The organism is Arthrobacter sp. (genome assembly GCF_048266065.1).
Lineage (GTDB): Bacteria > Actinomycetota > Actinomycetes > Actinomycetales > Micrococcaceae > Arthrobacter_H.
Genome location: NZ_JBLXAH010000007.1, coordinates 1 through 54,720, shown reverse-complemented (window position 1 = coordinate 54,720; position 54,720 = coordinate 1). Strand labels below are relative to the sequence as shown.

At 69.2% G+C, this 54,720-nt stretch carries 54 protein-coding genes; 20 read left to right on the top strand and 34 right to left on the bottom strand.

Going from position 1 to position 54,720, the window contains the following annotated elements:
• Nucleotides 1-6 precede the first annotated feature (6 nt).
• Nucleotides 7-1,011 carry an NADP-dependent oxidoreductase gene (locus ACN0TP_RS12550; protein ID WP_417219499.1) on the top strand — a complete coding sequence of 335 codons (1,005 nt, stop codon included), beginning with the start codon at nucleotides 7-9 and terminating at the stop codon, nucleotides 1,009-1,011.
• An 18-nt stretch (nucleotides 1,012-1,029) separates the two neighbouring features.
• On the opposite strand, the gene ACN0TP_RS12545 is transcribed toward ACN0TP_RS12550, so the two are convergent.
• The 8 genes from ACN0TP_RS12545 to ACN0TP_RS12510 form a co-directional block, all read right to left on the bottom strand.
• Nucleotides 1,030-2,289, bottom strand: a complete 1,260-nt coding sequence (locus tag ACN0TP_RS12545; protein WP_417219497.1) for an MFS transporter — start codon at nucleotides 2,287-2,289, stop codon at nucleotides 1,030-1,032.
• A gap of 130 nt (nucleotides 2,290-2,419) precedes the next feature.
• Nucleotides 2,420-2,929, bottom strand: coding sequence for an NADPH-dependent FMN reductase (locus ACN0TP_RS12540; RefSeq protein ID WP_417219496.1), 510 nt, complete (start codon nucleotides 2,927-2,929; stop codon nucleotides 2,420-2,422).
• 129 nt (nucleotides 2,930-3,058) lie between these two features.
• Nucleotides 3,059-4,363, bottom strand: coding sequence for a Y-family DNA polymerase (locus ACN0TP_RS12535; protein ID WP_417219712.1), 1,305 nt, complete (start codon nucleotides 4,361-4,363; stop codon nucleotides 3,059-3,061).
• A gap of 7 nt (nucleotides 4,364-4,370) precedes the next feature.
• Nucleotides 4,371-4,808: a LexA family protein gene (locus ACN0TP_RS12530; RefSeq protein WP_417219494.1), complete on the bottom strand. Its 438-nt coding sequence runs from the start codon at nucleotides 4,806-4,808 to the stop codon at nucleotides 4,371-4,373.
• A gap of 65 nt (nucleotides 4,809-4,873) precedes the next feature.
• The gene (locus ACN0TP_RS12525; protein WP_417219493.1) at nucleotides 4,874-5,605 is read right to left on the bottom strand and encodes a FadR/GntR family transcriptional regulator; all 732 of its coding nucleotides are present in this window, start codon (nucleotides 5,603-5,605) and stop codon (nucleotides 4,874-4,876) included.
• Entirely contained in the window at nucleotides 5,605-6,984 is a 1,380-nt protein-coding gene (locus tag ACN0TP_RS12520) for an FAD-binding oxidoreductase (protein WP_417219491.1), read from the bottom strand. Before ACN0TP_RS12520 ends, ACN0TP_RS12525 begins: the two co-directional genes overlap by 1 nt.
• Nucleotides 6,985-7,119: 135 nt before the next feature.
• A complete protein-coding gene (locus ACN0TP_RS12515) occupies nucleotides 7,120-8,745 on the bottom strand; it encodes a ribonuclease J (protein WP_417219490.1) in 1,626 nt (541 codons plus the stop codon).
• Between the two features lie 392 nt (nucleotides 8,746-9,137).
• Nucleotides 9,138-9,518: a hypothetical protein gene (locus ACN0TP_RS12510; protein WP_417219488.1), complete on the bottom strand. Its 381-nt coding sequence runs from the start codon at nucleotides 9,516-9,518 to the stop codon at nucleotides 9,138-9,140.
• A 108-nt stretch (nucleotides 9,519-9,626) separates the two neighbouring features.
• On the opposite strand from ACN0TP_RS12510, the gene ACN0TP_RS12505 reads away from it, so the two are divergent.
• Complete coding sequence (locus ACN0TP_RS12505; protein ID WP_417219486.1) at nucleotides 9,627-11,108, top strand: SulP family inorganic anion transporter; 1,482 nt, start codon at nucleotides 9,627-9,629, stop codon at nucleotides 11,106-11,108.
• 1 nt (nucleotide 11,109) lies between these two features.
• On the opposite strand, the gene ACN0TP_RS12500 is transcribed toward ACN0TP_RS12505, so the two are convergent.
• Nucleotides 11,110-11,505 (bottom strand): acyl-CoA thioesterase, encoded by a 396-nt coding sequence (locus ACN0TP_RS12500; RefSeq protein WP_417219484.1) that lies wholly within the window; start codon nucleotides 11,503-11,505, stop codon nucleotides 11,110-11,112.
• 197 nt (nucleotides 11,506-11,702) lie between these two features.
• Here ACN0TP_RS12500 and ACN0TP_RS12495 point away from each other — a divergent pair, with 197 nt between their 5' ends.
• Entirely contained in the window at nucleotides 11,703-12,326 is a 624-nt protein-coding gene (locus tag ACN0TP_RS12495; protein ID WP_417219710.1) for a trimeric intracellular cation channel family protein, read from the top strand.
• A 22-nt stretch (nucleotides 12,327-12,348) separates the two neighbouring features.
• Here the strand turns inward: ACN0TP_RS12495 and ACN0TP_RS12490 are convergent, their stop codons facing one another.
• Nucleotides 12,349-13,065 (bottom strand): hypothetical protein, encoded by a 717-nt coding sequence (locus tag ACN0TP_RS12490; protein ID WP_417219483.1) that lies wholly within the window; start codon nucleotides 13,063-13,065, stop codon nucleotides 12,349-12,351.
• A gap of 112 nt (nucleotides 13,066-13,177) precedes the next feature.
• On the opposite strand from ACN0TP_RS12490, the gene ACN0TP_RS12485 reads away from it, so the two are divergent.
• The 4 genes from ACN0TP_RS12485 to ACN0TP_RS12470 all read left to right on the top strand — a co-directional run bounded on the left by ACN0TP_RS12485 (nucleotide 13,178) and on the right by ACN0TP_RS12470 (nucleotide 15,248).
• Nucleotides 13,178-13,459, top strand: coding sequence for a YrhK family protein (locus tag ACN0TP_RS12485; RefSeq protein ID WP_417219481.1), 282 nt, complete (start codon nucleotides 13,178-13,180; stop codon nucleotides 13,457-13,459).
• A gap of 133 nt (nucleotides 13,460-13,592) precedes the next feature.
• Entirely contained in the window at nucleotides 13,593-14,369 is a 777-nt protein-coding gene (locus tag ACN0TP_RS12480; RefSeq protein ID WP_417219480.1) for a FadR/GntR family transcriptional regulator, read from the top strand.
• Nucleotide 14,370: 1 nt separating this feature from the next.
• Nucleotides 14,371-14,517, top strand: a complete 147-nt coding sequence (locus ACN0TP_RS12475; protein ID WP_417219478.1) for a hypothetical protein — start codon at nucleotides 14,371-14,373, stop codon at nucleotides 14,515-14,517.
• A gap of 14 nt (nucleotides 14,518-14,531) precedes the next feature.
• Nucleotides 14,532-15,248 (top strand): aldehyde dehydrogenase family protein, encoded by a 717-nt coding sequence (locus tag ACN0TP_RS12470; RefSeq protein ID WP_417219476.1) that lies wholly within the window; start codon nucleotides 14,532-14,534, stop codon nucleotides 15,246-15,248.
• 4 nt (nucleotides 15,249-15,252) lie between these two features.
• Here ACN0TP_RS12470 and ACN0TP_RS12465 read toward each other — a convergent pair whose 3' ends face one another.
• Together ACN0TP_RS12465 and ACN0TP_RS12460 are read right to left on the bottom strand one after the other, a co-directional pair.
• Complete coding sequence (locus ACN0TP_RS12465) at nucleotides 15,253-16,806, bottom strand: GMC family oxidoreductase (protein ID WP_417219474.1); 1,554 nt, start codon at nucleotides 16,804-16,806, stop codon at nucleotides 15,253-15,255.
• 7 nt (nucleotides 16,807-16,813) lie between these two features.
• A complete protein-coding gene (locus ACN0TP_RS12460) occupies nucleotides 16,814-18,244 on the bottom strand; it encodes an aldehyde dehydrogenase family protein (protein WP_417219473.1) in 1,431 nt (476 codons plus the stop codon).
• A gap of 225 nt (nucleotides 18,245-18,469) precedes the next feature.
• On the opposite strand from ACN0TP_RS12460, the gene ACN0TP_RS12455 reads away from it, so the two are divergent.
• The gene (locus tag ACN0TP_RS12455) at nucleotides 18,470-20,227 is read left to right on the top strand and encodes an alkaline phosphatase D family protein (protein WP_417219470.1); all 1,758 of its coding nucleotides are present in this window, start codon (nucleotides 18,470-18,472) and stop codon (nucleotides 20,225-20,227) included.
• 111 nt (nucleotides 20,228-20,338) lie between these two features.
• Nucleotides 20,339-20,884 (top strand): YceI family protein, encoded by a 546-nt coding sequence (locus tag ACN0TP_RS12450; protein WP_417219467.1) that lies wholly within the window; start codon nucleotides 20,339-20,341, stop codon nucleotides 20,882-20,884.
• 74 nt (nucleotides 20,885-20,958) lie between these two features.
• Here the strand turns inward: ACN0TP_RS12450 and ACN0TP_RS12445 are convergent, their stop codons facing one another.
• The 3 genes from ACN0TP_RS12445 to ACN0TP_RS12435 all read right to left on the bottom strand — a co-directional run bounded on the left by ACN0TP_RS12445 (nucleotide 20,959) and on the right by ACN0TP_RS12435 (nucleotide 23,406).
• The gene (locus ACN0TP_RS12445) at nucleotides 20,959-21,963 is read right to left on the bottom strand and encodes an NAD(P)-dependent alcohol dehydrogenase (RefSeq protein ID WP_417219465.1); all 1,005 of its coding nucleotides are present in this window, start codon (nucleotides 21,961-21,963) and stop codon (nucleotides 20,959-20,961) included.
• A complete protein-coding gene (locus tag ACN0TP_RS12440; protein ID WP_417219462.1) occupies nucleotides 21,960-22,553 on the bottom strand; it encodes a dihydrofolate reductase family protein in 594 nt (197 codons plus the stop codon). Before ACN0TP_RS12440 ends, ACN0TP_RS12445 begins: the two co-directional genes overlap by 4 nt.
• A 76-nt stretch (nucleotides 22,554-22,629) precedes the next feature.
• Nucleotides 22,630-23,406, bottom strand: a complete 777-nt coding sequence (locus ACN0TP_RS12435; protein ID WP_417219460.1) for a FadR/GntR family transcriptional regulator — start codon at nucleotides 23,404-23,406, stop codon at nucleotides 22,630-22,632.
• A 91-nt stretch (nucleotides 23,407-23,497) separates the two neighbouring features.
• Between ACN0TP_RS12435 and ACN0TP_RS12430 the strand changes: the two genes are divergently transcribed.
• The 3 genes from ACN0TP_RS12430 to ACN0TP_RS12420 are packed head-to-tail and all read left to right on the top strand — an operon-like array spanning nucleotide 23,498 to nucleotide 26,541.
• Entirely contained in the window at nucleotides 23,498-24,385 is an 888-nt protein-coding gene (locus tag ACN0TP_RS12430) for a carbon-nitrogen hydrolase family protein (RefSeq protein ID WP_417219458.1), read from the top strand.
• A complete protein-coding gene (locus ACN0TP_RS12425; RefSeq protein WP_417219457.1) occupies nucleotides 24,382-25,722 on the top strand; it encodes an APC family permease in 1,341 nt (446 codons plus the stop codon). The genes ACN0TP_RS12430 and ACN0TP_RS12425 overlap by 4 nt, the downstream gene beginning before the upstream one ends.
• Before the next feature lie 39 nt (nucleotides 25,723-25,761).
• Complete coding sequence (locus tag ACN0TP_RS12420) at nucleotides 25,762-26,541, top strand: carbon-nitrogen hydrolase family protein (RefSeq protein WP_417219456.1); 780 nt, start codon at nucleotides 25,762-25,764, stop codon at nucleotides 26,539-26,541.
• A gap of 43 nt (nucleotides 26,542-26,584) precedes the next feature.
• On the opposite strand, the gene ACN0TP_RS12415 is transcribed toward ACN0TP_RS12420, so the two are convergent.
• From ACN0TP_RS12415 to ACN0TP_RS12380, 8 genes are all read right to left on the bottom strand, one after another.
• Entirely contained in the window at nucleotides 26,585-28,123 is a 1,539-nt protein-coding gene (locus tag ACN0TP_RS12415) for a long-chain-fatty-acid--CoA ligase (protein WP_417219455.1), read from the bottom strand.
• A 101-nt stretch (nucleotides 28,124-28,224) separates the two neighbouring features.
• Nucleotides 28,225-29,466 carry an MFS transporter gene (locus ACN0TP_RS12410; RefSeq protein ID WP_417219453.1) on the bottom strand — a complete coding sequence of 414 codons (1,242 nt, stop codon included), beginning with the start codon at nucleotides 29,464-29,466 and terminating at the stop codon, nucleotides 28,225-28,227.
• The gene (gene narI, locus ACN0TP_RS12405) at nucleotides 29,463-30,233 is read right to left on the bottom strand and encodes a respiratory nitrate reductase subunit gamma (RefSeq protein ID WP_417219452.1); all 771 of its coding nucleotides are present in this window, start codon (nucleotides 30,231-30,233) and stop codon (nucleotides 29,463-29,465) included. The genes ACN0TP_RS12410 and narI overlap by 4 nt, the downstream gene beginning before the upstream one ends.
• Nucleotide 30,234: 1 nt before the next feature.
• Nucleotides 30,235-30,945 carry a nitrate reductase molybdenum cofactor assembly chaperone gene (narJ, locus tag ACN0TP_RS12400; protein WP_417219449.1) on the bottom strand — a complete coding sequence of 237 codons (711 nt, stop codon included), beginning with the start codon at nucleotides 30,943-30,945 and terminating at the stop codon, nucleotides 30,235-30,237.
• A complete protein-coding gene (narH, locus tag ACN0TP_RS12395) occupies nucleotides 30,942-32,651 on the bottom strand; it encodes a nitrate reductase subunit beta (protein WP_417219447.1) in 1,710 nt (569 codons plus the stop codon). Before narH ends, narJ begins: the two co-directional genes overlap by 4 nt.
• On the bottom strand, nucleotides 32,651-36,493 hold the full coding sequence (locus ACN0TP_RS12390) for a nitrate reductase subunit alpha (protein WP_417219444.1): 3,843 nt from the start codon (nucleotides 36,491-36,493) through the stop codon (nucleotides 32,651-32,653). The genes narH and ACN0TP_RS12390 overlap by 1 nt, the downstream gene beginning before the upstream one ends.
• A 91-nt stretch (nucleotides 36,494-36,584) precedes the next feature.
• Nucleotides 36,585-36,959, bottom strand: coding sequence for a VOC family protein (locus ACN0TP_RS12385; protein ID WP_417219443.1), 375 nt, complete (start codon nucleotides 36,957-36,959; stop codon nucleotides 36,585-36,587).
• Between the two features lie 186 nt (nucleotides 36,960-37,145).
• Nucleotides 37,146-37,739 carry a TetR/AcrR family transcriptional regulator gene (locus ACN0TP_RS12380; protein WP_417219441.1) on the bottom strand — a complete coding sequence of 198 codons (594 nt, stop codon included), beginning with the start codon at nucleotides 37,737-37,739 and terminating at the stop codon, nucleotides 37,146-37,148.
• Between the two features lie 93 nt (nucleotides 37,740-37,832).
• Here ACN0TP_RS12380 and ACN0TP_RS12375 point away from each other — a divergent pair, with 93 nt between their 5' ends.
• On the top strand, nucleotides 37,833-39,011 hold the full coding sequence (locus ACN0TP_RS12375) for an ABC transporter permease (protein WP_417219439.1): 1,179 nt from the start codon (nucleotides 37,833-37,835) through the stop codon (nucleotides 39,009-39,011).
• A 3-nt stretch (nucleotides 39,012-39,014) separates the two neighbouring features.
• Here the strand turns inward: ACN0TP_RS12375 and ACN0TP_RS12370 are convergent, their stop codons facing one another.
• Together ACN0TP_RS12370 and ACN0TP_RS12365 are read right to left on the bottom strand one after the other, a co-directional pair.
• The gene (locus ACN0TP_RS12370) at nucleotides 39,015-39,362 is read right to left on the bottom strand and encodes a hypothetical protein (protein WP_417219438.1); all 348 of its coding nucleotides are present in this window, start codon (nucleotides 39,360-39,362) and stop codon (nucleotides 39,015-39,017) included.
• 154 nt (nucleotides 39,363-39,516) lie between these two features.
• Complete coding sequence (locus tag ACN0TP_RS12365) at nucleotides 39,517-40,773, bottom strand: acyl-CoA dehydrogenase family protein (protein ID WP_417219436.1); 1,257 nt, start codon at nucleotides 40,771-40,773, stop codon at nucleotides 39,517-39,519.
• 299 nt (nucleotides 40,774-41,072) lie between these two features.
• On the opposite strand from ACN0TP_RS12365, the gene ACN0TP_RS12360 reads away from it, so the two are divergent.
• Nucleotides 41,073-42,311, top strand: a complete 1,239-nt coding sequence (locus tag ACN0TP_RS12360) for an acyl-CoA dehydrogenase family protein (protein WP_417219435.1) — start codon at nucleotides 41,073-41,075, stop codon at nucleotides 42,309-42,311.
• A gap of 40 nt (nucleotides 42,312-42,351) precedes the next feature.
• Here the strand turns inward: ACN0TP_RS12360 and ACN0TP_RS12355 are convergent, their stop codons facing one another.
• Nucleotides 42,352-42,690 (bottom strand): YnfA family protein, encoded by a 339-nt coding sequence (locus ACN0TP_RS12355; protein ID WP_417219433.1) that lies wholly within the window; start codon nucleotides 42,688-42,690, stop codon nucleotides 42,352-42,354.
• Between the two features lie 87 nt (nucleotides 42,691-42,777).
• On the opposite strand from ACN0TP_RS12355, the gene ACN0TP_RS12350 reads away from it, so the two are divergent.
• Complete coding sequence (locus ACN0TP_RS12350) at nucleotides 42,778-43,524, top strand: SDR family oxidoreductase (protein ID WP_417219432.1); 747 nt, start codon at nucleotides 42,778-42,780, stop codon at nucleotides 43,522-43,524.
• Nucleotides 43,521-44,312: an SGNH/GDSL hydrolase family protein gene (locus ACN0TP_RS12345; RefSeq protein WP_417219431.1), complete on the top strand. Its 792-nt coding sequence runs from the start codon at nucleotides 43,521-43,523 to the stop codon at nucleotides 44,310-44,312. Before ACN0TP_RS12350 ends, ACN0TP_RS12345 begins: the two co-directional genes overlap by 4 nt.
• A gap of 49 nt (nucleotides 44,313-44,361) precedes the next feature.
• Here ACN0TP_RS12345 and ACN0TP_RS12340 read toward each other — a convergent pair whose 3' ends face one another.
• The 4 genes from ACN0TP_RS12340 to ACN0TP_RS12325 form a co-directional block, all read right to left on the bottom strand.
• On the bottom strand, nucleotides 44,362-44,904 hold the full coding sequence (locus ACN0TP_RS12340; protein ID WP_417219430.1) for a GNAT family N-acetyltransferase: 543 nt from the start codon (nucleotides 44,902-44,904) through the stop codon (nucleotides 44,362-44,364).
• A gap of 30 nt (nucleotides 44,905-44,934) precedes the next feature.
• Nucleotides 44,935-45,966, bottom strand: coding sequence for a PDR/VanB family oxidoreductase (locus ACN0TP_RS12335; protein WP_417219428.1), 1,032 nt, complete (start codon nucleotides 45,964-45,966; stop codon nucleotides 44,935-44,937).
• Between the two features lie 13 nt (nucleotides 45,967-45,979).
• Entirely contained in the window at nucleotides 45,980-47,116 is a 1,137-nt protein-coding gene (locus tag ACN0TP_RS12330; RefSeq protein ID WP_417219426.1) for a Rieske 2Fe-2S domain-containing protein, read from the bottom strand.
• A gap of 174 nt (nucleotides 47,117-47,290) precedes the next feature.
• The gene (locus ACN0TP_RS12325; RefSeq protein WP_417219424.1) at nucleotides 47,291-47,998 is read right to left on the bottom strand and encodes an alpha/beta fold hydrolase; all 708 of its coding nucleotides are present in this window, start codon (nucleotides 47,996-47,998) and stop codon (nucleotides 47,291-47,293) included.
• A 122-nt stretch (nucleotides 47,999-48,120) separates the two neighbouring features.
• Here ACN0TP_RS12325 and ACN0TP_RS12320 point away from each other — a divergent pair, with 122 nt between their 5' ends.
• The 4 genes from ACN0TP_RS12320 (at nucleotide 48,121) to ACN0TP_RS12305 (ending at nucleotide 51,716) form a co-directional block, all read left to right on the top strand.
• A complete protein-coding gene (locus tag ACN0TP_RS12320; RefSeq protein WP_417219422.1) occupies nucleotides 48,121-48,783 on the top strand; it encodes a hypothetical protein in 663 nt (220 codons plus the stop codon).
• A 164-nt stretch (nucleotides 48,784-48,947) separates the two neighbouring features.
• Nucleotides 48,948-49,178: a hypothetical protein gene (locus ACN0TP_RS12315; RefSeq protein WP_417219420.1), complete on the top strand. Its 231-nt coding sequence runs from the start codon at nucleotides 48,948-48,950 to the stop codon at nucleotides 49,176-49,178.
• Nucleotides 49,179-49,260: 82 nt separating this feature from the next.
• Complete coding sequence (locus ACN0TP_RS12310; protein ID WP_417219418.1) at nucleotides 49,261-50,493, top strand: multidrug effflux MFS transporter; 1,233 nt, start codon at nucleotides 49,261-49,263, stop codon at nucleotides 50,491-50,493.
• Nucleotides 50,490-51,716 carry a CynX/NimT family MFS transporter gene (locus tag ACN0TP_RS12305; RefSeq protein WP_417219417.1) on the top strand — a complete coding sequence of 409 codons (1,227 nt, stop codon included), beginning with the start codon at nucleotides 50,490-50,492 and terminating at the stop codon, nucleotides 51,714-51,716. The genes ACN0TP_RS12310 and ACN0TP_RS12305 overlap by 4 nt, the downstream gene beginning before the upstream one ends.
• A gap of 16 nt (nucleotides 51,717-51,732) precedes the next feature.
• Here the strand turns inward: ACN0TP_RS12305 and ACN0TP_RS12300 are convergent, their stop codons facing one another.
• The 4 genes from ACN0TP_RS12300 to ACN0TP_RS12285 form a co-directional block, all read right to left on the bottom strand.
• The gene (locus ACN0TP_RS12300) at nucleotides 51,733-52,878 is read right to left on the bottom strand and encodes a hypothetical protein (RefSeq protein ID WP_417219416.1); all 1,146 of its coding nucleotides are present in this window, start codon (nucleotides 52,876-52,878) and stop codon (nucleotides 51,733-51,735) included.
• Between the two features lie 116 nt (nucleotides 52,879-52,994).
• Nucleotides 52,995-53,369, bottom strand: a complete 375-nt coding sequence (locus tag ACN0TP_RS12295) for a TfoX/Sxy family protein (RefSeq protein WP_417219415.1) — start codon at nucleotides 53,367-53,369, stop codon at nucleotides 52,995-52,997.
• 4 nt (nucleotides 53,370-53,373) lie between these two features.
• Nucleotides 53,374-53,733, bottom strand: coding sequence for a nuclear transport factor 2 family protein (locus tag ACN0TP_RS12290; protein WP_417219414.1), 360 nt, complete (start codon nucleotides 53,731-53,733; stop codon nucleotides 53,374-53,376).
• Nucleotides 53,734-53,993: 260 nt separating this feature from the next.
• A complete protein-coding gene (locus tag ACN0TP_RS12285) occupies nucleotides 53,994-54,635 on the bottom strand; it encodes a LysE family translocator (RefSeq protein WP_417219413.1) in 642 nt (213 codons plus the stop codon).
• Nucleotides 54,636-54,720: the final 85 nt, after the last annotated feature.

Below are 54,720 nucleotides of genomic sequence, written 5' to 3'. Positions count from 1 at the left end.
AACCCCATGACTTCCAGCACGCACATCCAGCTCGCCAGCCGCCCCACCGGGTGGCCCGCGCCCGAGAACTTCCGCACCGCCGTCGTCGAGCTCCCGGCCCTGGCCGAGGGCGAGGTCCGCGTCGCCAACGAGTTCATGTCGGTGGACCCCTACATGCGCGGGCGGATGAACGACGTGAAGTCCTACGTCCCGCCGTTCCAGATCGGCGAGGTCATGAACGGTGGCGCCGTGGGCCGCGTCGTGGAAAGCCGCGACGATTCCCTGCCCGTGGGCACCCCCGTGCTGCACTCCCAGGGCTGGCGCGACATCGCCCAGGGCCCTGCCGCCGATTTCCGGGCCGTCACCGAGCTGGAGGGCCTGCCGCTGTCCGTCTACCTGGGCACCCTGGGCATGACCGGGCTGACCGCCTGGGTCGGCCTGCTGGAGATCGCCTCGCTGAAGAAGGGCGACACCGTCTTCGTTTCCGGCGCCGCCGGGGCTGTGGGCACCATGGTCGGGCAGATCGCACGCCTCAAGGGTGCAGCCCGGGTCATTGGATCGGCAGGCAGCACCGAAAAGGTCGACCTGCTGACCTCCAAGTACGGTTTCGACGCCGCGTTCAACTACAAGGACGGCGACATCGCCGGCCAGTTGGCCGCCGCTGCCCCGGATGGCATCGACGTATACTTCGACAACGTCGGCGGCGAGCACCTCGAGGCAGCCATCGGGGCCATGAACGACGCCGGCCGGGTGGCACTGTGCGGGGCGATCTCGCAGTACAACACCACCGAGCCCACTCCCGGACCGCGGAACATGGCCAACCTGGTCACCCGGGGACTGCGCCTGGAGGGCTTCACGGTGGGCAACTACTGGCAGCACTTCGGTGCCTTCGCCGAGCAGACCGGAGCCTGGGTGGCCGCCGGCGACGTCGTGTTCGACGAAACAGTTGTCGATGGGCTGGAGAACGCAGTGGATGCGTTCCTGGACCTGCTGCGTGGGGCGAACACGGGCAAGATGGTCGTCAGGCTCTAACGGATCGGTGCCGGCTGGTCAGCGGGTGCGGGCGAGGGACTTCTGCAGGCCGCTGCCCACCAGCACCGCACAACTGAACCAGATGGCCCCCGCGGGCCCCAAGGGTGCGGCAATCACGCCGGCAGCCATCGGCATGACGACCTGCCCCACCCGGTTGCCCAGCAGCCGCACCGCCAGCGCCGAGCCCCTCCAGTGGCGCGGGACGGCCTCGGAGATCAGGGACATGGTCAGTGGCTGGCCCAGCCCCAGGAAGATCCCGCCGGCGAACAGCAGCACCAGGGTCGCCCAGGGGAGGTCGATGACCAGCGCCGGCACGGCCAGGCAGATGCCGGCCCCGTAGAGGCTGAGCATCAGCAGGGTGCGCCGCGGTATCCGCCGGCTGAGATAGGGCAGGAAGCCGCGCGAGATGATCGTGCCGGCACCTCGGGCGGCCAGCAGGATGCCGATCCATGCCGGCGAGACGCCGTGGGCCTCGCCGACCAGGGGCAGGAACGCCGTGAGGATGTCCAGCATCGCCAGCAGTGCCAACGAGGCGAGCATGTTCGAGGGGATGCCGGGTCGACGCAGGATGGCGGACATCGTCGGCTTGCCGGCGTCGGCCTCATCGGCCGCCGCACCCTGGGCGGCTGCGCGACGGCGGAGCGCCTCGGCCGCCGCCCCCTGCGTGCCGGCACGGCTGGAGATGATGCCCGGCAACATCACCGGCAGGACCATCAGCGCCAGACCGGCTCCGAGCCACATGGAAAAGGTGATGGCCCCGGCGCGCGATCCCGTCGCCGCGTCGGAGGTCCCCCCGAGCAGCAGCCCGGCAACCAACGGGCCGGCGATCTGCCCGCCGGCATAGGCGGCGGTGAACCAGCCGAAGCCCTTGTCCAGCTGGTCGTTGGGCGAGAACCTGGCGATGGCCGATTGACCGGCAATGGTGAACACCAGATGCCCCATGCCCAACACGGCACTGGCCGCCGCCACCCAGAGAATGCTGCCGGCCAGCGCCAACCCCGCGGCGCCGAGGCCCAGGGTCACCGCTCCGATGGCGACCATGGCGCGCAGCCCCGGGATGCGGTCGGTCAGCCGGCCCAGCCACATGGCGGTCACGACCGGCAGGATCGCGTACGCCGCGGTGACCAGGCCGATGACCGTTGCGTCCGAGCCGAGGTCGATCAGCTTGTAGGTGGTGACCGGGCGGACCAGGTTCAGCGCCGTCTGCGAGAAGAAGCCGGCGGCCACGAGGGTCCAGAGCCAGGCCTGCGATCTGCCACCGGTGGGCGCTGACGACATGGGACCTCCGGTTCGGGAACGACGGGCACGGCGTCACCAGATTACCGTCGGGCCCCACCCATCCCGCCGTCAACACAGCCTCCGGCACCGTGAGGCGGGTCATGGCCGGCCGCGCCGGCCGGTGTGTGGGTCAGTTGCGCCCCTGCGTCGCCGTGGCCGTCAGCGCTGACGCCCAGCGCCGTGAATACGCCTCGGCCGTCCCGTCGTCGGCGTAGGTCTTGTCGATTTGGTAGAGCCCCGGGGCCGGGCAGGTCGCACCGAGTTCCACCAGCACCGGTTTCAGGTGCAGCTCCGGTGCCAGCGAGTGCGTGGGCGCCGCCCCGAGCATGAGCGGCACGGCGGTCACGCCCGCCAGCCCGTCGCCGGTCGCGAACTGGTCCAGGAACAGCTTCAGCACCCCGGTGTAGGTCGCCTTGAAGGTCGGGGAGGCGACCACCAGCAGGTCGGTTCCGGCGGCGCTGGCGACGGCGGACCGCACCGTCTCGTCGCCCCACCCCAGCAGGCCGGGGCCGAGGGTGATCACGTCGATGACCCCGGGCTCCCCCGCCCCCGGTCCGGCCAGCAAGCGGGCCAGGCGCAGGCCGGCGTCCAGGGTGCGGGACTCCGGCTTGGGGTTGCCGGCGACGACGAGGGTCTTCACGGTGGGTCCTCCACGGTTCTCGGGGATACGGGCCGGACCGCCCGCCGCTTCCATGGTGCCCAGTGGGCGCCGGCGGGGCACGTCGATGACGCAGTGTGGCGTCCCGCGGCGCGATGTTGCGCCGCCGGCTCAGGCGGAGACGACCGGCAGGTCGGCCCATTCGGTGGTGTACCGCGGGGAGGCGAACTCCCGCTTCATGCTCCACCCCGCGGGCTCGGCCAGCCCGGCATGGCCCAATCCGATGGCCGCCTCGCCGAACCGGGCACGGACGTCGCCCAGCAACGTCCCCATGTCGCGCTCCTCCCCCTCGCCGGCGAACGCGTCGAAGGTCGCCTGCCCGGTGGCCGGTTCGAGCCCGGAGAACATCACCCCGGCGCGGACATACCGGGTCCCGGACACCATGCGTTCGCGCATGGCCGCCACGGCGGCACGGGTCAACACGATCGGGTCCTGGGTCGGCGCGGGCAGCCGGACCGACACCACGGGGTTCGACGGCGCGGGTGCCTCCGCCCCGGCCCCCGACGGCGTACCGGCAAACCGGCTGACCCCCGCCGACACGGTCAGCACCGAGGCGCGCAGTCCCTCGGCGGCCATCCGGGCGGCACCGCGTTGGGCATACAGCGCCATCACCTGGTCCATGTCGGCCCCGGTGGTCACCGGGGTGGAGAAGCTGCGCGAGAACATGATCTGCGCCTTGTCCGCCCGCTCCTCGACCTCGGGGATGCAGGGCGTGCCGTTGAGTTCGAGCACGGTGCGCTGGAGCACCACCGAGAACTTCTTGCGGATCATCAGCGGATCGGCGTCCCGCAGGTCCGCGATCGTGTCGATGCCCAGCGCATTGAGCCGGGTCCCGGTCCGCCCGCCCACGCCCCAGAGCCCGGTGACCGGAACGCGCGACTGGATGCGGCGGATCTCCTCCTCGGGCACGCTGCCCAGCGAGCACACGCCACCCAGGGACGGGTTGCGCTTGGCCACGTGGTTCGCGAATTTCGCCAGCGTCTTCGTCGGTGCCACGCCGACGCACACGGGAACGCCGACATGGCGCCAGACGGCCTCCCGGATCCTCCCCGCCGTCGCGCGCAGCATCGCCTCGTCGCCGGGCAGCCCGATGAACGACTCATCGATGGAGTACACCTCCTGCCACGCCCCGAACCGGCCGATCACCTCCATGACCCGGGCGGACATGTCCCCGTAGAGCTCGTAGTTGCTCGAGCGGGCCACCAACCCCAGCGCCTCGGCACTGCCCTGCACCTGGAACCACGGGGTCCCGGTCTTGATCCCCGCTCGTTTGGCTTCCTCCGAACGGGCCACCACACAGCCGTCGTTGTTCGAGAGCACGACGACGGGGCGCCCTTCCAGGCGCGGGTCGAAGGCTCGCTCGCACGAGACATAGAAGTTGTTCACGTCCACCAGCGCGAGGCGGTGCCCGCCCATCCCCGCTTCAGACACGATGCAGGCACCGCGTCACGACGCCCCAGATCACCAGGTCCTCCAGCTGCGCGACGACCAGGGACAGGGAGCCCGGCTCGTCGGTGCGCAGGCTGACCCCGGCGGCATCCGCCGTGAGGCGGCGAATGAGCAGTTCGCCGTCGTGCACGGCGATGACCACCTTGCCATCCCGGGGTTCCAGCGAACGGTCGACGATCACCTCGTCGCCGTCGCAGATGCCGGAGGCCGCCATCGAATTACCCGACACGCGCATGATGAAGGTCGAGGTGCGGTCGCGGATGAGGTGGCGGTTCAGGTCGATGCCGCCGTGGAAGTAGTCGCGGGCCGGGGACGGGAAGCCGCTGGCTTGGCGCTCCACTGTCGACCCGCCCGAGACGCCGTCAGGACCCGTGCCGGGCGGGGGGACGTGGACCGGATCCTGACCGAACACCAGACCCCCTGCACTAGAACATATCTTCGATGCAAACTCTAGCATCGCTACCCTGGAATCGGGACCTACCGGGTGCCGGGGCCCCTGGTTTCCGGGACGTCCCCTCGGGTCTGGTCATCGAGCCAGTGGATGTGGTCGCGCAGCAGCCCGGCTGCGGTGTCCTGCCGGCGGCCGTTGACCGCGTCGAAGATGGCATGATGCTGCGACCTGAGCTCGTCCATCGCCGCCCGGGGATCGTCCAGGGCGGCCAGGGCGTCGCCGATGTAGCCGCTGATCGATCCGCCCAGGGCCTCCATCAGCGTTTCGATGACCACGTTGCCGCCCAGCCGGCTCAACGCCACGTGGAACCGGGCGTCGAGCCCGTGGAATTCCCGCGGGGAGAGGTCAGGCGCATCCATGGCCTCCAGCAGGGTGCGGGCCTCCGCCAGATCTCCGGGAGACGGGTGTTCGCCCGCTGCACGTGCCGCCCAGGTTTCCAGCAGGATCCGGGTTTCAACGATGTCGGCCACGGAGAGTCCCCTGGCCGCGACGTGCAGGCGCAGAGCGGAGCCCAGCCCCCTCGAAGGGTTCGAGATGACGACGGGACCGGAGCGCGGCCCGGCGTTGGCCGGGACGTCGAGGATCCCCAGGACGTCGAGGATGCGGACGGCTTCGCGGACCGAGGCACGGGAGATGCCGTATTTTCCGGCCAGGACCCGTTCGCCCGGCAGCTGGTCCCCCACACTGATCGACCCGGAGCCCAGACCCGATTCGACGTCGGCGAGCAGTGCGTCGTAGCTCCGGTGCGCCCCGGACATCAGATGGCCTTGCCCGGGTTGAGGATCCCATTCGGGTTGAAGACGTCGCGGATGGCGTGCTGGAGGGCCAACGAAGTCTCCCCCAGTTCCTCCTCGAGCCAGTCCCGCTTGAGCAGTCCGACCCCGTGTTCACCGGTGAGCGTGCCCCCGAGGCCCCGGGCCAGATGGAACATCTCGGCCAGGGCCACCTTGGCAGCACCATCGGTGATCGATGCCTCGGGGTCCACGGCGATGATGGGGTGCAGGTTGCCGTCGGAGGCATGGGCGACGGTAAAGATCCGCACCCCGGTGCGCCGGGAGATCTCCTCCAACCCGGAGAAGGCCTCGGCCAGGCGGTTCCGGGGTACGCCGACGTCGCAGATCGAGACCCGGCCCAGCCGCTCGATCGCCGGAATGGCCGCCCGTCGGGCCGCCATCAGCGCCTCGGCCTGTTCGGCGTCCCCGGCCAGCTCGATCGAGGAGGCGAAGGGCCGGATGGCCTCGATGACCGCCTCCTGTTCCAGCTCGGCGCCGTAGCCGTCGGTCTGGGCCAGGAGGAAGGCAGACCCACGGGCCGCATGGTCGGTGCCCTGGGCGGCGTCCACCGCCTCCAGCGTCTTGCCGTCCATGAGTTCGAGCACCGACGGCTGCACCCGGGCGGCGATGATGGCCGATGCCGCCTGCGCGGCCGCCGCGACCTCCGGGAAGTAGGCCACGAGGGTCGCGGTGCGAATCGGCTTCGGCCGCAACCGCAGGGTCGCCTGGACCACGACGCCCAACGTCCCCTCGGAGCCGATCATCAGGGCGTTCAGGTCGTAGCCCGTGACGCCCTTGATGGTGCCGCGGCCGGTGTCCAGCAGCCGCCCGTCGGGCAGCACCACGCGCAGTGCCAGGATCGATTCCCGGGTGACCCCGTACTTGGCGCACCACATGCCGCCGGCGTTGGTGGCGATGTTCCCGCCGATGGAGCAGATGGCCGTGCTGGCCGGATCCGGGGCGTAGAACAACCCATGGGCCGCGACTGCCTCGTTGACTTCGGCGTTGAGCACACCGGGTTCGACGACGGCGATCTGCTCGACGGGGTCGATGTGCAGGATGCGGTTCATCCGCGAGACATCCAGCACCACGTCCCCCGCGCGGGCCGCCGCTCCCCCGGCCAGCCCGCTGCCGGCACCCCGCGGGACGACGGGGACCCCGAGCTCGGTGGCCCGCCTCAGGGTGTCGGCGACCTCGTCGATGCTCCCGGCGAAGACGACCCCGTCGGGGATCGACGGCGAAACGTACCCCGACCTGTCGGTGCTGGCACGGGCGCGGTCCCGGGGGTCGGTGGAGGCGGTGCGGCATCCCCGGAGCAGGGCGGCCGATGCGGAGGTCTTGGATGTGGCGGGTGAGGTGTCCACGGCGGTCCCCTTCGTCCGGATGCTGGCAGTGGGCCCACCCTACGAAGCGGTCTGACCGCTGTCAACGGCCGTCGTGCAACAGAAAACCGGCCCCGATCGGTGTGATCGGGGCCGGTTTCCTGTGCTGCGGTGAGGCTAGGCGTCGACGGTGATGACCGTGACGACCGGCTTGCGGCGCATGGCGCGGTCGGACCAGCGGACCAGCGCCTGGGAGATCGCGCGTTCGGCGTCGGGGCCGGTCTTGACGCCCCTGAGGCCGCCGAGGGTCTTCTCCACGATGCCCACGGCCTTGCCGAGGTCCTTGTCGGACAACGTGAAGCCGACCGGGAAGAACTCGGGGTCCTCCTCCAGGGCACCGGTCTCCGGATCGACGATGGCCAGCACGGTCAGCGCGCCGTCCTCGGCCAGGCGGATGCGGTCCTGCAGGGATTCCTCGGTCGCGGCGCCGGCGACCATGTTCTCGACATAGACGTAGTCGGCAGCGACATTGCCGGAGACGCGGGCGACGCCGTCCTTGAGGTCGACGGTCACCCCGTCCTCAAGGACCAGGGCGTTCTTCGGGTCCACGCCGGTGCGGATGGCCAGTTCGGCGTTGGCCTTCAGGTGCCGGTGCTCGCCGTGGACGGGCATGACGTTCTTCGGGCGGACCAGGTTGTAGCAGTACACCAGTTCGCCGGCCGAGGCGTGTCCGGAGACGTGGACCTTGGCGTTGCCCTTGTGCACCACGTTGGCGCCGAGCTTGGTCAGGTCGTTGATCAGGCGGTAGATCGAGGTCTCGTTGCCCGGGACCAGGGAGGAGGCCAGCAACACGGTGTCGTCCTGGACCAGGTCGATGACGTGGTCCTGGTTTGCCATGCGGGCCAGGGCGGCCATCGGCTCGCCCTGGGAGCCGGTGCAGATGATGACGACCTTCTCCGGCGCCATCTTCTCCACCTCCTTGAAGTCCACCAGCACGCCGCGCGGGATCTTCAGGTAGCCGAGCTCCTTGGCGGTGCCCATGTTGCGGACCATCGAGCGGCCGACGAAGGCGACCTTGCGGTTGTACTTGTGGGCCGAGTCGATGACCTGCTGGATGCGGTGCACGTGCGAGGCGAAGGAGGAGACGATCACGCGGCGCGGGGAGGTGCGCATGACGTTGTCGATGGCCGGCAGCAGCTCGGCCTCGGCGGCCATGAAGCCCGGGACCTCGGCGTTGGTGGAGTCCGGCATGAACAGGTCCACGCCCTCCTCGCCCAGGCGGGCGAACCCGGCCAGGTCGGTGATGCGGCGGTCCAGCGGGAACTGGTCCATCTTGAAGTCACCGGTTTCCAGCACGAGGCCGGCGGGGGTGCGGATCGCGACGGCCAGGCCGTCGGGGATGGAGTGGTTCACGGCCAGGAACTCGAGGTCGAAGGGGCCGAACTTCTTGCGCTCGCCCTCCTTGACCTGGACGACCTTGGGCTTGATGCGGTGTTCCTGCAGCTTGGTCTTCACGAAGGCCAGGGTCAGCCGGGCGGAGATCAGCGGGATGTCGGCGCGTTCGCGCAGCAGGTACGGGATGCCGCCGATGTGGTCCTCGTGGCCGTGCGTGAGCACGACGCCGACGACGTCATCGAGGCGGTCGCGGATCGCCGAGAAGTCGGGGAGGATCACGTCGACCCCGGGGTGCTGTTCCTCCGGGAACAGGACGCCGCAGTCAACGATGAGCAGTTTGCCGCCGTACTCGAAGACCGTCATGTTGCGGCCGATCTCGCCCAGGCCGCCCAGCGGGGTGATCCGCATGGCTCCCTTCGCGAGGGCGGGCGGGTTCTGATGCTGCTTTTTTCTCAAGGGGGTCCGTTCTCTGTGCGGTGTTGTTTTTTCATATCCGGTCGGCGGCGTCTGTTTTCGGTCGACGCCGGAGCACACCGGGAAAATCAAGGGCGCCCGCGACCCATGGGCGGCGGAAGCATATCTACCTTGACTTTACCACCGCTTCACAACGGGGGCATGGTCGGGGTAGCCGGGGTCCCAGGACGGTCACGGGATGTGCACCCCGGTTCGAAGCACTGCAGTGCGGACGTCTGGGTCATGCGCATAGATTGGCGACTCCTCGACGTCGCGTGGCGGGTCGGCTGGGTCCAAAAACTCCGCCCAACAATGATCGTCGTTGCCGGCCATTCCGAATTTCCTGCTCATGCGTCCGAGGGATCCTCGGCCACAGCCCGCGCGGCGGACCCTACGAGTCGAAAGGAATTTTCGCGAATTGCCTGGATCGGCGACTGGAATTCCAGCTGCGGGTTGATGGAGAGGAACCACCGCTGGGCACGGCGAGGGGAGCTGGATTCGGCGATGAGATTAAAGGTCTCCAGCGCGAACCGAAGCCGTTGCTCGGCTGGGGGTCGCGGGGCAAGTTCTCCACGCGCCCATTTGCGGGCCTGGCCGGGATCCTTGATGCCAGCAATTGAAGCGACGAGATTCGCTGTCAAAACGTCGATCAGCTCGCGCACCACCTCGTCGATGTCCATGTCCAGGGTTCGTGTCTGGTGCCGGGGACCGCCGGGAGCGATGGTCATGACTGACCTCCATTCGACTGGTATCCCCACCGTACCCTCGCTGCCCGCATTATGCACGGGTTATGCCCGGCATAAGCCTGCAGGGTGCACCCCGTAAAGTTGTCCCTTGTGTCAGCCGTTCCCGCCCCCACCCCAGTCCGCAGCATCCTGCGGTCCCCGCGTGCCCTGAGCACCGAGGTGCTCGCCGGGATCGTGACGACCCTTGCGCTCATCCCGGAGGTCATCTCCTTCTCGGTCATCGCGGGGGTCGACCCGCAGGTCTCCCTGCTGGCCTCGGTGGTCCTCGCCGTTTCCATGTCGTTTCTGGGTGGCCGACCGGCCATGGTCACCGCTGCAGCAGGATCGGTGGCGCTGGTGGTCGGCCCGCTGGTGAAGACGCACGGCGTCGAGTACCTGATGCCCACCATCGTCCTGGCCGGGCTGGTCCAGGTGGCGTTCGGGGTGTTCGGCCTGGCCCGGCTGATGCGCTTCGTCCCGCGCTCGGTCATGCTCGGTTTCGTCAACGGCCTGGGCATCATGATCTTCATGGCCCAGGTCCCCCATGTGCTGGACCTGCCGCCGCTGGGGTACGCGGTCTTCGCCGCGGTGCTGCTCATCATCCTGCTGCTCCCCCGCCTCACCACCGTCGTTCCGGCACCGCTGGTGGCGATCGTCCTGGCGACCGCCGCCGTCATCGTCCTGAACTGGACGCTGCCCGACGTCGCCGACGAGGGCACCATCGGCGGGCCGCTGCCCGGGCTGACCGCCCTGGGCGTACCCGTCAACCTGGAGACCCTGCGGCTGATCTGGCCCACTGCCCTGTCGGTGGCGTTCGTCGGGTTGCTGGAGACCCTGCTGACGGCCAAGGTCACCGACGACCTGACCGAGACGCACTCGAACAAGGGCCGCGAATCCTGGGGGCTGGGCGTGGCCAATATGCTGGCCGCCGGCTGGGGTGGCATCGGCGGTTGCGCGATGATCGGGCAGACGGTGGTCAACGTGAAACTCGGACGGGCCCGCACCCGCATCTCCACGCTCGTGGCCGGGTTGTTCCTGCTGCTGCTCATGACCTCCCTGAGCGACGTCATGGCCCGCATCCCCATGGTCGCCCTGGCCGCGGTGATGATGGTCGTCGCCGTGCAGACGGTGAACTGGCATTCCGTCAGCCCCGCCACCCTGCGCCGCATGCCGCTGCCCGAGACCCTGGTCCTCGCCGTGACGATCATCGCCGTCGTCGCCACCGGCAACCTCGCCGTTGGTGTCGGCGTCGGCGTGCTGCTGGCCATGGTCCTCTTCGCCCGCCGGGTCGCCCGGGTGCTGGTGGTGACCAGGACACCGCACGACGACGGTGCTTCCGTGGGCTACACGGTGTCGGGCCCGCTGTTCTTCGGCAGCAGCAACGACCTGGTGGAGCAGTTCGACTACGCGGAGGACCCCTCCCGGGTGGTCATCGACCTGTCGGCGGCCCAGCTGTGGGACGCCTCGACGATCGCCGCCCTGGATGCGGTCCGTGACAAGTACGCCAAGCACGGGGCCGAGGTGGCGGTGACCGGGTTGGACGAACGCAGTTCGGCGTTGGACCGGCGGCTCTCGGGCTTCCTGAAGGACTGAGTCAGTCCAGGAGGTTTGCCTGAAGGGCCCGGCGTTCGCCGTCGTTCAGGGCACGGGAACCGGTCCGCTCGGCGTCCAGGGGGACGATCACCGTGGAGCCGACAAAGACAGTGGTATCGCCCTGGATGCCGGTGTGGCGCAGGGTGAACGACTTGGTCCCGATGCGCTCCACGCCCAGGCGCAGCGTCATCTCCGGGACGTATTCGGCCTGCGCCACGTAGTCGACCTTCAGGGACGCGACCACGACCCCGGACACGCGGGTGGAGAATCCGCCCACGCTGCGGGTCCACCGCACCCGGGCCTCCTCCATGAGGGTGACGATGCGCGCATGGTTCAGGTGTCCGTTGGCGTCCTGGTCGGACCAGCGCAGGGCGATCGTGAAGTCGAGGGAACTCATGTCCGGATCCTATCGGCGCACGGTGCGGTAGCGGGCCGGCAGGGCGTCGGGGCACGCCGTTGTTACGATGAACACGCCGCGACCCCTGCCGGGTCCGGAGCCCGGGGCCCCGCGTTCCGGACAGCTGCCGAACCAGAGGAGCCGACCGTGTCGCCAGCCGACCTTGCCCATGATGGCCGGCGCGTCCCGTGAGCCTCATGCTCCTGCTGGACCTGCTCGGGGTGTTCTTCTTCGCGGTTTCCGGTTCACTGCTCGCGGCCCGTCGCGATTTCGACGTGGTCGGCTCCATCATGCTGGCCTCGCTCGTCGGCCTCGGTGGCGGCGTCATCCGCGACCTGGTCATCGACCAGGGCCCACCCAACGCCTTCAGCCAGCCGCTGTACATCATCCCGCCGGTGCTGGCGACTCTGGCCGTGTACCTGCACGTCTTCGGGGTGCGCAGGTTGCGCCGCACGCTGATGCTGTTCGACGCCGGTGGGCTGGCCTTGTTCTGCGTCACCGGAACGGTCACCGCCCTGGAATCGGGCATGGGTGCCATCTCCGCGGCACTGCTCGGGTTGACCACCGCTGTCGGCGGCGGCGTCATGCGCGACGCCGTCGCCAACGAGGTGCCCCAGGTCTTCAACCCGCGGGGCGTTTATGCGATCGGCGCACTCTGCGGCGCCGCCTTGACCGCACTGCTCTGGCACTTCGACGTGCTCAACCCGGTGACCGGAACCGTCGTCGCCGCCCTGGTCTTCACCACCCGGGTGCTGTCGCTGCGCTATGGGTGGACGGTTCCGCTGGCGTCCGGGCGCACCGGATCCGCCGGCTTGCCGTAGCCGGCCTCGGGCCAGTGCCGCCTCAGGCCAGGGCCCGGTCGATCCTGCGGTGGTACCGCATTCCGGCCAGACCGCCGAGGATGGCCCCCAGCAGCGGGATGAGCAGGGCGATCACCAGTGCGGTGATCCCGCCCGCGGTCAGCGCCCCTTCGTCCAGCGGCACCCGGGGCATGATGTTCAGGCTGCCCAGGACGTTGAACTGGCTACCGGCGATGGCGCCGATTGCGGCCAGGACCAGGGCGATGGCGATTGCCCACAACCAGACGGCCACGCCCTGGCGGATCCCGTTGAAGCGGGCCATCCGCCCGGCGACGTAGCCGCCGCAGTAGTAGGCGACCAGCAGGATGATGCCCAACGCGATGGCACTGGGGACACCGATGGCCCCCACGTCCTTCGACGCCTGGTTCACCAGGTCCTCGGCGGAGGAACCGTTGGCCAGGCCGATGCCCGCGCCGGCCGCAGCCAACAGTGCCGTGAGCAGCACGCTCATCCCCATGGCGGTCAGCCAGCCGAAGAAGGCCGACCCGATCTTCACCCCACCGAAGCGGCGGCGTTCGGCCTCCTCGCGGACCGGGACGCCGGCCCGGTCCCGTTCGTCGGGATCCGGGTCGAACCGGGAGGACGGTTCGGGCTCTGCCCGTCCTGCGGGTTCCACCGGCCGATGGGTGGCGCTGATGCGTTCGGTGGGATGCTGGTGTTCAAAGGCCTCGGTGCGTGGTGTCGGATCGTCGGTGCTCATGCTGGATCGCTCCCTTCGCTGGTTCCCCCAGTCTGCAGGCAGCGGCCCGTCTCCACAACGACCGGGGCCGATGGCCAGCACCCGTTGACCCATACCGACCAGGAGAGCGCACATGATCTTCACGTCCGATAAACGCAACAAGTCCGAGGAACACCAGCGCCTCTACGCCGGCTTCGAGATCGCCTACACGGTGGTGGACTTCTCCGCTGCCGCCCTCTTCATCGTCGGCAGCATCATGTTCTTCTCCGAGTCCCTGATGATCCCGGGGACCTGGTGCTTCCTGGTTGGCTCCGTCTGCTTCGCCCTCAAGCCGACGCTGCGCCTGGTCCGCGAACTGCAGATGGCGCGCCTGGACAAGCTCCAGCTGTTGGCCAAGCGCGGCAGGGACTGGTAAGCCCGGGCCACTCCGCCCCGGGGACCGGGATGGCCCCCAGGCGGGAGACCGGGGCCACTATGCAAAGATTGGGGGCAACGTCGAAGCGCCGGGGTGCGAGGCATCCCGCAGGAGCTGTCAGGAGGGTCCGAACATGCACAGCGCTGCGCTGTCGACCTCTGCCCTGGACCTGCTGCTCCTGCTGCGGGGCAGCGAGCCCGAGGGCCTGGGCAGATCCGAACAGGTGTCCCACCAGATCGAGACGACCATCCTGATGGGCATCTTGTCCGAGGGCGACCGGCTCCCCACCGAATCGGCCCTGGCCGCCAAGCTCGGCGTCTCGCCGATCACCCTGCGGCAGTCGCTGGCCACACTCCGGGCCAAGGGCCTCATCGAAACCAGCAGGGGCCGCAGTGGCGGCAGCGTGGTCCGCGGCCACGGTGGCCTGAGTGATCGGGAGTTGCAGCAGAAGCTCAGGGAAACCAGCACCGAGTCGCTCCGGGACCTGGGCGACCTGGGCGCGGCGATCGCCTCGATGTCTGCGCGTCTTGCCGCGAGCCGTGCCGACCCGCGGAACGTCGAACATCTCGCCGACCTGGCCCGTGCGCACCGTGAATCTGCCGTGGAACCGGCCAGCAGGCGCCTGGACGGAAGGTTCCACGTGGGCCTGAGCATCGCCGCCCAGTCCAGCCGCCTGACCTCTGCCGCCCTGCAGTTCGAGGCAGAACTCACCACGCTTTGGTGGGGCCAAACGGAGCCGGCGGGCAGGCACCTCCACGCAGCTGGTGAGCACGACGCGATCGTCGAAGCCATCCGCGCCCAGGATCCCGATGCCGCAGGTTCAGCTGCCGAATTCCACTCCAGGAAACTGACCGAGCATCTGATCGCGCAGCATCTGGAACTGGGCATGATGTCCGAGGAGGGTAACTGACATGGACGAGATCCACGCAGCCCTGGAACGAACCGCCACGACCGTTTCGACGCGGGTGAAGTCGGTCTTCGACGACTTGGAGTCCATCGCCACGTCCGTCTCGGCCGTCGCCGAGGGCACCACCGGAATGCCACCGCGCAGCTCCTAACCAATTCCTGAGGAATGACTTCGCGGCGCGTCCACCTGGAACTCGGCGGCAAGGCACCCGTGGTGATCTTCGGCGACGCCGATCTGGAAGCTGCCGCCCGCGGTGTCCGCGAGGCGGGATTCTGGAATGCCGGCCAGGAATGCGGCTCCGCCTGCCGGGTGCTCGTCCACGAGTCGGTGGCCGCGGAATTCACCGACCTGCTGATCCGCGAGGTCAGCCAGATCTCGCTGGGGGCACCGGGAGCCGGGACCGACGTCGAGATGGGCCCCATGATTTCCGGGGCCCACTACCGCCGGGTCCTCTCAGCCCTTGAGGACATCCGCGCCGATGGGCTCACCTTTGCCCTCGGGGGCCACGCGCTCGAGGGGCCCGGCTATTTCATCGAACCGACCATCGTCACCGGGGTCCCCGCGGGCGCCGAGGTGGCCAGCACCGAGATCTTCGGCCCGGTGGTCTCCATCGAGACGTTCGGCACCGATGAGGAAGCCGTCGAGCGTTCCAATGAAACGCAGTACGGCCTGGCCGCATCGGTGTGGACGACGAACGCCTCCCGCGCCCTCTCCGTTCCCCGCCGGCTGGATTTCGGCACCGTCTGGGTCAACACCCACCTGGTCATCGCGAACGAAGTCCCCTGGGGTGGCTTCAAGGGATCGGGCTACGGGCGGGACCTGTCCATCTATGCGCTGGAGGACTTCTCCCGCACCAAGCACGTCATGTACCACCACGGGTAGGGCCTCAGGGGGCGACGACCCCCGTCGGGGTGCTGTCACCGAGCAGGATCCCGGCGGCCTTCTCCCCGATCATCACCGACGGGGCGTTGGTGTTGCCCGTGGGCACCAGCGGCATGATGGACGCGTCGGCGATCCGCACGCCGTCCAGGCCACGGACCTTCAGTGTCCGCGGGTCCACCACGGCCCCGTCGTCGGAGCCCATCCTGCAGGTGCCGACCTGGTGGTGGTAGGTCACCACCGCATCGCGCACGTACTGCTCCAGGTCGTCATCGGCGATGTCGGGGCCGGGATACACCTCGGTGGCGCCCCAGGCGGCCAGGGCCGGTGAGCGGCCGATGGCCCGGCAATGTTGCACCGAGGCGACCAGCGCCTCAACATCTGCCTGTTCGGAGAGGGCCCGCAGGTCGATGCTGATCGGGTCGGCGGCGTCCGGCCCCGTCAGCCGGATCTCGCCGCGGCTCTGGGGGCGCACCAGCCCGCCGAGCATCGAGAATCCCCCGTCCGCGCCGCTCATCTCCCCGCCGGCGTAGTCCTGCGAGTACATCGGCACGGAGAAGAAGATCGGCTGGGTGTCGGGCACCGGCAGGTCCGGGCGGGACTTGGCGAAGAGGTGGACCTCCGCCGGCGCGACCGTGGGGGCCTCGAGCGGTTCGCCGGTGGAGAAGATGACGGGTGAGAGCAGGTGGTCCTGCAGGTTCTTCCCCACACCCGGCAGGTCGTGGACGACGTCGATGCCCACCTCCGCGAGCTCGTCGGCGGGACCGATCCCCGAGCGCAGCAGCAGCTCGGGCGAGTTGATGGCTCCCGCGGCCAGCACGGTCTCGGTGGCCCGCAGCACCCGGGTGCCGCCGTCGTGCTCGACCTCGACGCCGGTGACGCGTCCGTCCTCGAGGAGCAGCCGGCGCACGTGGGCGCCGGTGAGCAGTGTGAGGTTCGGATGGTCCGCGACGGGCCGGAGGTAGGCGTGCCAGGTGTTGAAGCGGCCGCCGCCGCGCACGTTCAACTGCATGCGCGAGACGCCCTCGGGGTCCCCCGAGTTGTAGTCCTCGTTGAGTTCGAACCCGGATTCGACGGCGCCGGCGAGCATGGCGTCCTGGATCGGGTGGTGCTCATATCCGGTGGTGACATCGAGCAGACCCCCGGCTCCGCGCGTGTCCGAGGCACCGCCGTCGTAGTCCTCGATCTGGCGGAACAGCGGCAGGACGTCCTCCCAGGACCACCCGGGGCAACCGAGGTAGGCCCAGGTGTCGTAGTCCGCGCGGGCACCACGGACCCAGATGGTCGCGTTGAGGGCATGCGAACCACCCATGACCTTGCCGCGCGGCAGGTGCAGGCTGCGACCGGCGGCCCCGGCCTGCGGGAGAGTGTAGTAGTCCCAGTCCTGCTCGCTGTGCCAGAGCGCCCCGAGGGTGCAGACGTTGGCGATGTCGGGGTTGGTGTCCTGCCCACCGGCCTCGAGCACCACGACGCGGTGGCCGGCGTCGAGCAGGCGGCGGGCGATGACGTTGCCGGCCGATCCCGCGCCGACCACCAGGTAGTCGTAGTCCGTGGTGTCCATGGCGGCGCTACTCCGCGATGACCTGCGGGGTGCCCAGGCCCTTGAGCCCGGCGACGCCGAATTCGAGCCCGTAGCCGGACTGCTTGGCCCCACCGAACGGGATGCGCGGGTCCACCGCACCGTGCTTGTTGATCCACACGGTGCCGGCCTCGATACGGGCGGCGACCTTCCGGGCGCGGGCCGGATCGGAGGACCAGACGGAGGCACCGAGGCCGACGTCCAGGCCGTTGGCCATGGCGATCGCGTCCTCCAGGTCGGTGTAGCGGATGATCGGCAGGGCCGGTCCGAACTGCTCCTCGGCGACCAGCGGGTTGTCGTTGTCGATGTCGGCGACCAGGGTGGTCGGGTAGAAGTATCCGGGGGCGTCGGCGTCCGGGTTGCCGCCGGTGAGCACGCGGGCACCGGAGGACTTGGCGGCCTCGACCAGTTGCGCGACGATGTCGTACTGGGCCTGGTTCTGCAGCGGGCCGAGCACGTTGGCCTCATCCAGGCCGTTGCCCATGGGCATCTTCGCGGCCATCTCCACCAGGGCGTCGCAGACCTGGTCGTAGAGGGCGTCGGGGACGTAGAGGCGCTTGAGCGCGGCGCACGTCTGGCCGGTGTTGATGAAAGCTCCCCAGAAAAGGTCCTCGGCGATGGCCTGCGGGTCCACGTCGTCCAGGACGATGCCGGCGTCGTTGCCACCGAGCTCCAGGGTCAGGCGCTTCACGGTGTCGGCCGAGGAGCGGATGATCGCCTTGCCGGTGGCGGTGGAGCCGGTGAACATGACCTTGTCGATCCCCGGGTGCGAGGAGAGGGCCTCGCCGACGTCGCGGCCTCCGGAGACCACGTGCAGCAGATCCGCCGGCAGGGCGTCGTTGAGCACGGCGCCCAGGGCCAACACGGACAGCGGGGTGTATTCGCTGGGCTTGACCACGATGGTGTTGCCCATGCGCAGCGAGGGGGCGATCTGCCAGATGGAGATCATCATCGGCCAGTTCCACGGGCCGATGGCCCCGACCACGCCGAGCGGGCGGTAGTGGATGGCTGCGTGGGAATCACCGTCGTCGACCACCACGTCGGGATCCAGTTCGAAGGCCGCGGTGGCACGCAACCAGGCGGAGCAGGCACCGACCTCGAAGCGGGCGTTGGGCCCGTTCAGCGGCTTGCCCTGTTCGCGGGAGAGCAGTTCGGCCAGCGGTTCGGCGTTGGCCTCCACGGCGTCGGCTGCCCGGTTGAGGTAGTCGCTGCGTTCGGCGTGGGAGAGGGCGCCCCACGCGGGCTGCGCGGCGCGGGCTGCGGAGACCGCGGCGTCCAGGTCGGCGGTGGTGTGCACGGGGGCGCGGCCGACTTCCTGCCCGGTGGCCGGGTCGTTGATGGGCCGCGACTCGCCCTGCGGGGCGATCCGGGCCAGGAGGTCCTGGTAGGTGGCTGCTGCGGTGGCCGGTTGCGTGGACATGCCTGCTCCTTCTGGCTGGGGGCGTCGCCGGATGACGGCGCGTGGTCGCTTGGCACCCACTGTGCCGTACTTCACGGGTGGAGGTGTTGTCGTTGCCTGCAGGGCCCTTGTCGCTCAGCGCCGGAATCGCCGGGCCGTACGATGACAGTGGGCCGTGCGGTGGACCCCCACGGCGTGGCACAGTGGCGGGACGCCGTCGCCGATGAGCACCCAGGAGGATGATCCATGCACCCCGAGGACACCACCGCAGCGCCCCTGGCGCTCGGCCCGATGCTCCGCCATGTGGACGGGTCCAGCGCCTGCATCTGGGTCGAAACCCGCCACGCGGGCACCGTCGGCGTGCAGACCGGTGCCGGAACCTGGACGGCACCCACGTTCGGCGTCCACGGACACCACTACGCGCTCGTGCTGCTGGACGGACTGCCCGCCGGGGCCGAACTCGCCTACCAGGTCACCGTCGACGGCCACCGCGTCTGGCCCGAGAACGACGATTTCCCGCCCTCGGTCATCCGCACGCATGCGGAGGGCGGGCCCCTGCGGATGGCCTTTGGCTCCTGCAGGACCAGCGTCCCCCACGACGCGGCCGGCAACCGCGAACACGGGGTGGACGCCCTGCGCTCCTACGCGATCCACATGGCCACCGCGCAGGATCCCGCGTGGCCGGCCCTGGCGCTGCTGCTGGGCGACCAGGTCTACGCCGACATCACCAGCGAGGCCATGCAGGAGTTCATCCGCGGCCGCCGCGACATCAACGAACCGCCCGGTGCCGAACTGCGCGACTACGAGGAGTACGCCCACCTCTACGGGCTCGCCTGGTCGGATCCGGCGATCCGCTGGCTGTTCTCCACCCTGCCGACGGCCATGATCTTCGATGACCACGACATCCGCGACGACTGGAACGCCTCCCTGTCCTGGCGCCGGAAAATGGAGCAGACCAGCTGGTGGCATGGCCGCATCGTCGCCGGGCTCGGCAGCTACTGGGTCCACCAGCACCTGGGCAACCTCTCCCCCGCCGAACGGGCCGCGGATCCGCTGTGGCGGCGCATCGCCGGGCACCGGGGTGCCGGGGAACTCGACCTCAGCGAGGACCTCGATGCCTTCGCCGAGCTCGCCGACCGGGATCCCACGACCTACCGCTGGAGCTACTGCCGCGATGTCGACGACGTGCGCCTGCTGGTGGTGGATTCGCGCGCGGCCCGCCAGCTGGAGCCCGGTTCCCGGTCGCTGCTGGACGCCGACGAACGGGCGTGGGTCGACGAGCGTCTCCACGGCGGATTCCGCCACCTGCTGATCAGCACCTCCCTGCCGTTCCTGCTGCCCAAGGGGCTGCACCACGTCGAATCGTGGGACGAGGCCATCTCTGAAGGGGCCTGGGGCCGCACCTGGTCGCGCATCGGCGAGACCATCCGCCAGGCCGTCGACCTGGAACACTGGGCCGCCTTCCAAAACAGCTTCCGCCACATCGCCCAACTGGTGGTGGACACGGCGGACGGCAAGCGCGGGCCGGCCCCGGACACCATCACGTTCCTCTCAGGTGACGTGCACTTCTCCTACGTCGCCGAGGTCAAGCGCGACGCGGGAAGCCGGATCATCCAGGCCGTCTGCTCCCCCATGCGCAACCCGATGCCACCGGAACTGCGCGTTTTCGTCTCCTCCATGGCCTACGGTCCGGCGCGGCTCTTCGGCTCCCTGTTGGCCCGTTCCGCCGGCGTCGCGCCGCCGCCCATCGACTGGGTCAAGATCCGTGGCCCGTGGTTCGACAACAACTTGGCGGTCCTGGAGGATACGCCGCAGGGGCTGCGCCTGGGCTGGTCCCGCGGCGTCGTGGAACATGACGACGGCGGGACTCCCGCCCTGGAACAGGTCGCCGGAATCACCGTGGGCCCCCGCAATGCCGACGGCACCACCGGGCGGCCAACCGCCGCGACCCGGATGCGGCGACGGTTGGATTCGCTGCTGCGCCTGCTGCCCCGACGCGGCTGAGGCCACCCTCACAAAAAATAATGCTTGACATTTCAAGCATGGGGTGTCATAGTTATATGCATAAGCATACAAACCTCCCGGTTCCGCCGGGGAGAAGCAAAGGAGTCCCCCATGTCAGTTACGCTCACCCCCGGCACCTGGAAGCTCGATCAGGCCCACACCGAGGTCGGATTCAGCGTCCGCCACGCAGGCATCAGCAAGGTCCGCGGCGCGTTCACCGATTCGGATGCCACCCTCACGGTCGGCGAATCCCTCGAGGGCTCGAAGGTCGAGGCCGTCGTGAAGACCGCCTCCTTCGACTCCAACGACGAGAACCGCGACGGCCACGTCAAGAGCGCCGACTTCTTCGACGTCGAGCAGTTCCCGGAAATGACCTTCGTGTCCACCGGCACCGCTGGCGACCACGAGGAATTCGTCCTGAAGGGCAACCTGACCATCAAGGAGACCACCCTGCCGGTCGAGTTCAAGGTCGAGTTCGGCGGCGTCGCCGTTGACCCGTTCGGCGCCACCCGCGCCGGGTTCTCCGCCACCACGCAGATCTCCCGCAAGCAGTTCGGCATCACCTGGAACGCAGCCCTCGAAGCCGGCGGCGTCCTGGTCGGCGACAAGGTCACCATCAACGTCGACTCGGCGTTCGTCCTGCCCTCGGCCAACTAGGTCCACCAGCAACAGCACGACGTCGGCCGCCTCCCCTCGCAGGGGTGGTGGCCGGCGTCGTTTTGCGTGGAGCCCTATCCCCCGTGCAGCACCACTGCCTTGAGCGATTCCGGTTCGCGGCGGGCCAGCGTCAGCGCCGCCTCGGTCTCCTCCAACGGGAAACGGTGGGTGATCAGCGGCGCGGTGGCCACCGCTCCGGAGGCGATCAGCGCCAGGGCCGTCGGGTACGTGTTGGCGTAGCGGAACACACCGGTGATGGACAGCTCGCGCCCCTGGATCAGCGGGGCGCTGAGCGTGAGCTCGTCGGCGCCCATGCCCACCAGGACTGCCCGTCCCGCCGGGGCCAGGGCACGCAGGCCCGATGCGACCGCGGGCTGCGCGCCCGAGCATTCCAACAGCACGGTCTGGCCATCGGGCGGCGTGTCCCCTGCAGGAACGGCCGTGAATCCCAGGCCGCGAGCCACGTCCAGCCGGTACGGGCTGAGGTCCGTCACCGTGACCTCGGAGGCCCCGTGGGCGCGGGCGACCTGCGCGGCGAAGAGCCCGATCGGCCCGGCTCCCGTGACCAGGACCCGGTCCCCCGCGGTGATGCCGGCTTTCCTTGCGGCCCAGACGCCGACGGAAACCGGTTCGGCCATGGCTGCCTGCTCGAAGGCCATGCCGTCCGGTGCCCGGTGCGCGAAGTCGGCGTCGATCGCCACGAACCCGGCGATCGACCCGTCCACCGGCGGGGTGGCGAAGAAGACGACGTCGGGGCACAGGTTGTAGCGCCCGGCCCGGCACTGCTCGCAGCGCCGGCACGGCACCCCGGGCTCCAGCGCGACCGTCTGGCCGATGCGCCCGGCATCGACGTCGGCCCCCACCGCGGTGATGACGCCGGCCGATTCGTGGCCGATGACCATCGGCGCGTCCAGGACGAAGTCGCCGATCCGGCCGTGTTCGTAGTAGTGCACGTCCGAACCGCAGATGCCCGTGGCCCGGACGGCGACGAGCACCTCATGGGGAGCCGGCACCGGGACGGGCCTCTCCTCGATGGCGACCTCGCCGATGCCGCGCAGGACCGCGCTGGGGTTCTTCATGCTTGCTCCTTCTGGTCGGGGCGCCGGGTGTAGGTCATGATCGCGTTGCCTCCGTCGAACCTGGAGACGTCCTCGAGGTCGAAGAGTGTCGGGGAAAACGCGCCGGCAAAGGCCGGCCGCCCGGCACCGGCGACCACGGGGTACTGCTTGACGATGATCCGATCGATCTCCGGCAACAGCGCGGCAGCCAGCTCCCCTCCGCCGGCCAGGTAGATGTCCAGCGCGGAGTTCTCCGACTTCAGCGACCGCACGACCGGCACGGGGTCCTGGGCCACCACGTCCACCGCCGGATCCAGCTGCTGCAGGCTGCGCGAAAACACGATCTGCCGCAGGTGGGAGTACGGATTGGTGATGCCTTCGGCGAGCGCCGGCTCATAGGTGCGCCGCCCCATCACCACCGTGTCGAAGGTCTTCAGCGGCGCATCCGCCAGCCCCACCTGTGAGCGGATGTGGGACGGGATCGTGTCGGGGTATGCGGCGAGCATGTGCGCCATGTACTCGTCCGGGCTGTGAAAGAAGTCGATCTCGTCGGCGGGCCCGGCGATGTAGCCGTCAATGGATATGGCGATGTAGTAGACCAGTTCGCGCATGGACAGCCTTCCGTTCGGTTTGGACCGACACTACCGGCGGTCGGTCGGCACGTCGAAGCCTTTCGGCCGCTGCGGGCTACGTCGCCTCGATCAGCCCCATGAACATGGTCTGGTGCAGGACCTGGACGTGCCGGCGGGAGATGTCCACTGCGGTGACCACGTCCTTCTCCCGCAGCGCTGCGACCAGCTCGACGTGGTCGGCATTGGCCACGTGGAGTTCGGTGATGGGGTAGGGCAGGAAGTAGGCGTAGAGCTCGGCCAGTGTGCGGTGGTACTGCTCCGTGGGCCCGTCCAGCCCGGAGGCGGTGCCCACCAGGCGGTGGAAGTGCTCATCGGCCAGGTGGTATTCCGCCCAGGTCGTGGACGCGGCCATCGTGGCGGTCAGCTCCTCCAGCTCGGCCAGCTGGGAGCCGGTGGCGGTGAGGGCCGCGAAATGGGTCACCGTGCACTCGAACATCAGGCGCCGGTCGACGAGCTGGTGGATGGCTGCGAAGTCGGCGGGCCCGACGGCGAGTGCACGCAGTGCCTGCGCCGGAGGGTGGTCCGCTACGAACGTCCCGCCGTGGCGACCACGCCGGCGCACCACGATGCCGTCCTCGGCCAGGCTGGTCAGCGCGCGGCGGGCGGTGATGGCACTGACCGACAGGCCCAACGCGACCTCGTGCTGGTCGGGCAGCCGCTCCCCCGGCTGCAGCAGGCCCAGCGAAATGGCCATGGCGATGCGTGTGCGCACGGCATCCATGGCGGTGATCCGTTCGATGCCTGCCAGCACGGGGCCGCCGATGGGCGATTCGTCGGCGCCGCCCGCCGGGGCATTCTTCCCCTCGCCAGGGTCTTGATCGGGCACGCTCATCCCCCTACTCTAGGTGCGTCGTCGGACGTGTTTTCTATTCGTTCATTGTGATCTATTATGTTTCAGGTCACAACAACGTTCGGAGTCGCACATGCCCTCGACACTTCCCCTGGTCGCCGTCCAGGCACCACCACGCCTGATCGGGGACCCGCTCGCGGACTTCGCGTCCGAGGTCTCCACGGTCCTGGCAGCCCACCCCACGGCACGGCTGGTGGTGTTCCCCGAGCTGCACCTGTTCGGGGACGGATCCCCCGATCTGCAGCGCACCGCTGCACTGCAGGCCGCCGCCGAGCCGCTGCACGGCCCCCGCGTGGAGGGCCTGCGGGAGATCGCCCGCGACCTGGGCATCTGGCTGGTTCCCGGCAGCGTCTGCGAGCGCGGACCGGCCGGTGAGCTCTTCAACACCGAACTGGTCATCGCCCCCGACGGCGAGCTCGCCGGGACCTACCGCAAGATCTTCCCGTGGCGCCCCCACGAGCCCTACGACCCCGGGACGGAATTCAACACCGCGGACGTGGAGGACACCACAGTGGGCCTGAACATCTGCTACGACGCCTGGTACCCCGAAACCACCCGGCAGCTGGCGTGGATGGGGGCGGAGGTCATCCTCAACGTCGTGAAGACCACCACCGCCGACCGCGCCCAGGAGCTGGTGCTGGCCCGGGCCAACGCCATCGTGAACCAGGTCTTCATGGTCTCGGTGAACTGCGCCGGGCCGGTCGGCAAGGGCCGGAGCATCATCGTGGGCCCCGAGGGCGAGGTGCTCGCCGAGGCGGCGGGTGCCGCCCCCGAACTGCTCTTCACCGAACTGGACCTCACCGCCATCGACCGCGTGCGCACCAACGGCACGGCAGGGGTGAACCGCATGTGGTCGCAGTTCGCCCCCGGAGAGGCGCCCATCCACCTTCCGGTCTACGACGGGCGCATCGACCCGGCCAGCTGGACCCCGACGCACCGAACCCCCAGGAGCAACGCATGAGCAACGCACCGGCCCTCACCCGCACCCTCAAACTCCCATCGCTGGTGTTGTTCGGGCTGGCCTACCTCACCCCGCTGATCGTGCTGGGCATCTTCGGGGTGATCGCCGAGGCAACCGGGGGCGCCTCCTCCTCGGCCTACCTCGTGGCGATGATCGCCATGCTCTTCACCGCGCACAGCTACGGGCGGATGGCCATCACCCACCCCGTCGCCGGTTCGGCCTATACGTATGTGCGCCGCTCCATCGACCCGCACGCCGGGTTCCTGGTGGGCTGGGCGATCCTGCTGGACTACCTCTTCCTGCCCATGGTCATCTGGCTGATCGGCGGCTCGTACCTCAGCGCCCAGTTCCCCGGCATCCCCATGGCCGTGTGGATCATCGGGTTCATCGCCATCACCACCGTGCTGAACGTCCTGGGGATCAAAGTCGCCGACAAGGCCAACTACGTGCTGATGGCCTTCCAGCTGCTGGTCATCGTCTTCTTCGTCGCCCTGTCGATCTCCCACGTGGTGTCCGGCTCCGGTGCGGGCGGACTGTTCAGCGCCGGGCCGTTCTCCAACCCGACGTCCAGCTTCGGCACCATCACCGCAGGGGCGGCCATCGCCGCCTATTCGTTCCTGGGATTCGACGCCGTCACCACGCTGACGGAGGAGACGATCGAACCGCGCAAGAACATGCCGCGCGCCATCATGCTCATCGCCCTGATCGGCGGCGGGATCTTCGTCCTCGTCTCCTACACCACCCAACTGGTCCACCCCGGCGGCGTCTTCGAGGACTCCTCCTCCGCGGCCAGCTCCATCGCCCTGCAGATCGGCGGGACCTTCTTCGGTGCGGTGTTCCTGGCGGGACTGGTCGTCGCCCAATTCGCCTCCGGGCTCGCCGCCCAGGCCAGCGCCTCCCGCCTGCTCTACGCCATGGGCCGCGACTCGGTCCTGCCGAAGGCCGTCTTCGGCCGGCTCAACGCCCGCTTCCACACCCCCGTGGTGAACCTCTTCATCGCCGGCGCCGTGGGGCTGATCGCGATCTTCATGGATGTGGCCACCTCGACGTCGTTCATCAACTTCGGCGCCTTCACCGCCTTCACCCTGGTCAACGTCTCCGTCGTGTTCCACTACGTGCGGGCCAGGCGGGCCGGGCACCACCTGAACGTCCTCAGCTGGGTCGTGGTCCCCGCCATCGGCGCCGTCATCTGCGCCTTCCTGCTCTCCCAGCTCGACGTCCACGCACTGACCCTGGGGCTGATCTGGCTGGCCGTCGGCGTCGTGGTGCTGGGCCTGATCACCCACGGCTTCCGCACGGCACCACCGGAGATGGCGTCCGAGGACATGGCAGGCTAGATGACCACACCACCGCTGGAGACCAGAAGGGAACCCAGGATGCGCCTTGCCGTCGGCCAAATGGACTCGGGGAACGACGTCGGCGCCAACCTGCGCGCCATCGACGCCCTCGCCGCGCGCGCCTCGAGCGACGGCGCCCGGCTGCTGGTCCTCCCGGAGTATGCGACGTATGAGAAGAAGGCGGTCGACGCCTCCTTCGTCGAGGCAGCCGAGGCCCTGGACGGGCCGGTGTGCACCGAGCTGGGGCGGATCGCCGCCGCCCACTCGGTGGCTCTGGTCGCCGGGGTCATCGAGACGGGCACGCAGCCCGGCCGGGCCTTCAACACCCTGGCCGCGTTCAGCGATACCGGCGAGCTCCGGACCTCCTACCGCAAGATCCACCTCTTCGACGCCCAGGGGCATGCGGAATCGGATCACATCCAGCCGGGGCCGGTCCGCGGCCCTGCCGTCTTCGAACTCGACGGCGTGCGCTTCGGCCTGCAGACCTGCTACGACCTGCGCTTCCCCGAGCACTCCCGCGCACTGGCCGATGCCGGAACCGACGTCCTGCTCATCTGCGCATCCTGGGTCCCCGGACCGGGCAAGACCCGCCAGTGGGAGGTGCTGACCGCCGCCCGCGCCATCGAGACCTGCAGTTTTGCCATCGGGGCCTGCCAGTCAGCACCGGTGTCGGTGGGGCACAGCACGGTCGTGGACCCCTTCGGTTCGGTGGTGGGCAGCCTCGGCATCGGCCCGGAACTGCTCGTCGTGGACATCGACCCGGAGCAGGTGGGCCTGGCCCGACGGGGCTTCCCCGTCGCCACCCAACGCCGGCTCTGACCCGGGCGGGCGGCATCCGTGGCCGCCGGGGCGATGGCTGCCCTCAGCCCGCCTGGTACTGCGTCACCAGTTCGCGTTTGAGGATCTTCCCGCTGGGTCCGACCGGGAACTCGCTGACGATCTGCACCACCCGGGGGTACTTGTAGGCGGCCAGCCCCTCGGACGCGTAGTCGCGGATGGCCTCGGGCGTGAGCTGGCTATCGGGGACGAGGGTCACCGCGGCCACGATCTCCTGGCCGTGGGCGTCGTCCTCCACCCCGAAGACGGCGACATTGGAGATCTCCGCATGCTTCATGAGGTACTCCTCGACCTCGCGGGGGTACACGTTGTAGCCGTTGCGCAGGATCATGTCCTTCTTGCGGTCCATGATCCGCAGGTACCCGTCCTCGTCCTTGGTGCCCAGGTCCCCGGTGCGGAACCAGCCGTCGACCATGGCCTCGGCCGTGGCCTCGGGACGGTTCAGGTATCCGGCGAAGAGGTTGTGGCCGCGGACCACCAGCTCGCCCAGTTCCCCGCGCGGCAGCAATTCGATGGCGTCGGTGACCTCGGGGCGGGCAATCTCGACGTCCACTCCCCACACCGGAGTACCGATCGATCCCGGCACCGTGGGGCGCCCGACGTGGTTGAAGGTGGCCACCGGGGAGGTCTCGGTGAGGCCGTACCCCTCGTAGATGGTCGAGCCGAAGTTCTCCTCGAACGCCTCCAGCGCAGCCAGCGGCAGGGACGCCCCACCGGAGACCGCGTAGCGCAGCGCGCTGGGCTTCTCCTGGCGGTCGCGGAAGGCCTGGAGCAGCCCGAGGTACATGGTGGGGACCCCGCAGAAGATGTTGATGCCGTCGTCGAGCACCATGTCCAGGGCCCCGGCCGGGGTGAACTTGGGCAGCAGCATGATCTCGGCGCCGGCGCGCAGTCCCGCGTTGAGCACCACGGTCTGGCCGAAGGTGTGGAACAGCGGCAGGCCGCCGAAGATCCTGTCGCCTTCGCGGAAATCAAAGGTGCTGGTCAGCAGGACGTTGACCTGCTCGAGCAGGGCGAAGTGGCAGCCCAGCGCCCCCTTGGGCTTGCCGGTGGTCCCCGATGTGTAGAGGATCGTGGCGATGTCATCGGGCCGCATCGGCCGGTAGGTGTCGATCGGTTCCGCGGCGGCGGCACGGTCCTCGAGCCGTGCATGCTCCGTCCCCTCGGGGGCCAGCACCGTCATCACGTCGACCCCGGCGGCCTCGGCGGCCAGCGCCCCCTGCTCCAGCAATCCGGCGGCGCAGACCAGCAGGCCTGCCTCGGCGTCGCGCAGGATGTATTCGATCTCGTGGCGCTTGAGCAGCGCGTGGATCGGGACGACCGTTCCGCCCAGGGCCAGCACCGCGTAATAGGTGCGGGCAAAATCGGTGACGTTCGGGATCAGCACTGCCACGCGCGAGCCGTTCCCCACGCCGGCGTCGCGCAGGGCGCCGGCATAGGCACGGGTCTGGTCCCACAACGTGGCGTAGCTGACCGTTTCCCCTCCCAGCGTCACGGCGGGGCGGTCGGCAAAGCGGTGGGCGGACTCCGCCAGGATGGCTGCGACGGACAGGGTGGCAAACATCGCCGCTCCTCGGGTTGACGTGTGCTGGGTCACAACATTGTGTAATGGGACTGGGGTTCAGGTCAAGGAACCCGGTTCCACGTGTGCTGCGGTGCGCCGGGTCAATCCCGCTCGGCGCGCGGGCGCACCGGGGCGGCTGGCCGGACGGTGGCGGCCCGGCCGCGCAGCAGCAGCGTGACCGCCAGGGCGACGGCCGCCGTGATGGCCAGCAGGAGCAGCCCGATCCCATAGCTGTTGGTCACCGGATCGTAGGTCGACCCCATGACCATCGGGGGGAAGAATCCGCCCAGGCCTCCCGCGGCACTGACGATGCCGGAAACCGATCCGACGTTGTCCGCCGGCGCCGCGCTGCCGACCCAGGCGAAGACGCCGCCGGCGCCCAGTCCCAGGGCGGCGGCCATGAGCAGGAACGTCGCGCCGGTGGCGACCTCGGTGCGCGGCTGCTGCATCACCACCAGCGCCAGGACCGTCACGGCCAGCAGCGACACCGCGACGACGGGCTTGGAACCGATGCGGTCCGCCAGCGTGCCGCCCACGGGCCGGGCGACCACCGCGGCCAGGGCGAAGCCGGCGGTCCGCGTCCCCGCTGCGGTGGGATCCATGCCGTAGATGTCCAGCAGGTACGTCGGCAGGTAGGCGCAGAAGCTGACGAATCCGCCGAAGACGACGGCGTAGAGGAAGCACAGCTGCCAGGTCACCGGCAGCCGGGCGGCCCGCAGCAGCTTGGGGGCCACCGGAGCCGTCGGCGTCTGCCGGGCCGGGGACTCACGCAAGGTGAACCAGACGACGCCGGCCGTGACGGCCAGGAGGCCGGCCAGCAGCAGGTGGGTCGGCAGGTAGCCGAGGGAACGGACCAGCCGCGGGGTCAGGAACGCGGCGATCGCCGTCCCTCCCATGCCCATCCCGAAGACACCCGTCGCGAAGCCCCGCCGGGAAGCGGAGTACCAGGCCGAGACGAACGGGATGCCGACGGCGAAGACCGTCCCCGCGATGCCCAGGAAGAAGGCCACGACCAGCAGCATCGCGAACGATCCCACGCCGCCGGCGACGGCGACCAGCACCACTGGGATGACGGTGGCCCCCAGCACCACGGTGAACATGATCCGTCCGCCGAACCTGTCGGTCAGCGCGCCCACGACGATCCGGCCCAGGGAGCCGACCAGGATGGGCATGGCCACCAGCACGGAGACGGCACCTGCACCGAGCTCCATGTCGTGGCTGTAGCGTGCCCCCAACGGCGAGATGACCATCCAGCCCCAGAATCCCACGGCGGAGGCGATCGTGGCCAGGACCAGGTTATAGGCAGCCCGACGGGGATCGATCGCCGGCTGCGGGGAAGTCATCGCCGGTCACGTTCCCGGTCCGCGGACCCCACCGGCGACCAGCCCCGGCGCGCCGGCCTGCTGCCGAGCTGGCGGTCGCGGGAGCGGTAGACGATGTAGGGGCGGAAGATGTAGTGCAGCGGCGCGGTGAAGGCGTGGACCAGCCGGGTGAAGGGCCAGATGACGAACAGCACCATGCCCACCAGCGTGTGCAGGTGGAAGGAGAACGGGGCGGCGGCCATCGAGGAGATGTCGGGCTGCAGGATGTACAGCGACCGGAACCACGGGGAGACGCTCTCGCGGTAGTTGTGCCCGTGCCCGCCCAGGAACACGCTGGCCAACGTGGTCCAGAGCCCGAAGATGATCGCTGCGACCAGCACGATGTACATCATCTTGTCGTTCCTGGTCGTCGCCATGAACACCGGCCCGGTGGTGCGCCGGCGGATCACCAGCAGGATGATCCCGCCCAGCGTGCCGATGCCGGCAACGCCGCCGACGAACAGCGCGTTGAAGTGGTAGAACTCCTGGCTCATGCCCACCGCCTCGGTCCAGGACATGGGGATGACCAGTCCGAACAGGTGCCCGGCCAGCACGGCGAGGATCCCGAAGTGGAACAGCGGCGAGGCGATGCGCAGCAGCCGCGATTCGTAGAGCTGGCTGGAGCGGGTGGTCCAGCCGAACTGGTCGTAGCGGTACCTCCACACCAGCCCGCCGACCAGGATGACGGCCATCAGGTACGGCAGCACACCCCACAACACCACGTCGAGCACTCCCACATCCGGTGCCATCTCATACCCCTCTCACCGGCAACAGCCTGGCGTCGTATGGTTCGAGCCCCACGGCCTCGACCGGCGGCCCGACCCCGGCCATCGCCATCACTGCCTGCCGGTCGGCCGGCGAGGCGCCCGGCAAGGTCGAGCACACCGCGGCGACCACGGGCGCATAGGGTGAGCCGTGCTCCTGAAGCGCCAGGCGCAGCATCTCCAGGCTGGGCCGGAACTCGGTCAGCAGTTCGCGTCCGCGCACCGGATCCGCGAGCGCGGCGAACTCGAGCACGATCGGCAGGTAGTCGGGCAGCTCGCCGCCCGGGGTGACCATCAGCCCGCTGTCCCGGAAGGCCCGCTTGAACCGCCCCAGCACCTCCCCGCGCCGCCGCGTGTCCCCGTCCGTCCAGTAGGAGAGGTACAGCGCATGCTTGCGGCTCAGGTCGAACGTCTCCACGTAGGCCCGCTCGAGCTCGCGCAGCCCGGTGGATCCCAGGTGATCCAGCAGGGTCCCCATGCCGGAGAGCGCCGCGGGATCCGGTGCCGGGGCACGACGGCGGCCCCTCCATCCGCGCACGCCCCCGGTCCCACGGGGGCACTCCTCGAGCGCCCGGCGCAACAACGGCAGCCGTTCCAGCAGCGCCGCATCGGGGTAGGACAGCAGATGCGAGGCGACCTGGTAGATGACGGCACTGGCCCCCGGCGCCGGGCCGGAGGCGGGGACCGGGTGGCTCATTCGAGGGCCTCCCGCTTCGCCTGTTCCTGCGCGGGTGTGGTCTTGTCCGGGTGGTGCGGATCCGGGAACAGGCCCGACGGGCGGCCGGTGCCGTCCCAGTTCAGCAGGTTCACCCGCCCGCGCAGGCTCGCCGCCCCGGGCGGTTCCTCGGAGGTCTGCCGCGCCTGCAGTGCGTAGAAGTTCTCGATGGCCACCGGGGTCGGGGTGCCGCTGGCCTCGCCGAACGGGGAGTCCTCGTACATCCCGGGCCCGTCCTCGAAGTCCAGCGAGCAGCCCATCTCCTCCAGGTCGTGGGCCTGTTCGACGTGGGCCTTGGGGATGACGTAGCGCTCCTCGTACTTGGCGATCGCCATCAACCGGTACATCTCGTAGAGCGACTCCCCCGACATGCCGACCTTCCCGGGGATGGAATCGTCCGGGTCGTTGCCCATCGAGATCCCGCGCATGTAGGAGCGCATGGCGGCCAGCTTCTTGAGCACCGTGTCGATCCGGGTGGTGTCACCTGCGGTGAACAGCTCGGCGAGGTACTCCACCGGGATGCGCAGCGCGTCGATCGCCCCGAACAGGTTGCCGGCGTCCTCGGCGTCGTGGCCCTGTTCCTTGAGCAGGTCGGTGACCGGGGACAGTGGCGGGACGTACCAGACCATCGGCATGGTGCGGTATTCCGGGTGCAGCGGCAGCGCCACCTTGTACACCTTGGCCAGCTTGTACACCGGCGAGCGGCGGGCGGCCTCCAGCCAGTCCTCGGCAATGCCCTGCCGGCGGGCCTCGGCCTGCACCTGCGGGTCCTCCGGGTCCAGGATGACATCCATCTGGGCCTCATAGAGGTCCTGCACGTCCTCCGTGGAGGCGGCACCGGTGACGGCATCGGCGTCGTACAGGAACAACCCCAGGTAGCGCAGCCTCCCCACGCAGGTCTCCGAGCACACGGTCGGCTGGCCGACCTCGATGCGCGGGTAGCAGAACGTGCATTTCTCGGCCTTGCCGGTCTTGTGGTTGAAGTAGATCTTCTTGTAGGGGCAGCCGGTCACGCATTGGCGCCAGCCGCGGCAGCGGTCCTGGTCCACCAGCACGATCCCGTCCTCGACCCGCTTGTAGATCGCCCCGGAGGGGCAGGAGGCCATGCAGGAGGGGTTCAGGCAGTGCTCGCAGATCCGCGGCAGGTAGAACATGAAGGTCTGTTCGTAGTCGAACTTGATCTTCTCGTTGGATTCGCGCCTGACCTTCTCCACGATCGGGTCCAGGTGCCCCAGCTCGGAGGTCCCTCCCAGGTTGTCGTCCCAGTTGGCGCTCCAGGTGATCTTCGTGTCCTCCCCGGTGATCAGCGACTTGGGCCGGGCCACCGGGAAGTCATCGCCCAGCGGGGCCTCCACGAGCATCTTGTAGTCGTAGGTCCACGGTTCGTAGTAGTCCTTCAGCTCCGGCTGCACCGGGCTGGCGAACAGGCCCAGCAGCTTGGCCGCCTTGCCGCCGGCCTTGAGCTTGAGCCGGCCCGACTTGTTCAGCGTCCAGCCGCCCTTCCACCGCTCCTGGTCCTCGTACCGGCGCGGATACCCCTGCCCGGGGCGGGTCTCGACGTTGTTGAACCAGACGTATTCCATGCCCGCCCGGTTGGTCCAGGCCTGCTTGCAGGTCACCGAACACGTATGGCAGCCAATGCACTTGTCCAGGTTCATCACCATGCCCATCTGGGCCATGACACGCATCAGTACCTCACCTCCTGGGAACGACGGCGGATCGTGGACACCATGTCCCGCTGGTTGCCCGTGGGACCGAAGTAGTTGAACGCGTAGGAGAGCTGGCCGTAGCCGCCGATCAGGTGGGTGGGCTTGACGAGCAGGCGGGTGACCGAATTGTGGATGCCGCCGCGCCGACCGGTGGCCTCGGACTTCGGGACATCGATGGTGCGTTCCTGCGCGTGGTAGACGTAGGCGACGCCGTCGGGCATCCGGTGGCTGACGATCGCCCGGGCGACGAGCACGCCGTTGGTGTTCACTGCCTCGACCCAGTCGTTGTCCGCCACCTTGATCGCCGCCGCGTCCGCCGGGGACATCCAGACGGTCGGGCCGCCGCGCGAGAGCGAGAGCATCAGCAGGTTGTCCTGGTATTCGGAGTGGATCGACCACTTGGAGTGCGGGGTCAGGTAGCGCACCGTGATCTCCAGTTCACCGGTGGTGCCCAGTTTCGGTTCGCCGAAGAGCCGGTGCATGTCCAGCGGGGGCCGGTAGTTGGGCAGCTGCTCGCCGACGTCGCGCATCCAGTCGTGGTCCAGGTAGAAGTGCATCCGCCCGGTCAGCGTGTGGAAGGGCTTGAGCCGTTCGATGTTCACGGTGAACGGGGCGTAGCGCCGGCCCCCGGTCTCCGAACCGGACCATTCCGGGGAGGTGATCACCGGTTGCGGGCCGGCCTGGGTCATCTCGAAGGTGATCCGCTTCTCCTCGGAACCCTCGGCCAGGTCGGCCAGCTTCCTGCCGACCCGCTTTTCCAGGTCCTGGAACCCCTGCACGGCCAGGGCTCCGTTGGTGGTGCCGGAGAACGCCAGGATGGCCTCGGCCATCCGCGCATCGGTGTCGATGGCCGGACGCCCGCCGGCGGGCCCGTGCGACATCACCCCGTGCAGCCGCCCCAGGCGCTCGACCTCCCCGCGGACCCGGTAGGTGACGTTCTTGACGGTGAAGCCCTTCGAATCCGCCAGCGGGCCCACACTGAGCAGCTGGTCGGCGATGGCGGTGTAGTCGCGTTCGACGACGGTGAAGTGCGGCATGTTCCGCCCCGGCACCGCGGGGATGCCGGTGCCGCGCCAGTCCTCGGCGTGCCCGCCGGGCTGGGCCAGCTGGCCGGGGGTGTCGTGCTGCATCGGGTGCGCCACCAGGTCCCGGCGCACCCCGAGGTGGGTCCTGGCCTGCCGGGACAGTTCACGGGCCAGCAGGGTGAACAGCTCGAAGTCGGTCTTGGCCTGCCAGGGCGGGTCGATCGCCGGGGTGAAGGCGTGCACGAACGGGTGCATGTCCGTGGAGGAGAGGTCGTGCTTCTCGTACCAGGTCGCCGCCGGGAAGACGACGTCGGAGAGCAGGGTGGTGCTGGTCATGCGGAAGTCGGCGGAGACCAGCAGGTCAAGCTTCCCCTCCGGCGCCTCCTCGTGCCAGGCCACGTCCACCGGGCGCTGCTCGGGGGCGTCGTTGTCGGCGCCCATGACGTTGTGGTGGGTGCCCAGCAGGTTGCGCAGGAAGTACTCGTTGCCCTTGGCCGAGGACCCGAAGAGGTTCGAGCGCCACAGGATGAGGGTGCGCGGCCAGTTGGCTGGCGCGTCAACGTCCTCGATCGCCTGCTGCAGCCGGCCCTCCTTCAGCTCGGAGGCCACATACGCCGCCGGATCCTCCGCGGTGCCCGCGTCCACCGCCGCCGCTGCAGCGTCGGCCACCTCCATCGGGTTCACCGAGAACTGCGGGTAGAACGGCATCCAGCCCAGGGCCGCGGACTTCGCGAGCGCATCGGCGGTATGCAGGCCATCGAGGGACCCCTCGGAGAGCGGTGACTTCAGTGCGTCGGCCGAATACCCGTCCTGGCGCCACTGGTCGGTGTGCATGTACCAGTAGCCGGTGCCGATCATGGTGCGCGGCGGCCGGGACCAGTCCAGCGCGTTGGCCAGCGAGATCCACCCGGTGATGGGCCGGCACTTCTCCTGGCCGACGTAGTGCGCCCAGCCCCCGCCGTTGCGGCCCATCGACCCCGTGAGCAGCAGCAGGGACAGGATCGCCCGGTAGGTGGCATCACCGTGGAACCACTGGCAGATGCCCGCACCCATGATGATCATCGAGCGGCCACCGGATTCCTCGGCGTTGGCGGCGAACTCGCGGGCGATGCGGGCGCAGGCCTCGGCGGGCACCGAGGTGATCTCCTCCTGCCAGGCCGGCGTGTAGGCGGTGTCGGCGTCGTCGTAGCCGGAGGCCCACCGGCCGGGCAACCCGTCGCGGGCGACCCCGTACTGGGCGAGCATCAGGTCAAAGACGGTGGTGACCTGGCGTCCGGCGACCGTGCGGACCGGGACGCCGCGGTGGATCACGGTCCCCGCCCCGGCCGGGTCATCGAAGAGCGGCAGGCGGATTTCCGCCGTCGTGCTCCCCGCGGTGCCGTACAGGCTCAGCGCCGGGTCGATGTCACCGAGGTCCAGGTTCCATTTGCCCTCGTCCTGGGCGTTGTAGCGGAAGCCCAGGGACCCGTTGGGCACTGCAGGGGCGCCGGTGGCGGCATCCCAGAGCACCGTCTTGAAGTCGGCGTCGGCCCGCGTCCCGGCGGCCCCCTCCCCCGTCCCGGCGTCCGGGGCGGCATGCCGGCCGGCGAACGGCGAGTTCCCGGCGGCGCCCTGCCACACCGGCCCCGAGGCATCGGCGGAAGCGGCGGTGGAGGCATCGGCGGCGTCCAGGTCGGCGGCGGTGAGGAACTTCCCGGGCACCAGGCCCTGCCCGTCGGGGTGCTCGGTGAGGGCGACGAGGAACGGCAGGTCGGTGTACTGCCTGACGTAGTCCTGGAAGAAGGGGACCTGCCGGTCCACGAAGAACTCCTTGAGCAGCACGTGTCCCATGCCCATGGCCAGGGCGGCGTCGGTGCCGGCCTGGGCGGGCAGCCATTCGTCGGCGAACTTGGTGTTGTCGGCGTAGTCGGGGCTGACGGAGACGATCTTGGTGCCCTTGTACCTGACCTCGGTCATCCAGTGGGCGTCGGGGGTGCGGGTGACGGGGACGTTGGAGCCCCACATCATCAGGTAGGTCGAGTCCCACCAGTCGCCGGATTCGGGGACATCGGTCTGGTCGCCGAAGACCTGGGGGCTGGCCACCGGCAGGTCGGCGTACCAGTCGTAGAAGCTGGTCATGACCCCGCCGATGAGCTGCATGAACCGGTTGCCGACGGCATGGCTGACCATCGACATGGCAGGGATCGGGGAGAAGCCGGCGCAGCGGTCCGGACCGTAGGTCTTGATGGTGTTCACGTGGGCGGCGGCGGCGATCTGGATGGCCTCGGCCCAGCTGGTGCGCACCAGGCCGCCCTTGCCGCGGGCCTGCTGGTAGGCCTTGCGCTTCTCCGGGTCGGCGGCGACCTCGGCGAACGCCAGCACCGGGTCCCCCAGCCGCTGCTTGGCCTCCCGGTAGAGGTCCAGCAGGACGCCACGGACGTAGGGGTAGCGCACCCGCGTCGGCGAGTAGGTGTACCAGGAGAACGCGGCGCCGCGCGGGCAGCCGCGCGGTTCGTATTCGGGGCTATCGGGTCCCACCGAGGGGTAGTCGGTCTGCTGGGACTCCCAGGTGATGATCCCGTCCTTGACGTAGATCTTCCACGAGCACGATCCGGTGCAGTTCACCCCGTGGGTGGAGCGGACGACCTTGTCGTGGCTCCAGCGGTCGCGGTAGAAGGAGTCACCGGCCCGGCCGCCCTCCCGGAACACGGCCCGGCCGTCCTCGGTCTCGTCCCACTTGGTGAAGAACCGCCCCAGCTTCAGCAGGGCGTCGGAGGCCGGTCCGTCAGGGCCCGCAGTGCGAGTGTCCCGTGTCATGGGGCCAGACTATGGACGAACACCGGGCATTGCTAGGGACCGGGCATAACGAATCGAGATCATGCGCTAACCCGCCCTGCCGTGGCGTGCGTCAGAGGTAGGGGCGGGTGATCAGTTCGATCCCGTGGCCGGCGGGGTCCTTGACGTAGAACCCGCGCCCGCCGTGTTCGGTGTTGGTTTCCCCCACGCGGCGCAGCTGCGGATCCGCCCAGTAGTCGATGCCCTGTTCGCGCAGCCGTGCCAGGGCACGGTCGAAGTGCTGGTCATCGACCAGGAAGGCGTAATGCTGGCTCTGGATCTGCACCGGGGGTTCGGCGAACTGCAGCATCACGCCGCCGTCGAGCATGATGTTGGTGAAGGGCCCCCAGGAGGCGACCTCCGTGGCCTCCAGCAGCTCGAGGTGGAAGCGGGCCGAGGTGGCGCTGTCGAGCGCGGCGATGATGGTGTGGTTGAACGTGGCTGTCATGGTGGTCCCGTCGTCGATGAATGGTCAACGCGCTGGGAGGTGGGTCCGCCGGGGGCGTGCGCGGGGCGCCGCGGGCGTGGGGCCGCGCCGGTTCAAGGCGCTACCGGATGGCCTATCCGTGAGTGGCCTGGGGCCGAACCGGTATTCACGGATCCAGCATAGCGCGGCCCGCCCCAGACGCCGGGCCTAGGGCAACTGGAGGATCTCCAGGCCCAACAGGTAGTTCTCGGCGTCGAAATCGCGGAAGAGGGCAGACTGCACGATGAACCCCTGGCAGACGCCGAGCATGACGGCCCCGTAGCGCCGGGCGAGGACCCCGATGTCGCCCTCCACCCGGGCACCGGGTCGGCGCAACCAGGTGTCGGCGTATCCCTCGAAGACGCCGCGCAGGCCGGCGGCCACGGTCGAGGCGGTGTGCTGGAACGAGGAGTCGGTGACCACCTCGGCCCAGATCTGGACGAGCAGGCCGAAATCGGTGAAGTGTTCTCCGAGGACCCCGACGAAGCGTTCGACGACTTCGCGCGGAGGCGGCAGGGTTCCGTCCTCGCGCGGGGCGGCCACGCGACCTGCGTGGAACGCGGTGACCTCGCGCACCGCCTCGCCGATCAGCTCCTCCTTGTTCTTGAAGTTGCCGTAGATGGCCCCCGCGGACAATCCGGACTCGGCGATGATCTCCGCCATGGAGGTCGCCTGGAATCCCTTGCGGGCGAAGCACCGCAACGCGGCCTGGCTGATTTCCAAGCGCCGTGCCTTGCGGTGTTCCTCGGTGACCTTCGGCATGTTCCCCTCGAAAAAGAATGATCGTTCTTGACAGCTGTGCGCCTGAACCCCACTATAGAGAACGTTCATTCCTTTTACTAGCGAGGTCCCCTCATGTCCGACACCAGCGTCCAGACGCCCCACACCAGGTGGCCACGCGTCTTCGTGCTCGCCTTCGCCGCCGCCGCCATCGTGGGGATCATCCTGCTGGCCTTCACCTGGCCGGGCCTGAACGCCTCGCCCAAGGACATTCCGGTGGCCATCACCGGCCCCGACGCCCAGGTCCAACAAGTCACGAAGGCACTAGGGGAGAACGCCGACGGGGTCTTCGAGGTCACCACGGTGGCCAGCCGCGACGAGGCCGTGAAGAGCATCCAGTCCCGCGACGCCTACGGCGCCATCATCCTAGGCGCGCAGCCCGAGGTCCTCGACGGCGGCGCCAACGGGGCGGCCATCACCCAGATCCTGAAGGGCGTCAGCCAGCAGCTCCAGGGCCAGCTCTCGAAGGCCGCGGGGGCGGCCCACCAGGCCGCGCCGCAGGTGGAGTTCACCGACATCGTGCCACTGGTCGAGGCCGACGCCAACGGTGCGGGCCTCGCCCTGGCCTCCTTCCCGCTGGCGATGGGCGGGATGCTCGGCGGCATCCTGGTCTCCCTGGTGGTCGTCGGCAACCGGCGCCGCCTCACCACCCTGCTGGTCTACGCCCTGCTGGGTGGAGTGGTCATCACCGTGTTCATGCAGGGAATGTACGGCGTCCTGCAGGGCAACGCGCTGCTCAACGTCCTGGCCGCGGGGCTGGCGCTGCTGGGGACCAGCTCGCTGATCGTGGGGCTCAATGCCCTGATCGGCACACCGGGCATCCCGGTCGGTGCCCTGCTGACCATGCTGGTCGCGAATCCGATCTCCGGTGCCAACGTCCCGTCGCAGTTCCTGCCCGGCCCTTCCGGTGTCATCGGCCAGTGGTTCGTCCCTGGTGCCTCGACCAGCCTGCTCAAAGACATCTCCTACTTCCCCGCAGCCAACTCCACCTTCTTCTGGCTGGTCCTGGCGGGCTGGGCGCTACTCGGCGTGGTCTTCACCCTCGCCGGCCACTTCCGCAACCAGGAGGTCGTCCACGTGGCGGGTTCCACGGAGGCCGACGCGGCCACCCCGGATGCGGGCAAGCACGCGAAGGACGTGGCCCCGGATGCCACGACGGCCACCGCGGCCACCGCCGTAGCCAGGTCGGCGGATGGGCCGGCGGATGCGCCGGCGCCGCACGAGCCGGAGTCGACGGGCAAGCACCTGGCCTGAGGGCTATCCGGCCGGCGGCCACCCCTCGGGCAGGGTGAGCCCGAGGTCCTGCGGCAGGTGTTCGGGGCAGAGGCAGAGCACCGTGAACATCGGCATCCCGTAGAGCGGGTAGTGGTCATGGGCGGCAATGAGCAGGTTGCCCCGCAGTGCCAGGGCCGGCAGCTCCGGGCCCATGTACCGGTTGTAGTGGCTGGGATAGACCCAGGAGCCCTCGAGTTCGAAGGCCGGCAGCGCGTAGGTATCCTGCCGGTTGTGGACCGTGGGATAGAAGGATCCGCCGACGAGCCAATGACTGGCCACTCCGGTGTCCAGCTCGTCATTGTGGATGGTCGGGAACAGGATCGCTTCCACGCGGGGGTCCTTTCGCCACTCGGACCGATGGCCGAAGACCACTGCGACAGGTCTTCGGCCACCGGCATCATCACCAATAACCAAGCACTACTTAGCCTAGCTTTACTTGGTTGTGTCGCACATACGTTACCTAATGTGGCGACGCCTGCCGGTGCTACTTCGCGGCGGTGGACGCACCGATCGCCCAGACGCGCGGCAACGCGGTCCCGTTCACCGACAGGTCCCCCACCAGGCGGGCCTTGAAGACGTACGGGTTGTGGTTCGATGCGGTGCGTGCGTTGCGCCAGTGCCGGTCCAGGTTCTTCGTCGTGGACGTCGCCGAGGCGGCCAGGGCATCGAAGGCGTGCGAAATCGCGTTGACCGACAACGGGGTCAGCGCCACCTGGGCTTCCGCCGAGGCGAGTTCGGCGGCGTCGTTCACCTGTTCCTCCTGCTCCAGCGTGATCTCCCCGGCCCGCAGCTGCAGCGCGGCATCGTGGGCGTCCTGCAAGGCGGCGGCGACCTTCCTCACGATGGCCTCGCCGGCAAATCCGGCGGCTGCCAGTTCGCCGATGACTTGAAGGATCTGCGGGTCCTCACGCCAGATCGGTGCCGCCGCGTGGCTGAAGGTGCGGGTGCGGGCGCGGACCTCGTCGGAGAACTCGCGCTGGGCCGCCCGGATGCTGCCGGCCTGCACGGTGAGCAGCACCGCCTGGTAGAAGGCCGTCTGGTACTTGAACCGGGTGTCGAAGTCGATCAAGTTCTCCTGGGGCACGACGGCGTCGCTGAAGGTGGAGGTCCCGGAGCCGGTGGTCTGCTGGCCGAAGCCATCCCAGTCGTCCCCGTGCGTGACCCCTGGCTGGTGGGCGTCGACCGCGGCGATGATGCGGGTGGAGGTGTCGGTGCGTTCGGCGTAGACGTCGATCCAGTCGGCGAAGATGCTGCCGGTGGAGTAGAACTTGGTCCCGTTCACCCGGAACTTGCCCGGCCCCAGGTCCGGGGCGGGGACGACCTTGGTCTGCACCTGCCCGACCTGGACGGCACCGGTTTCGGTCCACGAATTGCCGACCAGTTCCCCGCGCACGAAGCGATCCAGCCAGACATCCCGGCCCGGTCCGGGCTCGGCGAGGAGGCGGTCCTCGACGAAGGCGAAGTGGGCGCGCAGGGCCTGGGCGAGGTTCGAGTCGGCGGCGGCCAGCTCGGTCAGCAGGGCGAACAGCTGGGGAAGGGTGGCCCCCAGGCCGCCATCGGCCACGGGCACGCGCACCGCGCCGAACCCGGCGTCGGCCAGTTCGCGGATCTCCGCGGCGGGCAGTTCGTGGTCCTTCTCCCGCTGCGAGGCACCCGCTGCGATGCGCACGAAGAGGGGACGGAAGCGGGCGGCCAGCTCCGGGTAGGAAGCGGTGAGGGGTTCGGCAATCTGCTGGGTCATGGTTGCTCCTGGCGTTGGGTGGTGGCTTCTGCTGCCGAAACTAGTCCTGATGGCCGGGTGCCGGGGCCCCGTGACGGCGGATGACGGTTGGTGACAGCAGATGACGAGACCCTGGCCCGGAATCGGCGTGCACCGCCGTCGTTCGGTGGCTTTTCACTGTCATATCCCGACCATGTCCCGACATCTTCCGACGCGGGACGCCACTGTCGGTCATCTGCTGTTGCGCGGCGGCCGCACTTCCTACCGTGGGATGCACCGCAGACGACCGGGCGCCAGCCGCCCCGACGAAGGGACCACCCATGACCACCACGCTCACCGAGGCCCTGGCCACCTCGCCCTGGAGGGGCCAACCGACCCCGGGCACCGCCGCCGCCTGGATTGCCCGCGCCGAGGAGGTGGCCGCGATCCTGGCGCTCGATGCGCTCGAGCGCGACCGGGCCGGGGCCAAGCCGGAGGCCGAGGTCCAGCTGCTCAAGGACTCGGGCCTCACCCTGCTGGTGGCGCCGGCGGAACACGGTGGTGGCGGGCAGCCGTGGACGACGGCGTTGCGCGCCATCCGCGCGGTGTCCGCCGGGGACGCATCGATCGGGCAGCTGCTGGGCTACCACCTGCTCTGGGCCTGGGCCGTGCGCCTGGTCGGGACCGAGGCGCAGATCGCCGCCGTCGAGGAGCTCTACGCCACGGCGAACCTGTTCTTCGGCGGGGCGGTGAACCCGCGCGACAACGACCTGGCCATCGAGGACCGGGGCGAGACGCTGCTGTTCAACGGCCGCAAGTCCTTCAGCACCGGGGCACGCGTGGCCGACCTGGTGGTCCTGGAAGGGGCCCTGCCGACCGGGGAGCACGTGTTCGCGATCGTGCCGACGGCGCAGGAGGGCATCGTATTCGCCGGGGACTGGGACAACCTGGGCCAGCGGCTCTCCGAATCCGGGGGCGTGGAGATCACCGACGTCCAGATCGGCTGGGCCGAGGCAGCGGGGTTCGTGGACAAGGAGTTCCAGCCGCTGGTCTACAACACGTTGAACGTGCCGCTGATCCAGCAGATCTTCACCGCCATCTACCTGGGCATCGCCGAGGGGGCGCTGGCCACCGCCGGGGCCTACACGCGGGAGCGCACACGCGCCTGGCCCTACACGACTGACCCGAAGGAATCGGCCACCGAGGACCCCTACATCCTGGCCGCGTACGGGGAACTGCGTTCGCGCCTGTGGGCCGGGCAGGCGCTGGCGGAGGCGGTGGATGCCGAGCTTTCCGCCCTGCTGCACGCCCCGCGCGAGGACGTGGACGCCGGGGCGCGCGGCCGGGTGGCGGTGCGGATCGCCGCCGCCAAGCAGGTCGCCAACGACGTGGCACTGGAGACGACCAACCGCATCTTCGAACTCACCGGGGCGCGCGCCACCTCCAACACGGTGGGCCTGGACCTGTACTGGCGGAACATCCGCACGCATTCGCTGCACGATCCGGTGGCGCACAAGCGCCGGGAGGTCGGCGAGTACGAGCTCATCGGCCGGCTGCCCGAGCCGTCCTGGTACACCTGAGCCAACGGGCGATGGGGCCGGCCGGCGGCGGTGATGGCCGTCAGGCGGTGTTGCGCGGCATGAACATGATGACCGCGACGCCGGCCAGGCAGATCATCGCCCCGGCCACGTCCCAGCGGTCGGGCCGGAAGCCGTCGACGGCCATCCCCCAGGCCAGCGACCCGGCGACGAACACCCCGCCGTAGGCCGCCAGGATGCGCCCGAAGCTGGCCTCGGGTTGCAGGGTGGCGACGAACCCGTAGGCACCCAGCGCCATGACACCCAGTCCGGCCAGCCACCAGGCCTTGTCTTCGCGCACCGTCTGCCAGATCAGCCAGGCACCACCGATCTCGGCGACGGCCGCGAGGGCGAAGAGGACGACCGATTTGGTGATGTTCATGGTCCCAGTCTTCTCCATCGGCCCGCCGGCACCTACCGCACACCGTGCCGTCAGCGGCAGACTGGTGGCAGGGACATCGAAAGGACCATGATGACCATCCTCGTCACCGGGGCCGCCGGGCAGCTCGGCGCCCCGACGCTCGCCGCACTACGGGCCGCCGGCAAAGAGGCCGCCGGCACCTCCAGTTCCGGACGCCGGGGACTGCGCGCCGCCGATCTGTTCACCGGACAGGGGGTGGACGAGGCGTTGCGCGGGGTCGACACGATCGTGCACTGCGCCCAGACCGGCGGGCAGAAGGACCTGCGCCTGGTCCGCAACCTCACAGCGGCCGCCCAACGCGCCGGGGTGGGGCATCTGGTGCTGATTTCGATCGTCGGCCTCGAGGACATCCCGATGCCCTACTACAACCAGCGGCTGGACATCGAGAAAATCGCCACGGCCTCCGGGGTGCCGGTGACCATCCAGCGTGCCACGCAATTCCATACGCTTCTCGACCAGCTCTTCTCCGCCCAGCGCCGCCTGCCGGTGGTGTTCGCCCCGGCGGCCAGGTTCCAGAGCATCGCGGTCCCCGAGGTGGCACAACGCCTGGCCGACCTGGCCGCCGGCGATCCCCGGGGACGGGTCGATGACATCGGCGGTCCCGAGCGGCTCGACGTCGGTGAAATGTACCGGCAGTGGCGGGCCGCGGGTGGCGGACACCGCCCGTCGGTCCGGATCCGCCTGCCGTTCCTGCGGGCCTTCAAGGGGCTCGACGCCGGTGCCAACCTGGTGCCCGGGAAGCCCTTCGGACGCCAGACGTTCGGCGGGTACCTGCAGGGCCGGGTGTCCCGGTGACCGGCTACCAGCACGTGGCGGCGCTGGGCAGTTCCTTCGCCGCGGGCCCCGGGATCGACCCCGTCGTCGACGCCGCGGCCCGGCGATCGGGCAACAACTACGCGCACCTGCTGGCGCGGGACCTCGGGACACGTCTCACCGACCTGAGCGTTTCCGGGGCCACGACGGCCACCATCCTGGAACGTGCGCAACGGGTGGGCCTGCGTTCCTTCCCGCCGCAGGTGACCCTGTTGCCCTCCGACGCCGACCTCATCACCGTCACCGCCGGCGGCAACGACCTGCACTACGTGGGTTCGCTGCTCAAATGTGCACTCGCCGGATCGTGGCGCGGCAAGCGCTGGATCGGCCCGCTCGCCCGCAGGTTTCCCGCACCCCGGGTCCCCGACCCCACCGACGCCGACGTGCGACGGGCCGCCGACGGGCTGGCCCGGATCGTCGAGGCGGCCCGGCACCGGGCGCCGCAAGCGCGGGTGGTCCTGGTGGACTACCTGACCCTGCTGGGCCGGGACACCGAACCGGAACGGGATGTCCCCTTCGATCGAACCACCGTGGAGCGGATCAGGGCCATCGGCGCGGACGTGGCATGCGCCTTCCAGACTGCCGCGTCATCCACGGGTGCCGAGCTGGTGCTGGCGTCGGAACTCAGCGCCGCCCACGGTGTGGGGGCTGCGGATCCGTGGGTGAACTCCCTGGTTCCGCGGCCGGCCGCGCTGGCCTCCTCGTTCCACCCCAATGCGACGGGCATGCGTGCCGTCGCCGACGCAGTCCTCGCGGCCCTCGACTCCTGAGGCCCGCCGGGCGCGCGCCAGTCGTGCAGGATGCCAGTCGTGCAGGACGTCAGTCGTGCAGGATGAGCTGGAACATCTCATGGTCCCGCCACTGGCCGGCGATGCGGATATAGCGCGGGGCGCATCCGATCCGCTCGAAGCCGAGCTTGCCCAGGACGCGTTGGGATCCGAGGTTTTCCGGCAGCGTCTGGGCCTCGATCCGGTGCAGGCCCAGTACGGCGCGGGCCACCTCGATCACGGCGCGCAGCGCGCTGGTCATGATGCCCCGGCCCTGGTACCGCCCGTCGATCCAGTAGCCCACCGCGGCGCTTTCGAACGCCCCATGGGTGATCCCCGACAGCGTGACCTGCCCGATCACCACCTCCGCGTCGAACAAGGCCAACGGCAGCGACCGCCCCTCCTCCCGGTCACGCACCTGTTGGCGCAGCAGTGCCCGTTGGCCGACCTCGGTGTAGAACGATTCGTCACGCAGTGGCTCCCAGGGTTGCAGATGGGAGCGATTGCGCCGGTGGGCGGCGGCCAGCGCCGGGGCGTCCTGCGTCGCGGTCGGACGCAGGACAAGCCCTTCGGCAAGCTGGATGGCAGGGATCACCTGACCGATGCTACCGGGCGGGCGACCGCACTACCCGACGTCGATGCTCACCACCGCGGGCCGGTGGCGGGCGCACTGCGGATCCGCCCCGGCGTCCGCTGCGGTTTCGGCGCCCGCGGGCCGGGCGACCCGGGAGACGCAGACGCACATCTGCGAGGAGGCATCCTGTTGCCGTTGGCTGTAGAAGACGTCGCGGTGGTCCACTGTGCCGTCCAGGTCCAGGATCTTGACCTGGCATAGGCCGCACTCGCCCTTGCGGCAGTCGAACATCATCTCCACGCCGGCCTCCTCGAGTGCCTCGAGCATGGAGCTTCCGGCTCCGACCGTTGCTTCGACGCCGAGGCGGGGAATCCGCACGGTGAACTCTTCCGGGTCGTACCAGCCGGAGTTGCCGAAGGTCTCGTAGCGCAGGTTGGGGGCGTCGAATCCCGCATCGTTCCAGCCGCGGCGGACGGCGTCCATGAGACGGATGGGCCCGCACATGTACAGTTCGGTGCCAGCATCCAGCGAGGCGATGAGCTCCGGTACCTTCAAGGCCGTCCCCTCGGCGTCGACGTGGACGGATATCCGGTCGCCGTGTTCGGCTTCGAGATCGGACAGGTAGGCCATCGCGTCCCGGCGGCGTCCGGCGTAGACCAGGCGGTAGTCGGCCTTGATGGACTTCAGCACCCGGGCCATGTGGGCGATCGCCGTGATCCCGATCCCCCCGGCGAGCAGGACATAGCGCGGCGCCCCGACCCGCAGCGGGAAGTTCTGCAGCGGCTGGGTGATGCGCAACGCAGTACCCGCCTGCAGGGTGTGCAGGTGGATCGAGCCGCCGCGCGACGCCGGGGCGCGGAAGACGCTGATGGCCAGGCGTCGTCCGCCGTCGAGGGACTCGACGATGGAGTACGAGCGGGTCGCCGGTTCCCCCTGGATCGGCACTGTGAGGTCCAGATGGGAGCCGGGTTCGGCGTTGACCGGGAGCTCGGGTTCGATGACGATGCGGCGGATGCCCTCGGCGACGTCGTGGGCTTCGATGACGACGGCGTCCTGCCACACAGCCGTGCTGTTCACTGCCATGGTGTTCCCCGTCCTACTGGTGCGCGATGGCCGCAGGGCGGCCTTCGGCGTCGAGCATCTTTTCCAGGATCCTGCGGACCCACATGCCCCCGGCGTCGATGTTCAGGCTGTAGAACTGGTGGTCCGGGTTGGCGTCGATGGCCTCCTGCTGGGCCTTGAGCATGGTCTCGTCCTCACCGAAGACTCCGTGGACGCCGTCGCGCAGCTGGGTGGTGATCAGCTGGCTGTCCAGCCGGTAGTTGCGCATGAACGCCCAGAAGTAGTGCGAGGTCCGATCGGTTTCCGGGGTGATGGTGTTCATGACGTAGCCGTTGACGCCCTGGCTGCGGTCCCCCTCGTGGGCTCCGGTGCCGGCCTTGGCCACGCCGACGTCGATCCGGATGGTCCCGGGTGCCTCGAAGTGGATGATCTGCCAGCGGTCGACCTTGCCGGTGAAGCCGGGGAACTTGTCCCGCATGTTCTTCAGCCAGAAGGGCGGGGCGTCGATGTCGAACATCCAGCGTGAGACGGTGACCTTGTTGCCGTCGTGGGTGGTCTCGAATTCGGAATCGCTGAGCTCCTCCTGGCCGATCGAGGAGGCGTGGACGAACTCCTCGTGGGTGAGGTCCATCAAGTTGTCGAGGATGAGCTGGTAGTTGCAGGCTGCATGGATGGTTTCGCCGTCGCCGGCCCACTCCTCGGAGTCCATCTGCGACATGTCGGGCACCAGCTCCGGGTCGGCCTGGGTCGGATCGCCCAACCAGACCCAGACGTAGCGGTAGCGCTCGATGACCGGGTAGGACGGGACGGTGGCGCTGGGGTTGATGGTCTCCTGCGCGGGCATGGAGATGCAGCGGCCCGCTGAGTTGTAGACGATGCCGTGGTACGGGCACTGGATGCCGTCGGCACCGATGGTCTTGCCCATCGACAGGGGGGCCAACCGGTGCCAGCAGGCGTCGGCGAGCGCGGCGGCGCGTCCGTCCTCGGTGCGGAAGAGCGCCAGCGGCTGGTTGGCGATGCGCCGGGCCATGGGCTTGCGCGTGACCTCGTGGTCCCAGGCCGCGACGTACCAGGAGTTGAGCGGGTGGTTGAAGACCTTGGCGGTGGTCGAGCCGGCGGATTCGGCGGGTGTTCCCCCGGGAGCGGTGCGCGGTGCGGCGACGGCGGTCATGGCGTGGTCCCTTCATGAGTCCCCCGGGACGGCGAGCGCATCCGGACGACTATCTATGTTGATAGTGGGTGTGGCGTGAACCACAGACTAACTATGAACATAGATAGTTGGCAAGACCCCAGCAAGATCGCGCGCAGACACACCACGCACCCAGGGGAAAGTGGCCCGGGACGCTCAGGCGCGGGCCGTGCGGATCCGCCGGGCCAATCGCCCGAGCGCTGAGGCGACGGCCTGCGGGCGCTCCAGCGGCGGCGTGTGCCCGCAGTCGGCGAGCACCTCAAGGTGGGCGTCGGGAAAGACGTGCGCCCAGGCCTTGGCGTCTCCGATGGTGCGCTTGGCATCGAGCGCACCATGGAGCACCTCCACCGGCAGCCCGGTGCGCGGTGGCGTGTCCAGCAGGTCGATGGCGGCCTGGTCGGCGAGGATGGCGGCGGCCTGCGCCCCACCGATGCGCCGGCCGTAGTCGACCATCGCGTCGATCCACTCCCCCGGACTGCCGCCCGGAACGTTCGCGCGCGCAAATTCCTCCCACATGGCATCATCCGTGGGCCCGGTCAGCCGCTCGAGCATCCCCGCCACGGCACCATGGCCCACCATGTTGGGTCCCGAGTTGATGAGCACCAGCCCGGCGACGAGGTCGGGTCGGCGCAGTGCCGCCAGCGCCGCAATGGCGCCTCCGGTCGAGTGCCCGACCAGCACCGCAGGGCCGCGCTCCGCTGCACGCCCGAGGACGTGCCGGACCACGGCGTCCATGCCACAGGGGCGGACCTCGGCCATCCAGTCCACCGTCGCGCCGGACGCCCCCGTCGGCACGGCCACGCCATCGAAGCACGACGGCGGCATGAGGGTGCCGGGGATGAAGAAGACGTCGGGTCCTGCCATGACCAGCCCCTCCACGTTTGCATGCTGATGCCCCACGGTACATCCGGTCGCACGCGGACCCACCGCCCATGGTTTCATCCACGGCACCTCGAAGCTCCTGCTGGGCCACGTACGATACGAGCATGGACAGGGCTCCGTGGACCAACAGACAACTACGCTCCTTGGGGCATGCGATCCGCGACGGACATGATGCGGCTGCACACGATCCCACCTATGACGAGGTGGTGACCTATTTCAATGGGCTCGCCCTCGATGCACAATATGCGCTGGACTCACTGGACTGGGAGCCACTGCTTCATGGTCGAATCCCGGAAATCACCTCGCGTCCCAAGACCATCGATACGCTCCGACAAAAATTGCACCGGGATCGAAACACTCCCCTGCAAAATGTCCAGGACATTGCAGGTGTCCGCTTCGAAGCCGAAATGTCGCTTGATGAACAGGACGGCGTTGCCCTTGCTATCGCAGGCTTGTTCAGCCAAGAACCAGCTAGTGCCATCCATGACATTCGATCAACGCCCCATAGTGGGTACCGAGCTGTGCATATCTGGTTGAAATTGCCGTCCAGGGTTGAGGTTCAAGTACGTACCCACCTCCAGGGCATGTGGGCGAATATGTACGAATCCGCGGCCGATACGCTGGGACGGGAAATCAGATACGCCAACGTCCCATCCGATCCCCGGCAGAGGGAACTGGTCGCGCAGCTCCAGGAGCTTTCGGGCAGCATTGCTGACATCGAAAACGAACGCAACATACTGGATCAGCGTGACCGTGAGCTCGCATAACACGTGGGCCCCAGACCGCCCGAAAGTGACCTGGAAAATGCCAGTGTGCTGGAAGTGGCGAGGGCACGGGAGTCCGTGCAGAAGCGTGAACGCCCACTCATGCAACTCTGCAGTACGCTTCGATCAGCATTCGAATCCATGCCTCGGCGGGAAGGGAACACTTGATGTCCGGCTACCTCATTGAGTACAACCGCAGCACCCGGGACCGTCTCGTCACCGCGTTCGAAGGCAAGGACGGCCCCCAGCGGGCCCTGGCCGAACGGCTACGGCGGGAACGCGAACGCACGGACGGCGAGTGGGAAATCGTTTCGTTGAACAGCAATTCCGTGGAAACGATCATGAAGACGCATTCCCGCTACTTCTCCGGGCACCGCCTGACCAACTCCGTCGCCTAGCATCGGCAGCCACCAGGCCTCGAAACGTCACACGGTGCGCCTCAGCGGGCACAAGAACCACCGCGGCGATAGCATCGACACCATGCCCGTGAGCCGAACGACCCCAGCTCAGGGCCAACCCACCCCGTTTCCACCGCTGCTGCTGATCGCCCTGGGCCTGCTGACGATGGCCGGGCCCGTCGCGACCGACCTGTACCTGCCGGCCTTCCCGGCGATGGCCCGCGAGTTCGACGTCGGCGCCTCAACCATCCAGCTGACCCTGACCGGGTTCCTGCTGGGCATGGGCGCCGGCCAGTTGTTCTTCGGCCCGCTCTCGGACCGGTACGGGAGGATCCGACCACTGCTGATCGGCTCATCGGTCTTCGTCCTCTCCTCCGTGGCGGTCGCACTGGCGCCGACCATCGAACTGCTGATCGGCGCCAGGTTTCTGCAGGGACTCAGTGCGGCAGCCGGCGTCGTACTGGCCCGCGCCGTGGTTTCCGACCGTGCAGTGGGCGGGCAGGCGGCGCGGCTGTTTTCCATCATGATGACCATTTCCGGGGTGGCCCCGGCCCTGGCGCCCAACGTCGGCAGCCTGGTCTTCACCGCCGGCGGCTGGCGGGCGATCCTGTGGACGATCACCCTCATGGCGGCACTCATGCTGCTCGGCGCCCTGTGGCAGGTCCGCGAGTCGCTTCCCGTGGAGCGCCGGCGCACCGGGCACCTGTTCGGCGGGTTGGGCGAGGCCATCGGGCACCGGCGGTTCGTGGGCTACATCGTGCTCTTCGGCGCCTCCTTCGGGATGCTCATGGGCTACATTTCGGCCTCCCCGTTCATCTACCAGGGGGTCCTGGGGTTCACCCCCACCGTGTTCGCGCTGCTCTTCGGGGCCAACGCCCTGGGGATGATGGCGTGCGGGCTCATCTCCGCCCGCATCGCCACGCACATCCCGTTGCGCCGCACGGTCACCGCAGCGGTCAGCGTACTGATCTGCACCGGCGCCGCCTTCACGCTCTGCGCGGTCTCCGGGGCACCCGGGTGGACGCTGGTGGCGCTGGTCTTTGCGACCACCTGTTCCATCGGGTTCGTCATGGGCAACACCACCTCGCTGGCGCTGGCTGAGGTCAGGCACGTTTCCGGCAGCGGTTCGGCCTGGCTGGGCGGTGCGCAGTTCACCCTGGGCGCCATCGTCTCCCCGCTCGGCGGCCTGGGCGGCGGACACAGCGCCCTCCCGCTCGGACTGGTGCTGCTGGGCTGCTCGCTGCTGGCCGCCGGGGCCCTGTTCGCCACCCGCGACCGCTTCCACCCCACCGCGGCGGCGGGAGCCCGGGCATGATGCGGACCACCGGGCGTTCGGCGCTGCCGTGGGTGATCGCCGGGATCGTCATGGTGGCGTTGAGCCTGCGAGCGCCGATCATCGCCCCCACCGCGGTGATCGCGCAGATCCGCGAGGGCACCGGACTCTCCGCCGCCGGCGCCGGCCTGCTGACCGGGCTGCCGGTGCTGCTCTTCGCCATCGCCACCCCGCTGGCCACCCGCACCATCCGCAAATACGGCCCCGAGACCACCGTCGCCCTCTGCCTGGCCGGGGTGCTGGCCGGCACGCTGACCCGCTCCGCCGGCCCCGCCGTGGTGGTGCTGGCCGGCACGGCACTGATAGGTGCCGCCATGACGCTGGGCAACATCGCGGTCCCCGTGCTCATCCGCCGCGACGTGCCGTGGAACAAGGTCTCCGCGGTCACCGGCGCCTACTCGGCGACCATGAACGTCGGCTCCATGGCCGTGCTGCTGGGCACCGCCCCGCTGTCCGGGTTCGCCGGCTGGCGGTGGGCGATCGCCGCGTGGTCGATCATCACCGCGATCGGGTTGGGCTATTGGCTGGTACGACGCCGGAGCGCACCCGCCGCGGTCGCCCCACCCGCCGCGGCGGCGGCCTCCCCGGCGTCCCCGGCCGCGTCCGCGCCACATGCCCCCGAGCGGACCGCGGCCCAAAAGGCCCACACCCGGCGGATCGTCGCACTGCTGGTCCTGGCCTTTTGCGGCCAGTCCGCCGCCTACTACGCCACCACCGCCTGGCTGCCGCTGATGCTGACCGAGACCCGCGGGTTGGCCCCGGCGGCCTCCGGTGCCTCGGCGTCCCTGTTCCAGGTGGCGGCCATCATCGGGGCATTCGGGGTGCCGTTGGTGGCCGCGCGGTCCCGGCTCTGGGTCGCCGGGGCCATCCTGTCCGGGTTCTGGATCATCCTGCCGGTGGGCCTGTTGGCCGCACCGCAGGCGTTTGTGCTGTGGTCCATCATCGGCGGCGTCGCCCAGGGCGGCGGCTTCACCGCGATCTTCTCCGTCATCCCGCGGATTTCCCGCACCGATGGTGAGGCGGCGTTCGCCTCGGCCCGTATCCAGGGAGGGGGCTACCTGGCGGCCACCGCGGCTCCCCCGGTGGCCGGCTGGCTGAACACGCTCACCGGCGGGTGGACCGCACCCCTGCTGCTGGTCCTGGCCTCGACGTTGGCGTTCACCGTGGGCACCCTGATCGCCACCCGGCTTTCCGACCGGGCCTGAGTCCCGCGGACTCCGGTTACGCCTTTTTGCCCGCCAGCACCCGCTGGGCCGCGATGCCCCGGGCACCCGTGCACCGGGTGGTGTAGGCGCCGCCGTAGCCCACGTCGGCACCCATCCGGTAGGACATGCAGTCGGCGAGCATCTCCACCCCGTTGCCCTTGCCGTAGATCTTGTCCAGCTTCTTCTCCCCGGCATCGATCGAGTCCCCGTAGACCTTGAACGTGCGGATGTGCGCGCATTCGTGCAGGGCGATGTATTGCATGGTCTTGCCCGGGCGCAACGTGCGGGCGAGCTCGATCTGCAGGTCGGGGTAGGTGGAGAAGCTGGTGTCCTCGCGCGGGTCGGGCGAGAGGGTGATGACCTGGCGCGGGCAGTAGGACTTCATGTAGGTGTAGGCCGTGCGCACCGCACCGCGGTAGTCGCGCGGGTTCATGTGGCGCACCGTGGTGACGCGCGAGGTGACCGGGCGTTCCGCCGTCGTCCCGGAGACCTGGTAGCGGTACTTGCGGGTCACCGTGGCGGTGGTCGAAGGGGTGGTGAACTTCGCAAGGCCGTAGCCGGGGGAACTGGTGGTGCGGCGGGCGATGGTGGTCCATTTCCTGCCGCGCAGCACCTGCAGGGAGACGGTGCGGCGGCTGAACTGCCCGAAGACGACGACGGTATCCGACGTGCGCTCGCCGGCGGCAATCCGGCCGCCGATGCGGGTGAAGATGCGGTTGTCATCGGCGTTGGTCCAGGCTTCGGTGGCCACCCGGCGGTAGGTGGAGGCCCGGGTGGCCGTGGTGGCGACCCGCTTGCCCTGGCGGAGGAGGACGGCGCGGAAGCTGGCCGCGCCCTCGCGCTGGAACCGGTAGCCGGCCCGGGTGCTGGTGGCCGGGCGGGCCAGCGTGCGGGTGGAGACGGTGGCCCATTTCTTCGCCGACCTGCGTTGGAGCACCACGCGGTCCCCGGCCTGCAGGGTGCCGTGGACGGTGAAGTACTTGGTGATCTGGTGCCGCGGTGAGGCCGAGGCCAGCGAAAGGGCGGGTGCGCGTGCCGGGACCGAGCTGCCGATCGGCAGAACGGTGGGGGCGATGGCGACGGCGGGGCCGGTGCCCAGCGCCAGGACCAGACTCGCCGAGAGCACGGCCAGCAGGGCGACGACAACCGGTGACCTGCGCATGGCGGCCCCTTCCCCCTCGGAGCCTTGGCTCCCCCAAAATGCACGACGCGCGGTCCCTCGCGGCGACCACCTGTGAGCATCCTATGACAGCTGGCGCGGTTCCCGCGGAACGGGGTTCATAACGTTTCGGCACCGCCACGTTCGGGGCCACCGATGGCTCTGTTGTGCTCCATGGCCACCCCGATCCACCAGCCCAACATCTCGTCGTCCGCGGCCCAACCCGCGGAGACCTCGATCCACCCGGGCCCCATGGTTCGTCCTGTCCCCATGGTCGCCGGACGTGCCCCGGAGCGTCCCAGAAGTTCCCCGTACCGCTCGGCATCGGCGTGCACCAGCAGACCACCATGCTTCTGCGCACTGACGACCATCCGGTCATTCACCATGAACGCCCGGCCACCGAACATCGAAACCTCCCGCACGGCGGGTTCGCCGGAAAGAAGAGTGCGGAGTCGTTCGATGAGGTCGGCCTGCTCCGGGGAGATCGCGCGCACCGCCTCAGTCCTGTGGGGGCGGTCCGTAGGAGAGCCGGTCGAAAATCAAGACGCTCTCGGCGATCTTCCCGTTCTTGACCGTGAAGTACTCCGCGGCCGGAGTCGTGCTGGTGGCCGCGGTCTGCGGGTAGTAGAACAAGGCAACGTGCGCCGCGTCGGCGAATTCGGCGATGTCTCCGATGCCGGTGAGCCGGGGCGCGAATCCGCCAATGAATTCCCGGTAGGCCTCGATCCCGTGGAGGTCGGCTCCCGGTGCCCGGCACACCACATCGTCGGCCACGTACGCCATGGCGGTCTCGATGTCCCCGCTCGTCCAGGCCTGGTGGTACTGCTTCACGACGTCGTAGGCAGGGCCTTGCAGCATGCGGTTCTCCGTGTGCTCGGGTATCGGTTCCGGCGGATCGTCGGCTGGTCCGCGGATGGGTCAAGTCTTGTGCCGGCGTCGGATCGTGTCAACGGATCTCCTGTCCCGGCGAAGCTGCCAGTGCGTCATGAGGCGGAATTCCTGCACCGAATCCGAGAGGGTGGGGCAGGAGCAGCTCCCATGGGTTGCCGGGCATGGCCATCGGAGGCGCTGGCTACTGAGGCATCGTCCATTCCGCCGGACGGTAGAGCTACGTGCCTTTAGCGGCTCTTGAGCGCCAGCGAGGCGCCGAATCCGATGAGGGCCGTGCCGGTCACGCGGTCGGTCCAGCGGATGAATCCGGGGCGTTGGAACGTGCCGCGGACCAGGTGGGTGCCGTTGATGATCACGGAGAACCAGGCCAGTCCCAGCAGATTGTGCACGCCGGCGAGCGCGACGCCCATGAGCAGCGTGGAGGTGCCGTCGGGGATGAATTGGGGGATCATCGCAATGTAGAAGACCCCGACCTTGGGGTTGAGCAGGTTGGTTCCGGCACCCTTGGCCCACGAGAGCAGCAAGCCGCCGCGACCTGCGGAAACCTGCTGGCCGGCGACCACGGTGGCGGGCTTGCTGCTGAAGGAACGCCACAGCATGGTGGCACCCAGCCAGGCCATGTAGAGGGCCCCGGCGAGCTTGAGCACGGTGAACGCGGTCTCTGACGCGGCCAGCAGTGCGGAGGCACCGACCGCGGCGGCGATGCCCCAGGCCATGGCTCCCGCGTTGATGCCCAAGGCAGTCGCATACCCGTGCAGGCGGCCTTGGCTGATGGAGGAGCGCAACACCAGCACGGTGTCGAGCCCCGGGATGATCGTCAGCAGGGCGGCGACGACGGCGAAGGAGAGCAGGGCCTGGTCGATGGTCATGGACGCCAGCCTAGGTGCGTGGGTCGGTAGTCGTTTGATGCCGGCCAGCGTTTCATCAGAATATCCATTGGGTATCGAAGCGGAC

Coding starts and splice junctions, on each gene's coding strand:
- ACN0TP_RS12550 (WP_417219499.1), top strand. CDS start 7: ATGACTTCCAGCACGCACATCCAGCTCGCCAGCCGCCCCACCGGGTGG.
- ACN0TP_RS12545 (WP_417219497.1), bottom strand. CDS start 2,289: ATGTCGTCAGCGCCCACCGGTGGCAGATCGCAGGCCTGGCTCTGGACC.
- ACN0TP_RS12535 (WP_417219712.1), bottom strand. CDS start 4,363: ATGGGCGGGCACCGCCTCGCGCTGGTGGACGTGAACAACTTCTATGTC.
- ACN0TP_RS12525 (WP_417219493.1), bottom strand. CDS start 5,605: ATGTCCGGGGCGCACCGGAGCTACGACGCACTGCTCGCCGACGTCGAA.
- ACN0TP_RS12515 (WP_417219490.1), bottom strand. CDS start 8,745: ATGCGGATCACCCCGCTGGGCGGCCTGGGCGAGATCGGCCGCAACATG.
- ACN0TP_RS12510 (WP_417219488.1), bottom strand. CDS start 9,518: ATGACCATCGCTCCCGGCGGTCCCCGGCACCAGACACGAACCCTGGAC.
- ACN0TP_RS12500 (WP_417219484.1), bottom strand. CDS start 11,505: ATGAGTTCCCTCGACTTCACGATCGCCCTGCGCTGGTCCGACCAGGAC.
- ACN0TP_RS12495 (WP_417219710.1), top strand. CDS start 11,703: ATGCTCCTGCTGGACCTGCTCGGGGTGTTCTTCTTCGCGGTTTCCGGT.
- ACN0TP_RS12490 (WP_417219483.1), bottom strand. CDS start 13,065: ATGAGCACCGACGATCCGACACCACGCACCGAGGCCTTTGAACACCAG.
- ACN0TP_RS12485 (WP_417219481.1), top strand. CDS start 13,178: ATGATCTTCACGTCCGATAAACGCAACAAGTCCGAGGAACACCAGCGC.
- ACN0TP_RS12480 (WP_417219480.1), top strand. CDS start 13,593: ATGCACAGCGCTGCGCTGTCGACCTCTGCCCTGGACCTGCTGCTCCTG.
- ACN0TP_RS12475 (WP_417219478.1), top strand. CDS start 14,371: ATGGACGAGATCCACGCAGCCCTGGAACGAACCGCCACGACCGTTTCG.
- ACN0TP_RS12470 (WP_417219476.1), top strand. CDS start 14,532: ATGACTTCGCGGCGCGTCCACCTGGAACTCGGCGGCAAGGCACCCGTG.
- ACN0TP_RS12465 (WP_417219474.1), bottom strand. CDS start 16,806: ATGGACACCACGGACTACGACTACCTGGTGGTCGGCGCGGGATCGGCC.
- ACN0TP_RS12460 (WP_417219473.1), bottom strand. CDS start 18,244: ATGTCCACGCAACCGGCCACCGCAGCAGCCACCTACCAGGACCTCCTG.
- ACN0TP_RS12455 (WP_417219470.1), top strand. CDS start 18,470: ATGCACCCCGAGGACACCACCGCAGCGCCCCTGGCGCTCGGCCCGATG.
- ACN0TP_RS12450 (WP_417219467.1), top strand. CDS start 20,339: ATGTCAGTTACGCTCACCCCCGGCACCTGGAAGCTCGATCAGGCCCAC.
- ACN0TP_RS12445 (WP_417219465.1), bottom strand. CDS start 21,963: ATGAAGAACCCCAGCGCGGTCCTGCGCGGCATCGGCGAGGTCGCCATC.
- ACN0TP_RS12440 (WP_417219462.1), bottom strand. CDS start 22,553: ATGCGCGAACTGGTCTACTACATCGCCATATCCATTGACGGCTACATC.
- ACN0TP_RS12435 (WP_417219460.1), bottom strand. CDS start 23,406: ATGAGCGTGCCCGATCAAGACCCTGGCGAGGGGAAGAATGCCCCGGCG.
- ACN0TP_RS12430 (WP_417219458.1), top strand. CDS start 23,498: ATGCCCTCGACACTTCCCCTGGTCGCCGTCCAGGCACCACCACGCCTG.
- ACN0TP_RS12425 (WP_417219457.1), top strand. CDS start 24,382: ATGAGCAACGCACCGGCCCTCACCCGCACCCTCAAACTCCCATCGCTG.
- ACN0TP_RS12420 (WP_417219456.1), top strand. CDS start 25,762: ATGCGCCTTGCCGTCGGCCAAATGGACTCGGGGAACGACGTCGGCGCC.
- ACN0TP_RS12415 (WP_417219455.1), bottom strand. CDS start 28,123: ATGTTTGCCACCCTGTCCGTCGCAGCCATCCTGGCGGAGTCCGCCCAC.
- ACN0TP_RS12410 (WP_417219453.1), bottom strand. CDS start 29,466: ATGACTTCCCCGCAGCCGGCGATCGATCCCCGTCGGGCTGCCTATAAC.
- narI (WP_417219452.1), bottom strand. CDS start 30,233: ATGGCACCGGATGTGGGAGTGCTCGACGTGGTGTTGTGGGGTGTGCTG.
- narJ (WP_417219449.1), bottom strand. CDS start 30,945: ATGAGCCACCCGGTCCCCGCCTCCGGCCCGGCGCCGGGGGCCAGTGCC.
- narH (WP_417219447.1), bottom strand. CDS start 32,651: ATGCGTGTCATGGCCCAGATGGGCATGGTGATGAACCTGGACAAGTGC.
- ACN0TP_RS12390 (WP_417219444.1), bottom strand. CDS start 36,493: ATGACACGGGACACTCGCACTGCGGGCCCTGACGGACCGGCCTCCGAC.
- ACN0TP_RS12385 (WP_417219443.1), bottom strand. CDS start 36,959: ATGACAGCCACGTTCAACCACACCATCATCGCCGCGCTCGACAGCGCC.
- ACN0TP_RS12380 (WP_417219441.1), bottom strand. CDS start 37,739: ATGCCGAAGGTCACCGAGGAACACCGCAAGGCACGGCGCTTGGAAATC.
- ACN0TP_RS12375 (WP_417219439.1), top strand. CDS start 37,833: ATGTCCGACACCAGCGTCCAGACGCCCCACACCAGGTGGCCACGCGTC.
- ACN0TP_RS12365 (WP_417219436.1), bottom strand. CDS start 40,773: ATGACCCAGCAGATTGCCGAACCCCTCACCGCTTCCTACCCGGAGCTG.
- ACN0TP_RS12360 (WP_417219435.1), top strand. CDS start 41,073: ATGACCACCACGCTCACCGAGGCCCTGGCCACCTCGCCCTGGAGGGGC.
- ACN0TP_RS12355 (WP_417219433.1), bottom strand. CDS start 42,690: ATGAACATCACCAAATCGGTCGTCCTCTTCGCCCTCGCGGCCGTCGCC.
- ACN0TP_RS12350 (WP_417219432.1), top strand. CDS start 42,778: ATGATGACCATCCTCGTCACCGGGGCCGCCGGGCAGCTCGGCGCCCCG.
- ACN0TP_RS12335 (WP_417219428.1), bottom strand. CDS start 45,966: ATGGCAGTGAACAGCACGGCTGTGTGGCAGGACGCCGTCGTCATCGAA.
- ACN0TP_RS12330 (WP_417219426.1), bottom strand. CDS start 47,116: ATGACCGCCGTCGCCGCACCGCGCACCGCTCCCGGGGGAACACCCGCC.
- ACN0TP_RS12325 (WP_417219424.1), bottom strand. CDS start 47,998: ATGGCAGGACCCGACGTCTTCTTCATCCCCGGCACCCTCATGCCGCCG.
- ACN0TP_RS12320 (WP_417219422.1), top strand. CDS start 48,121: ATGGACAGGGCTCCGTGGACCAACAGACAACTACGCTCCTTGGGGCAT.
- ACN0TP_RS12315 (WP_417219420.1), top strand. CDS start 48,948: ATGTCCGGCTACCTCATTGAGTACAACCGCAGCACCCGGGACCGTCTC.
- ACN0TP_RS12310 (WP_417219418.1), top strand. CDS start 49,261: ATGCCCGTGAGCCGAACGACCCCAGCTCAGGGCCAACCCACCCCGTTT.
- ACN0TP_RS12305 (WP_417219417.1), top strand. CDS start 50,490: ATGATGCGGACCACCGGGCGTTCGGCGCTGCCGTGGGTGATCGCCGGG.
- ACN0TP_RS12300 (WP_417219416.1), bottom strand. CDS start 52,878: ATGCGCAGGTCACCGGTTGTCGTCGCCCTGCTGGCCGTGCTCTCGGCG.
- ACN0TP_RS12290 (WP_417219414.1), bottom strand. CDS start 53,733: ATGCTGCAAGGCCCTGCCTACGACGTCGTGAAGCAGTACCACCAGGCC.
- ACN0TP_RS12285 (WP_417219413.1), bottom strand. CDS start 54,635: ATGACCATCGACCAGGCCCTGCTCTCCTTCGCCGTCGTCGCCGCCCTG.